General features: G+C 44.6%; 39 protein-coding genes, 1 pseudogene and 1 riboswitch (1 of these 41 only partly in view). Of the genes and pseudogenes, 37 read left to right on the forward strand and 3 right to left on the reverse strand.

Annotation, left to right across the window (positions count from 1 at the left end; all coding sequences use genetic code 11):
- The 8 genes from ACPW7N_RS07350 to ACPW7N_RS07385 form a co-directional block, all read left to right on the forward strand.
- Positions 1–992, forward strand: the 3' portion of a protein-coding gene (locus tag ACPW7N_RS07350; RefSeq protein WP_425650390.1) for a sensor histidine kinase. 568 nt of this gene lie to the left of the window's left edge; 992 of the gene's 1,560 nt are visible here — the last part of the coding sequence; the start codon falls outside the window, past its left edge; its stop codon occupies positions 990–992.
- Positions 985–1,608 carry a response regulator gene (locus ACPW7N_RS07355; RefSeq protein ID WP_425650391.1) on the forward strand — a complete coding sequence of 208 codons (624 nt, stop codon included), beginning with the start codon at positions 985–987 and terminating at the stop codon, positions 1,606–1,608. The genes ACPW7N_RS07350 and ACPW7N_RS07355 overlap by 8 nt, the downstream gene beginning before the upstream one ends.
- An 18-nt stretch (positions 1,609–1,626) precedes the next feature.
- Positions 1,627–2,790, forward strand: a complete 1,164-nt coding sequence (locus ACPW7N_RS07360; protein ID WP_425650392.1) for an HD-GYP domain-containing protein — start codon at positions 1,627–1,629, stop codon at positions 2,788–2,790.
- A gap of 102 nt (positions 2,791–2,892) precedes the next feature.
- Entirely contained in the window at positions 2,893–3,069 is a 177-nt protein-coding gene (locus ACPW7N_RS07365; RefSeq protein WP_425650393.1) for a hypothetical protein, read from the forward strand.
- Between the two features lie 376 nt (positions 3,070–3,445).
- The gene (locus ACPW7N_RS07370) at positions 3,446–3,979 is read left to right on the forward strand and encodes a signal peptidase I (RefSeq protein ID WP_425650394.1); all 534 of its coding nucleotides are present in this window, start codon (positions 3,446–3,448) and stop codon (positions 3,977–3,979) included.
- Positions 3,976–5,247, forward strand: coding sequence for a TasA family protein (locus ACPW7N_RS07375; RefSeq protein WP_425650395.1), 1,272 nt, complete (start codon positions 3,976–3,978; stop codon positions 5,245–5,247). Before ACPW7N_RS07370 ends, ACPW7N_RS07375 begins: the two co-directional genes overlap by 4 nt.
- 43 nt (positions 5,248–5,290) lie before the next feature.
- Complete coding sequence (locus ACPW7N_RS07380) at positions 5,291–5,905, forward strand: hypothetical protein (RefSeq protein WP_425650396.1); 615 nt, start codon at positions 5,291–5,293, stop codon at positions 5,903–5,905.
- 13 nt (positions 5,906–5,918) lie between these two features.
- A complete protein-coding gene (locus tag ACPW7N_RS07385; RefSeq protein ID WP_425650397.1) occupies positions 5,919–6,794 on the forward strand; it encodes a hypothetical protein in 876 nt (291 codons plus the stop codon).
- 18 nt (positions 6,795–6,812) lie between these two features.
- On the opposite strand, the gene ACPW7N_RS07390 is transcribed toward ACPW7N_RS07385, so the two are convergent.
- Entirely contained in the window at positions 6,813–6,974 is a 162-nt protein-coding gene (locus tag ACPW7N_RS07390) for a hypothetical protein (RefSeq protein ID WP_425650398.1), read from the reverse strand.
- 503 nt (positions 6,975–7,477) lie between these two features.
- Between ACPW7N_RS07390 and ACPW7N_RS07395 the strand changes: the two genes are divergently transcribed.
- From ACPW7N_RS07395 to ACPW7N_RS07425, 7 genes are all read left to right on the forward strand, one after another.
- Positions 7,478–8,026: a signal peptidase I gene (locus ACPW7N_RS07395; RefSeq protein WP_425650399.1), complete on the forward strand. Its 549-nt coding sequence runs from the start codon at positions 7,478–7,480 to the stop codon at positions 8,024–8,026.
- A 117-nt stretch (positions 8,027–8,143) separates the two neighbouring features.
- On the forward strand, positions 8,144–8,737 hold the full coding sequence (locus ACPW7N_RS07400; RefSeq protein WP_425650400.1) for a TasA family protein: 594 nt from the start codon (positions 8,144–8,146) through the stop codon (positions 8,735–8,737).
- Between the two features lie 174 nt (positions 8,738–8,911).
- Positions 8,912–9,190, forward strand: coding sequence for an SHOCT domain-containing protein (locus ACPW7N_RS07405; RefSeq protein ID WP_425650401.1), 279 nt, complete (start codon positions 8,912–8,914; stop codon positions 9,188–9,190).
- 214 nt (positions 9,191–9,404) lie between these two features.
- Positions 9,405–9,998, forward strand: coding sequence for a TasA family protein (locus ACPW7N_RS07410; RefSeq protein WP_425650400.1), 594 nt, complete (start codon positions 9,405–9,407; stop codon positions 9,996–9,998).
- A 271-nt stretch (positions 9,999–10,269) separates the two neighbouring features.
- Positions 10,270–10,854 carry a TasA family protein gene (locus ACPW7N_RS07415; RefSeq protein WP_425650402.1) on the forward strand — a complete coding sequence of 195 codons (585 nt, stop codon included), beginning with the start codon at positions 10,270–10,272 and terminating at the stop codon, positions 10,852–10,854.
- 97 nt (positions 10,855–10,951) lie between these two features.
- Complete coding sequence (locus ACPW7N_RS07420; protein WP_425650403.1) at positions 10,952–11,542, forward strand: TasA family protein; 591 nt, start codon at positions 10,952–10,954, stop codon at positions 11,540–11,542.
- A 188-nt stretch (positions 11,543–11,730) separates the two neighbouring features.
- Positions 11,731–12,594, forward strand: coding sequence for a hypothetical protein (locus tag ACPW7N_RS07425; RefSeq protein ID WP_425650404.1), 864 nt, complete (start codon positions 11,731–11,733; stop codon positions 12,592–12,594).
- 91 nt (positions 12,595–12,685) lie between these two features.
- On the opposite strand, the gene ACPW7N_RS07430 is transcribed toward ACPW7N_RS07425, so the two are convergent.
- Positions 12,686–13,972 carry a homocysteine synthase gene (locus ACPW7N_RS07430; protein ID WP_425650405.1) on the reverse strand — a complete coding sequence of 429 codons (1,287 nt, stop codon included), beginning with the start codon at positions 13,970–13,972 and terminating at the stop codon, positions 12,686–12,688.
- Positions 13,973–14,056: 84 nt separating this feature from the next.
- A riboswitch (SAM riboswitch) is annotated at positions 14,057–14,165 on the reverse strand.
- Between the two features lie 211 nt (positions 14,166–14,376).
- Between ACPW7N_RS07430 and ACPW7N_RS07435 the strand changes: the two genes are divergently transcribed.
- The 7 genes from ACPW7N_RS07435 to ACPW7N_RS07465 all read left to right on the forward strand — a co-directional run bounded on the left by ACPW7N_RS07435 (position 14,377) and on the right by ACPW7N_RS07465 (position 20,546).
- The gene (locus ACPW7N_RS07435) at positions 14,377–14,880 is read left to right on the forward strand and encodes an NfeD family protein (RefSeq protein WP_425650406.1); all 504 of its coding nucleotides are present in this window, start codon (positions 14,377–14,379) and stop codon (positions 14,878–14,880) included.
- A 24-nt stretch (positions 14,881–14,904) separates the two neighbouring features.
- Positions 14,905–16,422, forward strand: a complete 1,518-nt coding sequence (locus ACPW7N_RS07440) for a flotillin family protein (protein ID WP_425650407.1) — start codon at positions 14,905–14,907, stop codon at positions 16,420–16,422.
- 191 nt (positions 16,423–16,613) lie between these two features.
- Positions 16,614–17,942: a cytochrome ubiquinol oxidase subunit I gene (locus tag ACPW7N_RS07445; RefSeq protein ID WP_425650408.1), complete on the forward strand. Its 1,329-nt coding sequence runs from the start codon at positions 16,614–16,616 to the stop codon at positions 17,940–17,942.
- Between the two features lie 19 nt (positions 17,943–17,961).
- On the forward strand, positions 17,962–18,972 hold the full coding sequence (locus ACPW7N_RS07450; protein WP_425650409.1) for a cytochrome d ubiquinol oxidase subunit II: 1,011 nt from the start codon (positions 17,962–17,964) through the stop codon (positions 18,970–18,972).
- Between the two features lie 106 nt (positions 18,973–19,078).
- A complete protein-coding gene (locus ACPW7N_RS07455) occupies positions 19,079–19,393 on the forward strand; it encodes a rhodanese-like domain-containing protein (protein ID WP_425650410.1) in 315 nt (104 codons plus the stop codon).
- A 67-nt stretch (positions 19,394–19,460) separates the two neighbouring features.
- The gene (locus ACPW7N_RS07460; protein WP_425650411.1) at positions 19,461–19,883 is read left to right on the forward strand and encodes a FixH family protein; all 423 of its coding nucleotides are present in this window, start codon (positions 19,461–19,463) and stop codon (positions 19,881–19,883) included.
- 27 nt (positions 19,884–19,910) lie between these two features.
- The gene (locus ACPW7N_RS07465) at positions 19,911–20,546 is read left to right on the forward strand and encodes an SCO family protein (RefSeq protein WP_425650412.1); all 636 of its coding nucleotides are present in this window, start codon (positions 19,911–19,913) and stop codon (positions 20,544–20,546) included.
- Here ACPW7N_RS07465 and chrA read toward each other — a convergent pair.
- A complete protein-coding gene (chrA, locus tag ACPW7N_RS07470) occupies positions 20,536–21,720 on the reverse strand; it encodes a chromate efflux transporter (RefSeq protein ID WP_425650413.1) in 1,185 nt (394 codons plus the stop codon). The genes ACPW7N_RS07465 and chrA overlap by 11 nt on opposite strands.
- A gap of 104 nt (positions 21,721–21,824) precedes the next feature.
- On the opposite strand from chrA, the gene rnjA reads away from it, so the two are divergent.
- The 15 genes and pseudogenes from rnjA (at position 21,825) to ACPW7N_RS07545 (ending at position 41,173) form a co-directional block, all read left to right on the forward strand.
- Positions 21,825–23,474: a ribonuclease J1 gene (gene rnjA, locus ACPW7N_RS07475; RefSeq protein ID WP_425650414.1), complete on the forward strand. Its 1,650-nt coding sequence runs from the start codon at positions 21,825–21,827 to the stop codon at positions 23,472–23,474.
- 58 nt (positions 23,475–23,532) lie between these two features.
- Complete coding sequence (locus ACPW7N_RS07480) at positions 23,533–23,736, forward strand: hypothetical protein (RefSeq protein ID WP_425650415.1); 204 nt, start codon at positions 23,533–23,535, stop codon at positions 23,734–23,736.
- A gap of 93 nt (positions 23,737–23,829) precedes the next feature.
- Positions 23,830–24,261, forward strand: coding sequence for a BrxA/BrxB family bacilliredoxin (locus ACPW7N_RS07485; RefSeq protein ID WP_425650416.1), 432 nt, complete (start codon positions 23,830–23,832; stop codon positions 24,259–24,261).
- A gap of 91 nt (positions 24,262–24,352) precedes the next feature.
- Entirely contained in the window at positions 24,353–25,240 is an 888-nt protein-coding gene (locus ACPW7N_RS07490) for an aldo/keto reductase (RefSeq protein WP_425650417.1), read from the forward strand.
- Positions 25,241–25,372: 132 nt separating this feature from the next.
- Positions 25,373–28,162 carry a calcium-translocating P-type ATPase, SERCA-type gene (locus ACPW7N_RS07495; protein WP_425650418.1) on the forward strand — a complete coding sequence of 930 codons (2,790 nt, stop codon included), beginning with the start codon at positions 25,373–25,375 and terminating at the stop codon, positions 28,160–28,162.
- A 117-nt stretch (positions 28,163–28,279) separates the two neighbouring features.
- Positions 28,280–29,245, forward strand: a complete 966-nt coding sequence (locus ACPW7N_RS07500) for an LCP family protein (RefSeq protein WP_425650419.1) — start codon at positions 28,280–28,282, stop codon at positions 29,243–29,245.
- Between the two features lie 154 nt (positions 29,246–29,399).
- Entirely contained in the window at positions 29,400–30,854 is a 1,455-nt protein-coding gene (locus tag ACPW7N_RS07505) for a spore germination protein (RefSeq protein ID WP_425650420.1), read from the forward strand.
- Between the two features lie 65 nt (positions 30,855–30,919).
- The gene (locus ACPW7N_RS07510; RefSeq protein WP_425650421.1) at positions 30,920–32,059 is read left to right on the forward strand and encodes a GerAB/ArcD/ProY family transporter; all 1,140 of its coding nucleotides are present in this window, start codon (positions 30,920–30,922) and stop codon (positions 32,057–32,059) included.
- Positions 32,031–33,200 (forward strand): Ger(x)C family spore germination protein, encoded by a 1,170-nt coding sequence (locus ACPW7N_RS07515; RefSeq protein ID WP_425650422.1) that lies wholly within the window; start codon positions 32,031–32,033, stop codon positions 33,198–33,200. Before ACPW7N_RS07510 ends, ACPW7N_RS07515 begins: the two co-directional genes overlap by 29 nt.
- A gap of 243 nt (positions 33,201–33,443) precedes the next feature.
- Positions 33,444–34,475 carry a methionine ABC transporter ATP-binding protein gene (locus ACPW7N_RS07520; RefSeq protein WP_425650423.1) on the forward strand — a complete coding sequence of 344 codons (1,032 nt, stop codon included), beginning with the start codon at positions 33,444–33,446 and terminating at the stop codon, positions 34,473–34,475.
- Positions 34,475–35,158, forward strand: coding sequence for a methionine ABC transporter permease (locus tag ACPW7N_RS07525; RefSeq protein ID WP_425650424.1), 684 nt, complete (start codon positions 34,475–34,477; stop codon positions 35,156–35,158). The genes ACPW7N_RS07520 and ACPW7N_RS07525 overlap by 1 nt, the downstream gene beginning before the upstream one ends.
- Before the next feature lie 147 nt (positions 35,159–35,305).
- Entirely contained in the window at positions 35,306–36,175 is an 870-nt protein-coding gene (locus ACPW7N_RS07530; RefSeq protein WP_425650425.1) for a MetQ/NlpA family ABC transporter substrate-binding protein, read from the forward strand.
- Positions 36,176–36,325: 150 nt separating this feature from the next.
- A pseudogene (locus tag ACPW7N_RS07535) lies at positions 36,326–37,583 on the forward strand (peptide ABC transporter substrate-binding protein); the annotation flags it as partial.
- A gap of 128 nt (positions 37,584–37,711) precedes the next feature.
- Entirely contained in the window at positions 37,712–39,337 is a 1,626-nt protein-coding gene (locus ACPW7N_RS07540) for a peptide ABC transporter substrate-binding protein (RefSeq protein ID WP_425650426.1), read from the forward strand.
- Positions 39,338–39,532: 195 nt separating this feature from the next.
- The gene (locus ACPW7N_RS07545; RefSeq protein ID WP_425650427.1) at positions 39,533–41,173 is read left to right on the forward strand and encodes a peptide ABC transporter substrate-binding protein; all 1,641 of its coding nucleotides are present in this window, start codon (positions 39,533–39,535) and stop codon (positions 41,171–41,173) included.
- Positions 41,174–41,308 lie beyond the last annotated feature (135 nt).

The following is a 41,308-nucleotide window of genomic DNA, read 5'->3' on the forward strand; positions in this document are numbered from 1 at the left end:
TGACAGAAAAGGCAATCAAACGGATCTTGCTGACGAAACAGGTATATGTCTGCTGGCTGCACCATCGAGAGAGTAATACCGATTGGATTCGATCGTATTACACCTTTTCGCTTGTAGAAAGTGGTGTCATTCAAAATAGAAAGCCATGTGTTTCTACGATTATGGACTATCTGGGTCAGCAGCAACAAATTTTTTACTTTCCGCTGATTCGGAAAAATCGCATTATGGGGGCAATTATCATTCCCCTTGAATCAAAAAAATTGATCTGGAGTGTCGCTTTTTTGATTCTTCACATAATCGGCATTTCTATTCTGAATCAGGAGCGGCATATACATATGAGGCAAGAGATGGAAAGTGCCATGCATCAAGAGGTTCGCAAAAAAATGGCTCAGGATATGCATGATGGTCTTGCCCAGCAACTTTTCTTTTTATCAGCACAGATTTTTCATATCAAACAGAATTTACCTTCTACTCTTCCAGAGAAAACGGCTTCTGCCATTGAAAAGATGGAAGCACAAGTAAAAGATTGTCACTTGGAAGTGAGGGGATATATCCATCATCTGCGGAATGACCGAGAGGAAGGACATATTTTTGATGCCATTGAGCAGTTGATTCACCGTGTAACCAAGAACACGAGGATTCAAGTGAATTTCTCTACCAAAGGGCATGTCACACAGGAAAGCCTGGAAATCGAAGAGACGATTTATCGTTTCACAGAGGAGGCTGTGTATAACGTATTGAAACATGCCAGGGCTACTGAGCTCGATGTCAGCCTGGAGGTAACTTCTGTTCAACGGACCATACGGATTAAAGATAACGGGGTTGGCTTTTCCCCAGAAGTCATAGATAGAAAAAAAGAAAGCTATGGAGTAGTAGGAATGAAAGAGCGTATGGAACGTTTCGGTGGAATTCTGTCGATCCGCTCATATCCGAATCAGGGATCTGAAATTATCGCGATTATTCCCAGAGAGGGAGGAAAGAAGTATGCCTAGTGTTCGTTTACTATTAGCAGATGATCACCGAATTGTTAGAGAGGGACTCCGCATGATTCTGGAGAGTTCTGATCGTTTTGAAGTGGTTGAAGAGGCTTCGAATGGAGATGAACTGGTCCAAAAAGCACTCAGTTCACGCCCTGATTTGATTGTATCCGACTTGAAGATGCCTGGAGTATCAGTGATTGACAGTTGTAAAAAACTGAAAGAGCAATTGCCAGAAGTAAAAGTAATGATTTTGACAGCGTTTGATGAAAGTGAAGATATATTCCGTGCGCTTGATTCTGGTATCGACGGCTACATTATGAAAGACACGTTACCAGAGCAAATTGTCAATACGATGGAAATGGTCATGATGGGTTACTCGTGTTTCCAACCAAAACTCAAGAGAACGAAAAAGGAAGAGGCCGATCATCTGGTACTGACCGAGAGAGAACAAGAAATCTTCCAGCTCATTGTACAGAATTTGAGTAATCAGGAGATCGCTCAAAAACTGTTTATTTCAGAAGCTACCGTCAAAACACATGTCAGTAGCATTTTGCGGAAGACCGGTCAGCCGAATCGTTCACAAGCGGTCCTGTACGCTCTGAAGATGGGGTATGTTCAGGTATCGTAATTGGGGAAGGGGATTTTCATGGAACAACAAATTGACCCGTCCAGAAGATTGGCCGATCGGTTTATCTTCTGGTTATCTGTTCTCGTCAGTATTCATCTTGTACTGCTTACGACAAGTGGAATCTTAGGGATAATGAATGTTTCCTATAAATTTATGATCGGCTTGGCTATCAGTACGTTGATCAATTGGACATTTTTTTTCCTCCATCGCACTCACCTGTTTAGTCGTACCTTTTCTACTCATGGTACGGCGTTTATTTGTCTCTTGCTGATTGTCTTTTTGTGTTTTTACAATCCAATCGAATTCTCTGAGATGTGGGTATTGTTTTTGCTTTATCCTGTCATCATCAGCTTTTTTCTAGATAAAAAACTATATTTGCTTTGGAGCACCATTTCGTATGTGTTTTATGCCATGTTCCTTTTCCTGGATCAATACTACATGGAGCATAGCAGCAATTTTGAACAACTAGTCTTTGCCTGGGGATCTTTTGCGTTAGGAAGTTACATGGTTGGCTGGATTATCTTGACCCATTTGATTCAAATCAAGGAATCGCTGAGTAGAGAGGGCGAAGAAAACAATAAAAAGAATGCGTTTCGAATGCTCCACTCCCTGATACCGATTGTGGAAAGAAAGTCGCAGACAAGTGCCAAGGAGATAGAGGAAACTTACGCCTTGATGAAGCGGGTTGTCCAGAAATATCCAGAGGAATCCGTAGCAGATTGGGAATTGCAGCTAATCTCGCTTGCGCATTACGTCAGTCGGATCAAGTGGCCGGATTATGTATTTGAGAAGCAAGGCAAATTAACCAGCTACGAATACGAAATTGTGCAAGAGCATTGTTTTATCGCGAGAGATCTTTTTGGTGATTATGCCTCGTATAAACGTGTGATCGATGCGATCAACTTCCATCATGAACGTTTTGATGGTACGGGTTATCCATTTCAGTTAAAGGGTGAGGCAATCCCTTTGTTAGCCCAGATACTAGGCATTGTGGAAAGCTATCTTGCCATGACTACTGCTCGGGCTTACCGGGAGGCACTGACACCGGAGGAAGCTTTCAAAGAAATACAATCCATGGCTGGCCAAGGGTTTCAACAGCATCTTGTGGATGTTTTACAAAGTTCACTTGCCATATCGGAGGAGCAGAAGGATGAATCAAAAGTCACGCATTTGGTTGGATAAGTTTCAACCTCAAGATGGAGGAAAGCTCCCTCCGACTTCGGATACCTAACTCTTTTTCCTTTTGTTACCATTAGGGAAAGGGGACTGACGGAGGGAATTGCGATGTATCAAAAGAGATGCGACCGTTGTAGACGATTTTCTTACGGAAGTGATGGATGTGGTAAATGGATTTGTCCCTACTGTAATCGGGATATTAGCCATCTGAAAGCAAAGCCTGCCGATCTTTCCGACAGTCAGAATGTGTATGTAGTCAAGGATTTAAAAGAAGATTCGGCCTGAAAGAGGAAGTTCAAATAGTCCGGGAAACATAGCTGTCGAATTTCTGCGTTGCGTTGCCCCTCCGCTGCTCACGTAGACTCACCTACGCTCCGCTGCTCGGGTCTTCCGCGCCTTGAACTTCGAGGCTCTGTTTGTCCTCCTTTTTGAACAGAGATTGTACGGCTAAATAGGAGAACGCTTCCGATCCGAGTACGGTGGCGTTCTTCTATTTTTATCATTCGCCTCCTACTTCAGTATGACCCGCAAACACCTGATAGGATGAGGGGCTGTGCACCTACAGGTTGAAAAAGTTCACTCTCACAGGCGTAAACAGTCCTTCTCATGATGGAAGATTGATTTGACGCACCTCGGTACAATACCCATATGGGGGTGGTACGTGTTGGGCAAAGTTTATGCGAAAAGAGTAGGCGTATGCTTGCTGGGTTTATTCATCGTAATTAATCTGTTTTTTTGGATTACCCCCAAGTTCAACCCGGATCGAATGCCTGGGATTGGTAAATGGAGAGTACTCTCCGTATTGACGGGGAGCATGTCTCCGACGATTGAAACAGGGGATATGGTAATCGTATCAGATTATAGGGGATCTGTTCCGGCCGTTGGAGATATCGTCACCTACTGGCAAGATCAATCCAAAACATCATTGATCACTCATCGAGTCGTCCAGCGCTTGGATAATGGATTTCTCCAAACAAGAGGAGATGCCAATCAGGAAGTAGACGGAGGATGGACTCCGCCAGCGAGTTTGGTTGGAAAAGTGGTAATCACCATACCTTTTGCCTCCACAATACAGAATGCAATGCAACACCCATACGGTTATGCAGCGATTGTCATCATTTTTTTACTGCTTTTGTATCGAGACCGAGGTCGCACTTCAATCCAATCAAGTCCTATCAAGGAGGAAACAATATGAACATGAATCATATCCCCGAGAAAATGAAAAATTGGCCCTGGAAGAAAATCGTTTTTGGAGTAGCCGTTGTTTCATCCGTAGCGGCCAGCTCCAGTTTTGGAACCTACGCCTATTTTACAAGCAGCAAAAATGAATCAACTGCGTTTGCTGCCGGAAAACTGGAAATTGGGTTAGGTCAAAACTCTGCTAGCTTCCAGGCTGCAGACGGGCAGCCCTTCTTGCCAGGGGTTCGCTTCGAAAAAGAATTGACTGTATCAAACGAAAGTGATGTTCCCGTAAAATATGCAATCCAGGCAAGCAAAAAAGCTGGTGAGGATGTTGTCTATAATCAGTTAATGGCAGAGATTCGGGTTGACGGAGATGCTGGAGAGCTTCTGTATGCTGGCCGTATCAATCAACTATCAGAGGCGAATGTAGTCGTTCCCAATGTGGATAAGGGAGGAAACAGCAATCTGCATTTCACCGTCTATTTGCCTGAAAGTGCGGGGAATGAAGTGCAGCAAAAATCAGCAGAGGTTGATTTCGGCTTCCTTGCTACACAAATTGAGAATGGCGAGTACTTTGCCCAAAAAGGTCCAGTGATTACATTGACACCAGCAGATTTTGCAGGATCTAAAGGTGATTCATTCTATAAGGTAGTGGAAGAATCAGCAGAAGAAACTACATTTATTCTGGCAGAGGGAACGTACGACTTGTCTAGTTTGGCGAACCTTCCGAAGCATGTAACGTGGAAAGCGGAAAAAGGCAAAGAAGGTAAAGTAATTATTCAAGCAGATGGTTCAAAATTGGAGAATGCTACGCTGGATGGATTCACGATTAAGGGAAGCGGTGCAGGAATTACGGTTGGTTCTCATGTGAACATCGTGAATTGTACCTTTGAAGGCAGCTTCGATGCAGCCATACAGACTGCCGAAGCAGAATCTCTAGAAGGACTCACGGTGAGAAACTCTACGTTCAAGGGTGCTAGCGATGCCATTGTTCTGGATCAGCAGATTATTGGCGTAGTCATTGGAGATAACGTATTCGAACAGGTTTCTCGTGCAGTAGTGGCAGCCGATGATAAGAAGTCACAGATTCAGATAGTAAACAATGACTTCAACAAAGTGGCAGAGCTTGCGGTAGTAGCCGGAATTAACCGCATTGGTGATGGCATCGAAGGCTTCAAGGAAACGGCAGAAGCTGACGGAGATGTGAAGAAACTGGCATTGCATGTTAGAGAACTGGATATCTATGTAGAGAACAACAAGTATCCATCTCAAAATAACTAATGGCTGAGTGCAGATATTTTGTCAGTGGAAGGAGCAGACGGTGATGAGAATGAGAGACAGGTGGGTAAGTGGTGTCTTTCTTTTCGGAGTAACCGTCGCATTATGGGTGCAACCCTCCACAACGTATAGCTGGGTGTGGAATGAGGCCAAAGACGCGGGGCACGAGTTTGCGATAGGATTACTCGATATTTCTCACAGCCATTTCGCAGACAACTGGAAAGTGGTAGAGGGAGGAAATCAAGCGATTGATCTTTCAAACATGATACCAGGAGATGCGAGAAAGCTGGAGGCGACTTTATCAAAAGGCAATAGTGATCTTGATTTTGTGTATCGGATCGTGGCAGAAGTGAAGGAAGGGGAAAAGCCGGGTTCTGCAGAGAAGTTGGCAAAAGTCCTTCGTGTTCGGATTGAAAACAAAGATGAGCTCATTTTTGATGGTCCGGTTCACCAGCTAACGTTGCAAAACAACGGTCCAAAGGATCAGCAATCACATGCAACAGAAGCTCTGTTGACCAAATCAGACCCAAACAAGGACTTTGTGATTACGGTTTATTTACCCGAGAAAGGTCTTGATGCCTCTTATCAAGGGCTCTCGGCGGATCTGGTTATCCGCTTTTTGGCGAAGCAAGCAACACCAGGTGCTATTTATGGAGGTTAGGAGGGAGTATCCGTTGAAAAAAGTTGGAGTTTTCTTCGCAGTCGCAGCTTCTCTATACTTTTGCCTCCCATCTACCGCCACTTTGTCCTATTTAACAAGTGAGAAAAGTTATTCCAAGCCGATTAGCCTGGGAACAAACGAGGATATATTTGAAGTCAGCACAGAACCGATTACGCTTGAGACAAAAGTGAACAAAAAGGTTTCGGTGAAAAAAGAAAAGAAGGATGACGGCACGACAAACGAGTCCAAAGAAGTGAAAACATCCGTTTCTTTAGGTTCGCAGGTGATCTTTTTTTACCCGCAACGTCCGGACATTTTTCTGACACCGAAGAATTTTAAAGTGGAAGGGCTTGGGTCCGGGACAATCGTTATAGAGCCAGCTACGATGCCTGAGGGAAATGAAGATAACAAGGGAAGGTTAGCATTCCGGATTGCCCACACGATGGATTCAGTTGAGTGGGAATCCACATTGAAAAAGGGTGAGCTGCGCATTCAGGCTCTGGGCGGATTTTATGACTTGAAAATTCCGATCCGGTTAAAAACGATTTTCAATGAAGAGACAGTAGTGGAAGAGGTCGTTGTGCCACCAGATAACCCACCTCCAGGGGGCGGAGACACACCAACGGAGCCTCCGACTGGTGATGGGGGAACAGAAACACCAACGGAACCGCCGACAACAGATGATGGTGAAACACCGACGGAACCGCCGACAGAACCACCGACCGACGATGGTGGTGATACACCAACCGAACCACCAACGACAGATGATGGTGGTACGACAACCGAGCCACCTACCGCAGATGCCGGCAGTACAATAACTGAACCGCCAACTGGTGATTCAACTGTTCCTGTACCGTCAGGAGCAAATATGGTAGCTGCTGAAAAGTAAAAGGAAAGCCCCCTGGCGTCAGGGGGCTTTTGTACTGAAATCATGGATTTGAATGTCAATGCTATTGCTGATTGGATAAGCAGGCGAGAGCAGGTTTAGCACCGTACTGTTGGGGATGACATCATGTGCGTACAATGTAGTTTTCGTCTGTTCAATCATTTTGCTTTTGATTATACCCATGATTGCCTGGGCCTCCCTTGCATCTCTTATCGGCTCGAGTTTTCTCGGTGAATGAAGATTTTGCAGTCTTAGATTAGATCGGTCCGATACGGTCACTTCATCGGAGGGTGGCATCCTTTTTTCTGAGAATGGCTGGTCTGTTTTGGGATGAGGCTGCTTCGATTGCTGGTAAGAGTGAACATGATCACTAGTATGCTTCCACCTCTTTGAGATTGGTTGGATGAACATACAAACACGTCCTTTTTTCCTTGTTTTCCCAATCTTAACATGTCCAAACTTTTTACGGTATCCACCTCGGGTATGATGATTTATCGGGCGGATGAGGCTATCTCATACTTCAGTATGAGTAGATTGTCGTGCAAGTTGTATCTGGAGTTCATCCGGTTTTTTCAGACTTCCATCAACCTGATGCAGGAAGATGAACACTGGGAAAAAACGTAAAATAAAAACTGTGAACGGCACCAATGGCTAGCCGGAACGAAGGAAAGTGGGGGAATAAATAAGTGGTTTATTTGAAAAAAACAATCTCGATTCTCACAACGACTCTCCTGATCCTTGTAATCGCCTTGAGCGGCTTTCTCCTCGTCGGGAAGTTAAACGGTGGCAAGACAACACTCTTAGGTAATGAAATCATGGTGGTTCTCTCAGGCTCCATGTCCCCTACCTTTGATACGGGAAGCATCGTGGCAGTGAAACCAGTAACCTTCCAGGAAGTTGCCAAAGGAGACATCGTTACCTTCAAAGATTTGGAAGACAGAACGATAACTCACCGAGTAATCGACATTGTTGATGGCAAATTGATTACCAAAGGTGACGCCAACGATGGTAAAGATTTGGACCCGGTCACATCCGATCGCTTAATCGGCGAAGTGCAGTACTCAGTTCCTTACCTTGGATACATCATTGATTTCGTAAAGTCCAAAGTAGGCATGTTGCTTTTCCTTGGAGTACCTGGGTTGTACATCATCGTCAGTCAAATCTGGAAGCTGTTCCGCATGATGAAAGAGGCGGAAGATCAGAAGTCCGCCAACGATCCAAAAACGCAAGTATAAAGAGAAAACCTCTTGTGGTGATACCTTGTGGGTTGGTAATAAGGCTTAACGGCTTCTGTTACCAAGCTTCAAGTAATCATAAATAATATTTCTAAAATCATTAGGAGGAATTTAAAAATGAGCTTAAAAAAACAATTCGCGCTTACTTTGGCTTCTGTAGGTTTGGGTGCAGCACTCATCGGTGGAGGAACGTTCGCATACTTCAGTGACACTGCAGAAGTGAACAATACTTTCGCAGCTGGTACGTTGGACCTTGCTGTAAATCCATCTGTAGTGTTCGACATTACCGACATGAAACCAGGTGACTGGGCAAACAGAATCTATACAATCGAAAATAACGGAACGCTCGACATCGGCAGCGTGTACCTTACTACTGAATACAATGTAACTGACGCAAAAGGTGACAACGGTAATGCTGACCTTGGCGACCACATCTACGTGAACGTGAAATGGAATCTGGATAACGGAACATTCCCAGTATTCAACAAGTCCTTCAGTGAGTTGAAAGCATTGACTGGATCTGACCGCCCTAACATCGCTGAAGCATACTTCACTGCAACAGGCACACACCTTCCTCCTGGAGACCTGGATGACATCATCGTGCAAGTTGAGTTCCGTGACAACGGCCAAGACCAAAACGTATTCCAAGGCGACAAACTTGACGTGAAATGGAAGTTTGAAGCAACTCAAACTGATGGCGAAGAAAAATAAGAATGATTTACGAAAAGGTGGGCATATGCCTGCCTTTTTTGGTCGATAGGAATGGATAAAAGGAAGATCGCAAAATCAACCCCAGGGAGGATACACAGCATTTTACAATAAATGTAATATAAAAAGGTCAAAAATGCGGTTTATCGCAAATGGGCAAGAAAGGAGTGAAATAGAGTGAACAAGTGGAAAATGAGTTTTCTTTCCGCTGCTCTCGTGCTTTCCATGGCGATTCCTACTCTGGCAAATGCGGAAGTAAGGAAGCCACCTGCTGATGGCTTCACTAAAACAAGTACCACCCCGCCAACACGACCTGGCATTCCTGTGGAGTTCCAAAAATTTCTCCAAGAACTCCATGCGAAACTGGCAAAAGGAGAAATTACCCGCGAGCAGTATAATCGGATGTTACTGGATTGGATCAAGGAACACTCCACCAATCCAAAAGACAAAAAATAAGCTTGATAAAGGAAGAGACCTTCACCGCAGTTTGGTGAAGGTTTTTTAGTATCATTCCTCAGGATGATATTGATGATAAGGCAGTTGTAGGGAAATTGCGACTTGTGTGATCTAAATCTTCATCACGAAGATGGAAGTTAAGATTTTCGGTTCCAAGTACAATAAATTCAAGTAGCAAACAGGTATTGCTAACTAAAAAATGGAGGGATTCATAATGAGCTTAAAAAAACAATTCGCGCTTACTTTGGCTTCTGTAGGTTTGGGTGCAGCACTCATCGGTGGAGGAACGTTCGCATACTTCAGTGACACTGCAGAAGTGAACAACACATTCGCAGCTGGTACGTTGGACCTTGCTGTAAATCCATCTGTAGTGTTCGACATTACTGACATGAAACCAGGTGACTGGGCAAACAGAATCTATACAATCGAAAATAACGGGACGCTCGACATCGGCAGCGTGTACCTTACTACTGAATACAATGTAACTGACGCAAAAGGTGACAACGGTAATGCTGACCTTGGCGACCACATCTACGTGAACGTGAAATGGAATCTGGATAACGGAACATTCCCAGTATTCAACAAGTCCTTCAGTGAGTTGAAAGCATTGACTGGATCTGACCGCCCTAACATCGCTGAAGCATACTTCACTGCAACTGGCACACACCTTCCTCCTGGAGACCTGGATGACATCATCGTGCAAGTTGAGTTCCGTGACAACGGCCAGGACCAAAACGTATTCCAAGGCGACAAACTTGACGTGAAATGGAAGTTTGAAGCAACTCAAACTGATGGCGAAGAAAAATAAGAATGATTTACCAAAAGGTGGGCATTTGCCTACCTTTTGTAATTGTGTCGGATGCACACAAGCGATCGTAACAAATGAACTCATCGAACCCTGATCTCATACTTCAGGATGATAATAGAGATAAACCAGTTGTATTCATAATTACAACCCATGTGAATACATACTTCATCACGGAGATGGAAGTTGGATAACTTGGTAATTTGTACAATGAGTACAAGAAGTACAAGAAGTAATGAGTTTACTTTCTATTAAAAACTTGGAGGGATTAGACGTGAGCTTAAAAAAACAATTCGCACTTACTTTAGCATCAGTAGGATTAGGAGCAGCACTTATCGGTGGGGGAACTTTTGCATACTTCAGTGACACAGCAGAAGTGAACAATACTTTCGCAGCAGGGACTCTTGATCTCTCTGTAGATCCAACAGTAGTTTTCGATGTTAGCAATTTGAAACCAGGCGACTCCATGGAAAGAAACTTCAAATTAATCAACTCTGGCTCCTTGGATATTAATGAAGTATTAATGAAAATGAACTATACAGTTACGGATGCAAATGGCAATAACGCTGGTGAAGATTTGGCAGACCATCTTCGTGTAGAATTCCTGACTGCAGATGGAGAATTGGTATTCTGGAAAGACAAATTGTCTGACCTGACTGACCAAATGGAAGCTGAAGGCGGCATCGATATCGCAGCATGGTACGATGGCGTGAAAGGCTTGGAAAATGGCGATGAAGATGAAATGGTCATGAAAATTTTATTCGTTGATAACGACGCAGACCAAAACAAATTCCAAGGCGACTCCATGAACTTGAAATTCAACCTCACTGCAACACAAACAGAAGGCGAAGAAAAATAATCGTAACGAGCCACAAGAAGGCTCTCAAAGAGAGAAGGTGGGTGAATATGCACCCACCTTTATTAAATAAATAGAAAGAATAAAGGAGGAACAATTCGTGAAGAGCTTAAAAAAACAGTTCGCACTGGCGTTTGTCTCCATAGGCTTAGGTGCGGCATTGATCGGTGGAGGCACGTATGCCTACTTCAATGATACAGCAGAGGTGAATAACAAGTTTGCTGCGGGGAAACTTGATCTCTCCGTTAACCCAACTGTTGCATTTGACGTGCAGAACTTGAAGCCAGGCGATTTCATGGTCAGATACTTCGATATTATGAACAGTGGCACGCTTGATATAAAGGATGTTCTCATGCACACCAGTTACACAATCGATGATGCAAAAGGTGATAACGGTTCAAATGATTTCGCTAGTCACTTAAACGTAGAGTTTCTTACAAGTGATGGGCAAGTAATCGTCCTCAATAAGACATTAAAGGAATTAAAAGCACTGACGGATAACAAGAAATCACCCGATATCTCTTCCTTGTATAAAACGAAAGATAAGGATCTACCTGTAGGCGATATAGATACGGTCGCCATGAAAATTGTGTTCAATGATAATGGCCAAGACCAGAATATCTTCCAAGGTGATAAAGTAAACCTCAAATTTAAACTGGAGGCCACACAAACAGCAGGTGTTGAAAAATAATGAACAATACAGAGGCACGGACCTTCCATCAGGAGTGAAGGTCCGTGCTTTTATTTTGGCTGTGCGGATGGGTTGTCTTTCATACTCTGGTTGTAGGTGAACCTATCTTCGTGACTGATGTGTATAGGTATTTTTACATGGTACGATAGTTTCGAATTGGTCTTGTCGCTATAGTAGGGGGGATAGGTATGAGGAAGTATCGGTTGAAGTTAATCCTCGGCTCAATCGTTTTGCTAGGGGTAACCACCTTTTTATCTGCTAATCAGCCCTTTGCAGGTACAGGAGCATACGAGACTAACTATAAGATCGATCTGGACTTGAATCCCTCCACAGAGCTGTTAATCGGGGATAATATGAAACCAGGTGATTGGATTACTTCCAACATGGAAGTTCAAAATAACGGGAATATTGACTTTAATTACTCGGTTAGTGCTACCCAGCAAGCAGGTTCAGAGGAACTTTATAATCAAATTGTGCTAACTGTTTCTGATAGCAAAGGCAAACTATATGAAGGGCTTCTTCATGATCTGAATCAACTCCCCTTGGGGACGATTGCCAGCTTCCAGAAAGCCAATATTACATTTGTTGCGAAATTTCCTTATGAGGCAGGAAATGAGTTTCAGAGAAAACAAACTGCATTTTCGTTAGATTTTCAAGCGATTGGACACGAACAACAAATTCCTGATGGAGACTGCTTCGAACCTCCGTTTAGCAATCAGAACTTCACTCTGCACCAGAAGTCGACGGTTCCTATTAAATTTCATCTACACGATCCATCAGGACAACTGGAAACTGCCTCTCGTAGTGATGTCCGCCTTGAAGTTACAGGGCCTGGCGTGAATGGAGGCACGGTCAGCTACGTGTTCAGTATGAAAGATGGAACACTGAAGTTTGATAATAAAGTTGATGAACCTCATTACTTAGCAAGATTCTCTACGTTTGATTATCCTGTGAAGAACGACGGAACTTACGTGGCTACGGTGTATGTGGGCAACCAAGCATATTGTGCCAAAGAATTCATGGTGTTAGAACATGGCAGCCGTTCGAATTAACCTAAAAAATAAAGATAGCATAACCTGTAAAACGAAAAGAGCTTTCCCTTATGAGAAGGGGAAGCTCTTTTTTGGATCGATCTGGTTTTGGTTAGGCTAATGCAGCTTTCAATGCTTGATCCAAATCTTCGAGGATATCTTCAATCGCCTCTGTACCGATGGAGAGACGGATCAACTCTGGATTTACACCTGCAAGACGCTGTGCTTCCTCGGTAAGTTGCTGGTGCGTAGTGCTCGCAGGATGAATAATCAGCGATTTGGAATCACCCACGTTAGCCAGATGAGAGAACAACTTAACGTTCTCAATCAGCTTCTTGCCTTCTTCTACGCCGCCTTTGATCCCGAACGTAAGGATGGCGCCTTGCCCTTTTGGCAGGTATTTTTTCGCCAACTGATACTGGGAGTCTGTCTCTAGCCCCGGATAGTTGACCCATTCCACATTCGGATGGCTGGCGAGGAACTGGGCTACAGCGAGTGCATTCTGGCTGTGACGCTCTACTCTCAGATGGAGTGTCTCCAGCCCTTGCAGGAACAGGAACGCATTGAACGGAGATACGGCAGCACCAATGTCACGTTGCAATTGTACACGAGCTTTGATGATGTATGCCAGGTTGCCAACAGCCTCCGAGTAGACGACACCGTGGTAGCTTGGATCAGGAGTGGTTAAGCCTGGGAACTTGCCATTGTTCCAGTCAAATTTGCCTGAGTCTACGATAATACCGCCGATGGAAGTCCCATGTCCGCCAATAAATTTGGTAGCGGAGTGAATGACGATATCAGCACCGTGTTCAATTGGGCGGCAGAGGATGGGTGAAGCAAATGTATTGTCTACGATCAACGGAATGCCGTTCTCATGGGCGATGTCAGCAATAGCAGAGATATCAGCTACGTTAATACGTGGGTTACCGATTGTTTCAATAAATACAGCTTTCGTTTTATCGTTAATCTTTTCACGGAAGTTCTCTGGATTGGATTGATCAACAAAGTGTACTTTCACGCCAAGCTTCGGAAGGGTATGGGCAAACAAATTATACGTTCCGCCATATAAGCTGCTGGAGGACACGACCTCGTCGCCTGCCTGTGCGATGTTCAGGATAGAAAAGGTAATGGCTGCCTGACCAGACGATGTTGCGAGGGCACCGACGCCACCTTCCAGTAACGCAACTCGCTTTTCGAATACATCCTGGGTAGGGTTCATGATGCGAGTATAAATATTTCCGAACTCTTTCAAAGCAAACAAATTCGCAGCATGCTCGGCATCACGGAATACATACGATGAAGTCTGGTAAATCGGAACGGCACGAGATCCTGTTACCGGATCAACCTCCTGTCCTCCGTGTAGTGCGATCGTTTCTGGTCTCCACTGTTGGTCTGCCATGTACATCATCTCTCCTTTAGATAAATGGGGAAATAAAAAAGCCTTCCTCTGAGTAGAGGAAGGCGCATACACTAACGGTCGCTACATTCATCTCTCAGAATCAATTGGATTCTGCAGGATTTAGCACCTTGCATGTTGTCATGCCGGTTGCCGGGTTTCATCGGGCCAGTCCCTCCACCACTCTTGATGAGTTTTTAAGTTTTATGAAAATTCATCCATTTTTGTATTGGTTTTAATTCTAAGCGTGCTGGTCGGAATTGTCAACATAAAAAAGTTAATATTTGCTATAGTGAAATTTATACAAATATTGGAAACTTTATGTAGAAAAATGCGTATTACAGGATAGGCACCATCTCAGATAACTGCAGTTTCATTGTAGAAAAGAAATGAGGGTGAAAACGTGCATGTTGGATACGATTTTTCTTATCTGTATCGGATTCGGTTTGCTTTATGCTTGCGTGACGTTGCTCTTTGGAGATAGCGGCGGGTGGCTGGATCATTTTCAAATCCCTGTTATCCAACCGTTGACACTGGTGAGCGGGATTACAGTATTTGGGGGAAGTGGATTTTTGCTTACAAGACTTACTACCTTCACCACGCTCACTACCATTCTCTTAAGTTTGTTAAGCGGTGCCATTATCGCTATTCTTTCGTATTTTATCTGGATTGAACCAATGAATCATGCGGAAACATCAACAGGGTACTCCATCATGCAACTGGTGGGCAGGGTTGGAGAAGTATGGACGACGGTTCCTGCAACTAGTCTAGGAGAAATTGTCATCCCAATGGTAAATGGAACGACTAACCACATGGCTGCAAGCTGGTTGAAGGAGCCGATACCGGAGGGAACCAAAGTGATTGTAGTGGAAGTCAAGGACCACGTTTTGTACGTAAAGCCGCACATATAAGAATTTGATAAGGGAGTGTTCCGTTTGACAGAACCATCGATTCTCATCACAGTCGTAGCTGTACTTGCGGTGCTGGTAGTTCTGGGTATTGCCTTTTGGGCGAGATACAAGACAGTCGGTGCCGACCAGGCGATGATCGTAACAGGCAGTTATCTCGGAAGCAAGAATGTGTTGACGGATGAATCGGGACGCAAGATGAAGATCGTGCGAGGCGGAGGTGCGTTCATCCTGCCCATTTTCCAACAAGCGAATTTCCTCAGTTTGCTATCCCATAAACTCGATGTCTCAACGCCGGAAGTTTACACCGAACAAGGGGTTCCGGTCATGGCCGACGGGGTAGCGATTATCAAGGTAGGCGGTTCCATCGAAGATATCGCAACCGCTGCCGAGCAGTTTATGGGCAAATCGGATGAAGCACTGCAAGGTGAGGCGCAAGAAGTGCTGGAAGGTTACCTTCGTGCGATCCTCGGCAGCATGACAGTAGAAGAGATTTATAAGAATCGGGAGCGTTTTGCTCAGGAAGTTCAGTCGGTTGCTGCCAAAGACCTCAAGAAGATGGGCTTGTCAGTTGTCAGCTTTACGATTAAAGATGTACGAGACAAGAACGGGTATCTAGCTGCTCTGGGTATCCCGCAAATTGCTGCGGTGAAACGGGATGCGGTCATTTCACAGGCAGAGGCTGACAAGGAAGCACGGATTAAACAGGCGGAAGCAGAGCAAGAAGCACGTAAAGCGGAATTGCTCAAAGAAACCAACATTGCGGAAGCGGAGAAAGAAAAGGAACTGAAGGTCGCTTCCTACAAACAGGAACAAGACCGAGCCAAAGCAGCAGCCGACCAGGCGTACAAACTGCAAGAAGTGATGACCAAACAACAGGTAACGGAAGAAGAAATGAAGATTGACATCGTGCGCAAGCAGAAGGAAATCGAGCTGGAAGAAAAGGAAATTCTCCGCAGGGAGCGCCAATACGACGCCGAAGTGAAAAAGAAAGCAGACGCCGACCGTTATGCCGTCGAGCAGTCCGCTGAGGCAGAGAAAGCGAAGAAAATGCGGGAAGCAGATGCCTTGAAATACCGGATCGAAGCAGAAGCCAAAGCACAGGCTGAGCAAAAACGCCTGGAAGGTTTGGCGATTGCCGACGCAGAGCGTGCCAAAGGTACCTCGGAAGCAGAGGTTACTCGCTTGAAGCTGGAAGCGGAAGCAGAAGGTAAGCAAAAGTTGGCAGAAGCCTTCGAAAAGTTCGGTCACGCAGCCGTCCTGGATATCGTCGCCAAAATGCTGCCCGAGCTTGCTGCCAAAGTAGCTGAACCGATGAAAGCAATCGACAAGGTAACGATTGTCGATGCAGGCGGCGGGCAAGGCGATGGGGTAAATCGCCTGAGTATGAATGTAACCAAGTTGATGGCACAACTGCCAGAGATGCTTAAAGACGTATCCGGCTTGGATATGAACAAGATGATTGCAGGCTTTTTGGAAAAGGATCAGCAAGAGCTTGTGAAACCGGTTGAGATCAAAGCAGAAGATACAAAGAGTCAGGAATAACTGAATATGAGGCATAACTTGCGCCCACACCCTTCCCGACAAAAATGGAAGGGTGTTTTTCATAATCACAAATTCGTAACAGAGTTGACGCTGAATGTTCACACTATATACACGGTGTTAAAATTTAAAACGAAAAGATTGTGATAAAATTCACAGTATAGAAATACCGAATGTAGTAGGAGGGAGAAACAATGGAATTAGATAATGCAATGTTAGCTCGAATTCTGACTTCCCTGACGTTAGGTTTTCACATTATTTTTGCTGTGTTGGGTGTTGGGATACCCGTCATGATTTCCATAGCGGAATGGTTAGGAATCCGCAAAAAAGACCCGATGTACACCATGATGGCAAAGCGTTGGGCCAAAGGCTTTACGGTGACGGTTGCCGTGGGTGTGGTGACAGGGACCTGTATCGGGTTGCAGTTAAGCTTGCTCTGGCCTTCGTTCATGAAAGTTGCCGGGGAAGCAATTGCTCTGCCGCTGTTTCTAGAGACGTTTGCCTTTTTCTTTGAAGCCATTTTCCTTGGAATCTACCTGTATACGTGGGATCGATTCCGCAATCCATATGTCCACTGGCTGTTCTCGATTCCGGTTGTGATCGGTTCCACAGCATCAGCCTTTTTTATTACAACAGTGAATGCTTTTATGAATGCGCCGCAAGGATTTGAACTGATTGATGGGGCGATTCACAATGTACAGCCGATTGCAGCGATGTTTAACGCCGCTACACCGTCGAAGACAGGTCACGTCATCCTTTCCGCCTATGCAACATCTGCATTTGTCCTTGCAGCCATTGCAGCGTACCAGCTTTTGAAAAAAAGATCGACCGAGTACTATCAAAAAGCGCTCACGTTTACTGTGGTTCTCGCCTTGATTTTTTCCGTTGGAACGGCCGTGTGGGGAGATATTTCCGGTAAGTATTTGGCCAAATACCAACCAGTGAAGCTGGCAGCCGCAGAGTGGCACTTTGAGACAAAAGGGGAAGCGGAGTTCATTCTGGGTGGTGTTTATGATGAAGAAACGAATGAAGTGAAATATGCGCTTCGCATCCCTTATCTTTTGAGCATCTTGTCTACGAATTCACTGAAAGGCGAGGTTATTGGGTTGAATGACATACCCAAGGATGAGCATCCTCCCCTGTTTGTCCATTATTTGTTCGATGGAATGATCGTGATTGGTACGTATATGATCATCATTCCTCTGATCTATCTGTTCTACCGCAGACGGAATCGACAAGTGACACCACGCCCTGTACTGCAAGGAATTCTCTGGGGTGGGCCGCTCTCCATGCTTGCGATTGAATTAGGCTGGATCTTCGCTGAGATTGGTCGTCAGCCTTGGATATTAGTCGGGTACATGAAAACCAACGATGCCGCAACAACGGCCGCAAATGTGGGAGAAATGCTGTTGCTGTTTGCTTCTTTGTATACCTTCCTGGGTATTGTGTGCACGATGGTGCTGATCCGCATGTTCAGGAAAAAACCAATTGAACAAGAGCTTGCCACATATATGAGCAAATAGGGAGAGAGGAGGAAGAACGATGAAGCTTGAAATGATCGGAATCACCGTGCTTTGGATTTTTCTGTACGGCTATATTATCGTGGCATCCATTGACTTTGGAGCGGGTTTCTTCTCGTTTTACTCGAAGCTGACGAAGCGGGACCATATCATTAACGGCATCATAGCCAGATACCTGTCGCCCGTGTGGGAAGTAACCAATGTCTTTTTGATATTCTTTATCGTGGGTCTTGTCGGGTTTTTCCCTGATACAGCCTACTACTATGGAACGGCATTATTAGTTCCAGGCAGTATCGCACTTGTTCTGCTTTCTCTTCGAGGTTCCTTTTACGCATTTGCCCATTATGGAGCGAGAGACAGCCTGCTGTACCATCTGATTTACGGTGTGACAGGGCTTTTGATCCCTGCTTCATTGGCGACTATTTTGACCATTTCAGAAGGTGGATTTATCGAAGTGGGGGAGAACAAAGTTACGCTGTTAATGGGTGAATTGGCAACCAGTTCGTATGCATGGGCAGTGGTTTTACTGGCGCTGGTCAGTGTGCTGTTCATTAGCGCCAGCTTTTTAACCTACTATGCTCAAAAAGCGCAGGACCGAGCAGCGACGACGTTGCTTCGCTCATTTGCCATTGTGTGGAGTTTGCCTACGATTTTTGCAAGTTTTCTCGTATTCTTGTCGATCCGTACGCACAATCCCGAGCATTTTACCAACATGCTTGATGTGAGCGGGCTATTCCTCTTGTCGTTTGCGTGTTTTCTGATCGCTTTAGCCTTGCTGTTGAAAAGACGCTACTACGGTTGGTCATTCGTCATGGTACTGCTTCAGTTCGGCTTTGCGTTTTGGGGGTATGGGGTGTCACACTTGCCGTACCTGCTTTATCCGTATATTACGATTGCCGACAGCATTAACAGCCCGGAGATGGGTCTGGCCTTAGTCATTGGCTTTATTGCTGGTTTGTTATTGCTTGTGCCATCGCTCATTCTCCTGTTGCGACTCTTTCTGTTCGACGCCAAATACGTCCAGGGAAAATAACAAACTGTTCACTCGTTTGGGGTTTGTTCCTTTTATATGGTACAATAGATGGAAACAGTAGGAAGATTCGTCTGCAAGAGTGACTAACAGGAGGATTTTTGGAATCATGGACAATCATGTAAGAGAAGTTATGCCAGAACAAGTGCTGAAGCGATTGGAAAACGGAGATAAAATCCAAATCATCGACGTGAGAGAACTGCATGAGTGGAACGACGGTCATATTCCAGAAGCAAAGCATATTGCATTAGGTACACTTCCTCACCGACTGGACGAACTGGATAAAGAGACACCGATTGTGATGGTCTGTCGAAGTGGAGTGCGTAGCTGGAACGCAACACAATTCGCCCTGCAACACGGTTTTCAAGCGGAGAATATGGCTGGCGGAATGTTGGCTTGGCCGGGCAAAGTAGCGACAGAATAATACCGAAGACCGTTCTTTCCTTGAGAGAGAGAACGGTTTTTCTCTAATTAGAAAGTGAGTGACATAAATGATGAAGAGAATACCTTCTCTCGCAGTTTCGTTGTTATTGTTGCTAATCTTGTTATGGACTGCCGGCTGTGGTCAAAAAGCACAAGAAGGTCCCGTGCCAATGCAAATGGAGTCCAAGTCCGGTGATACCGTAGCCGAGCTTGTGATTACGCCTGGGCAAGTGGGGCCGAATCAGTTTGTTGTGAGTATTACATCTCCTGATGAACAGCCAATTCGAGAGGGTAAAGCAACCCTGCACTTTTCGATGGAAGGTATGGAACATGGGAAAAGTGAAGAAGAATTGAAGCCTCAAGCTGACGGGAAATGGTTAGGCGAAGGACCGCATATCATGATGACGGGAGCCTGGAAGGTTGAGCTGGAGTATGGTTCACCATCGGGAGAGAAAAAACTGTTTTCCTATTCCTTTCAAGTAAAAGAGTAGGAGATATAGAGTAAGGAGTGAATGAGTGTGACATCCGAAAACCAAGCAGGTCCATCGATCAGTTTTTGGCGCAAGTATTGGTTTGTAACGACAGCCTCTGTTCTCATCGCATCCATTGCAGCTATTCTGGCCTATCAGTTCTGGTGGGGCTCAACCCGACTGCCGTTTATCAAGCATGTTGAAAACTTTACCCTGGAGAATCTCGACAGGAAGCCCGTTCAGTTTAATGAATTGGACGGCAAGGTACGTCTCGTTTCTTTTATTTATACGAAATGCCCGGATGTTTGTCCTGCCACTTCGGAAATCATGGAAAAGGTACAGGAGGAATTGAAGAAAAAGGGGATTTTTGGTTCGGAAACAGCATTCATTACCATTACATTTGATCCCCAAACAGACACACCTGAGGTTCTTCAACGCTATGCCAGTGCATTCCATGCGGATCTCGGCGGTTGGTATTTCCTGCGTGGAGAGGAAGCGGCAATTGCTCAGGTGGCAAGTCAGTTTGGCATCGGTTATGAGAAACAACCGGATGGTATGTACATCCATACAATGAAAACATTCCTCGTGGATAAGGATAAAAATATCCGTAAAATGTATGGAATGGGAGCAGGTATGGATATCAATGAAATTATTGATGATATGGAGCGGTTAGCTAAAGAGTAATCCATAGATAACGCCCAAGCCCGATCAGCCCACCCGCAAGGACGAGCCATGCTGAATTAAGCTTGAAACGAAAGACTGTGACGAGTCCACAGATCAGCAGAATGGCTGTTGGGATGTCGATGACTGCAGCGACTCCCAACTTGAGGCTGACCATAGCCATCAAAGCTAATGAGGCAACCGTAACACCATCGATGAACGATGCAACCCACGGGTTCGTCCGCAATTTATCCATCCAGAAGGTAAGCACGGCTACGAATACGAATGAGGGCAGGAAGATACCCAAAGTTCCCATGAGTGCCCCTGGGACACCTGAGATCAAGTATCCGATGAATGTTGCCGTTGTAAAAACAGGTCCTGGAGTAAATTGACCGATAGCGACGGCATCAAGTAATTGTTGGGAAGAGAGAACACCTAAGCGATCCACAAAGTCTTTTTGTAAAAAGGCAAGTAATACATAGCCGCTTCCGTAGAGAATCGAACCGATCTTTAAAAATATCCAAAATAATTGTGACGTCGCCCCAGCAATCTTCGGTTCTATAGCAGATCCAAGGGAAAAAGCCAGTAATGGGGCTGATAGTGTGTGAGTATTGTTTTTTACCTTTTGCCAGTTGCCGATTATCATAGAGATTGAACCTGCAAGTACCAGGAGAACGAGCTCGTGAAAACCAGCCATCGTGAGTATTATCACCGCAAGTACGATTGCAATCGAGGTTTTTGTGCGAATGGCTGATAACCCCAAATTCCATAGTGCTTGCAAAACAATCGCCAATATAACTGGCTTGATTCCATAAAGCAACCAAGATAATTGAGGCATGTGTTCATATTTCACGTAAAGAAAAGCGAGAATAAGAACAATTAGCATAGCAGGAAGAATAAAACAACTGCCAGCAAGCACAAGCCCTGCCCAACGCCCTCGGTGGAATCCAAGGTGAATGGCCAGCTCAGTAGAATTCGGGCCAGGAATCAGGTTTACAGAGCCAAGCAGGTCAAGGAACCTTTGACGAGAAATCCATTTGCGTTTCTCCACAATTTCTTTACTCATCATCGCAATATGGGCTGCCGGCCCGCCAAATGCGATTGTTCCCAAGGTAAGGAAAACCTTGCTGATCTCGATTAATCGGGCCCGGCGTTCACTTGATGTGAGCTGGTCCCAGGTGCGGTCAAATGCTTCCATATATGAGTAACCCTCCCGTGGAGTAATCGTACCAACATCATAACGTTCTTCAGTGATCCAGTAATATTATTTTTTCATTAATTATTTGTGCAGGAGGAGTATCCTTGAGTGAAGTAAAAATATTTGCCCTCGGTGGGTTAGGCGAAATCGGTAAAAATATGTACTGTGTCGAATATGAAGATGAAATTATCGTCATTGATGCAGGAGTGAAATTCCCGGAGAACGAAATGTTCGGGATTGATCTGGTTATTCCTGATATTCAGTACCTGGTAGAGAATCAGGATCGAATCAAAGGGTTGTTTTTGACTCACGGGCATGAAGATCATATCGGCGCTTTGCCGTATGTAGTGAAGCAGATCAGGCCCAAAATTTACGGGGGCAGACTGACTCTGGGACTGGTAAAGTCCAAACTGGAAGAGCATCGTTTGCAAAATGACGTTGAGCTTGTCCCTATCTCAGATGACAGCGAATTTACATTCAAAAACCTGAAAGTATCCTTTTTCCGGATGAATCACAGTATTCCCGATTCGTTTGGAATTGCAGTAGAAACGCCAGAAGGTACTGTTGTACACACAGGCGATTTCAAATTTGACATGACACCTGTTGGACCGTCCTCTGATTTTGCCAAATTAGCCAAGCTGGGGCAAGGTGACGTACTGGTGCTCCTGTCTGACAGTACAAACAGTGAACGTCCCGGCTATACCATGTCGGAGCGATCTGTTGGTGAAGGGATTATGGATGTAGTTGAGAAGGCAAAGGGCCGCATCATCCTTGCTACCTTTGCGTCCAACGTACACCGTCTGCAACAGGTAGTCGATGCAGCGATGGAGACCAATCGCAAAATTGCCGTTATTGGACGCAGTATGGAAAAAGCGTTCATGATCGGGCAAGAGCTTGGTTATATCCAGATGCCAGAAGGTATGCTGATCGATATCAAGACCATCGACAATTATGCGGATAATCAGGTGTTTATTATCTGTACAGGCAGTCAGGGAGAGCCGATGGCAGCGTTGACTCGGATTGCAGCAGGTTCTCACAAGGCAGTTCAGATTTATCCGCAAGATACGGTCATTATCTCTGCTTCCCCAATTCCCGGGAATACCGTGAATGTAAGCAGAACGATCGATAAATTGTTCCGGGCGGGTGCCAATGTTGTGCACGGTTCTGTTTTTGACATCCACGCTTCCGGTCATGGCAGTTCAGAAGAATTGAAGCTGATGCTCAACTTTATCCGACCACGCTACTTTGTGCCGATTCACGGGGAGTATCGCATGCTCAAAACGCACGGCAAACTTGCGATGCAGGTGGGCATTGAGGAAAAGGATATCTTTGTCATGGATAATGGTGACGTGCTTCGCTGTACAAGAGAGTCCGTTGCGATGGGCAAAGTGCCGGCGGGTGTCGTGTTAATTGACGGCAGTGGAATTGGTGATGTAGGCAATATCGTGCTTCGTGACCGCAAACACCTGGCAGAAGATGGCCTGATGGTTGTAGTTGTCAGCATCGATATGAAGAATTTCAAAATTCTCACCGGACCTGACATTGTCAGTCGTGGATTCGTATATGTGCGAGGCTCAGAGTCGCTGATTACAGAAGCGACAGAACTGGTGAAGAAGACATTGTCTGACGCACTTGCCAAGAAGGTCAAAGAGTGGTCGGAATTAAAATCGCAGATCAATCAGGTGTTGAAGCCTTATATTTTCGAGAAAACAGGCCGTAACCCGATGATTCTGACAATTTTAATGGAAGTATAGATTATTTCGTTGACTCTCCTAATGGATTGTAATATATTTCCTTTGGGGGGTATGTCCGGTGACAATCACGAAGTACGATGATCGGCTCATTTTATGTATGGGCCAACTGCTTCGAAACAGAGAGTATGTGTACCAAGCCGACTCAGTAACCGAACTAACTGAAATTCTGGAGGCTGTCTCCTTACAGCTAGAAGATAGAGAAGTAGACTTTCAATTTACGATTGATGGACAAACAGTAACCTTTCAATTAGCAGATTCGTAAGCGGCAAACACATTCGGTTTGTCGCTTTTCTTCTCCATTCCTCTAATTAAGGGTATAATAGAGATAATCATCGATCAGAAGGAGAGAACTATTATGATGTCTTATGAACAATACATGGCACAAGTGATCCAACCGATGCGTACTGAATTGACTCGTGTTGGTTTTACAGAGCTTCGCAATGCAGAAGAGGTAGAGCAAGCCTTCAACGACATGAAGGGCACTGCTCTTGTAGTGGTTAACTCTGTTTGCGGTTGTGCGGCTGGATTAGCTCGTCCTGCCGTTGCGCACTCTTTGAACCACGACAAAAAACCAGACAAACTCTATACCGTATTTGCAGGACAAGACAAAGAAGCAACTGCAAAAGCTCGTGAATACTTCGATGGATATCCACCATCTTCTCCGTCTTTTGCTCTGTTGAAAGATGGCAAGCTGGTAGCAATGGTTGAGCGTCATCAAATTGAAAACTATGACCTACAAACGATTTCCTCTTTCTTGACGACAGCTTACGATAAATACTGCGAGTAATTTTGGATGTATCAGGGAACGTCTAGTAAATAGGCGTTCTTTTTCTTTTACAGTTGCATGGGACAGGTTTTGGCAGGAAAGGATGATAGTGATGATTACAAGACCGTTTGGAAGAGATCAGGCCCAAATATCTCTTCTCGGTTTCGGCGCTCAGCGAATCGTAGATGATCACGATTGTACAGAAGATCAGGCAATCGAAATCATCAAACGAGCCGTTGAGAAAGGAGTCAATTATTTTGACACGGCACCCAGTTATAGTGATGGACAATCAGAGACTCGAGTAGGGCTGGGGCTCAAAGGATTGCGTGACAAAGTGTGGATTGCGACCAAGACAGGCGGCAGAACGAGAGACCTGGCTCTGCGTGACCTGGAAGGTTCCCTGAAACGCCTCCAAACCGATTATGTAGATGAGTGGCGGATGCATAACATCATGCAGCCGCACGATTTGGAAAGTATTTTTGCCAAAGGTGGAGCACTCGAAGCATTATTGGAAGCGAAAGAACAGGGATTGATACGAAAGATTAGCATCAGCGGACATACGGACCCCCGTCTGTTAAGCGAGGCGATTCGTCGCTTCCCGTTTGACAGTGCGTTGGTTGCTTTGTCGGCATTGGATCACTTCATCTACAGCTTTGCCCATGAATTTGTTCCGCTGGCTGTTGAGAAGGGGGTTGCCGTCATCGGCATGAAGGTGATGGCGTTGGGGAAACTGGCCCCGTGGCAAGAGAAGGCACTTCGCTATACGTGGAGCTTGCCTGTCTCGACGGCGATTTTGGGTGTGAGCAAAATGAGTGAACTCGAAGCCGATCTCGAAGCAGTAGAACGATTTGTGCCGATGAATGATATTGAACGGTTGCAATTTTTTCAGGAGATCATCCACTTGGTTCGGGCTGATATTCTTCGCTGGAAAGCGGGAGAATGGATGTCTGGTGAGTGGTATAACCTGCCGGAGCTGCCTTTTGCAAAGTCTCATACATAACTTCTTCACTCCAACTTCTCTTAGCAGAGGGTTGGAGTTTTTTGTTTTCCCTCCAACGGGACGAGTTTTCTACATAGTTGAGAGCTTGTTCGCATACACATGAAAAAGAGATTAATGTTGGAGGAGATCGAAGTGATAACCAAACCAGCGAAGTCATGGTACCTGATTTCTCAAAAGGAAACGGTAGAGATTCTATCAAGCGACAAGGATATCGGGATTGATTCCCACGAAGCAGAGAAGCGTCTGGGACAGTACGGGATAAATCAACTTTCGGAAAAGAAGCAACAGTCATTACTCGAGGTGTTTTTCGGTCAGTTCAAGGATTTCATGGTTCTAATCCTAGTGGTAGCGACGATCATTTCATTTTTTCTGGGTGAAACGCTTGATGCCATCACGATTATTGCAATCATCTTTATCAATGCAGTACTCGGATTTATTCAAGAGGCAAGGGCAGAGCGTTCGCTGCAGGCACTCAAGGATCTGGCTTCTCCTATGGCCCGCGTCATTCGGAATGGAAAACTGGACGTTATTCCTGCGTCCAAAATCGTACCAGGCGATATCGTTGCTCTGGAAGCAGGTGACCGTGTACCTGCGGATATTCGAATACTCAATTCGAACCGATTGGAAATTGAGGAATCTGCTTTGACGGGAGAGTCGGTTCCTGTGTTCAAGACCAGTGAAATCATCGATTCTCGAGGGAATAGAGAGCAAATCCCATTGGGCGATCAAAAAAATCTGGGCTTCATGGGAACGCTCGTTACGGGTGGGACGGGCAAAGGGATTGTCATCAAAACAGGGATGGAAACCGAAATCGGAAAAATTGCTCATTTGATGAATGAAGCGGAGTCTTCCATGACACCACTCCAACACCGTCTGGAGCAAATGGGCAAGACGTTGGTTGTAATCGCCCTTTTCTTGACAGTCCTTGTTATCGGTGCAGGTGTGTGGCACGGGCAAGAGTTGATGACGATGTTCCTCGCAGGTGTCAGTCTGGCAGTAGCAGCGATTCCAGAGGGGCTGCCGGCCATTGTGACAATTGCTCTTGCTCTCGGAGTACAGAGAATGATCAAACGCAATGCGCTCGTGCGAAAACTGCCTTCGGTTGAGACACTTGGTTGTGCTTCCGTGATTTGTTCTGACAAGACGGGTACGCTTACCCAAAATAAAATGACGGTGACACACATCTGGGTGCACGATCAGATGTTGGAGGTAAGTGGAGCTGGGTATGAGCCGACTGGCAAGATCTCCTACCAAAAAAAGCCGGTCAAACTAAAACAGGATACAGATCTGTGTCATTTATTGTGGATTGCTGAGGCGTGCAACAATGCGAAACTGGTTGTGGAGGAAGAAAAAGAACGGAAGATGCTTGTGCTAAGCAATACCGTTCAGTCCTACCGAATTATTGGCGATCCGACAGAGGGTGCACTCGTCGTTCTGGCAGAGAAGGGCAAGTACGACTTTAACGGCAAAAACCCGATCATCGCCACTGGTCAAAGAATAGATGAATTGCCATTCGATTCTGACCGGAAGATGATGTCTGTCATTGAAAGCTCACCGAATGGAAAATTGACGCTCCTTTCGAAAGGCGCAGTTGAATCCCTCTTGCACCGTTGCACACATATTTTATGGAACGGTGAAGTGATTCCGCTGACAACCAAAATTCGGAATGCAGTCATTGACCAAACAGAGGAGATGGCCAGACAGGCACTGCGGGTCCTGGGGTTTGGCTACAAGGAGCTCCAAAGCTATAGAGCGGGGCAGCCTCTTCTGTCAGTTGAGTCGGGTCTTACCTTTGTTGGGATGGTCGGAATGATTGATCCGCCACGTGTTGAAGTGAGAGATGCCATTCACTTATGCAGGCAAGCAGGCATTAAAACTGTCATGATTACAGGCGACCATAAGATAACGGCAGAGGCGATCGGGCGACAAATCGGACTCCTTCGGGGTTCGCAAGAAGTGCTGGAGGGAAGAGAGCTGAACCAGCTTTCCGATCAGCAGTTGCCTGCGGTTGTTGAAAAAGTATCCGTATTTGCCCGTGTGTCACCTGAGCATAAACTACGTATCATTCGTGCCTTGCAGTCCAATGGTCATGTGGTTGCGATGACAGGAGACGGTGTGAACGACGCTCCAGCCATAAAATCTGCGGATATCGGGATTGCCATGGGGATTACAGGGACTGACGTAACCAAGGAAGCTTCTGATCTTGTCCTGCGTGACGACAATTTTGCCACGATCGTCAACGCTGTAGAGGAAGGGCGCAATATTTATGACAACATTCGCAAATTCATTCGTTATCTGTTGGCTTCCAATGTTGGAGAAATATTAGTCATGCTGTTTGCGATGTTATGTGGACTTCCTCTGCCTCTTGTTCCGATTCAAATTCTGTGGGTAAACCTCGTGACAGACGGGCTGCCAGCCATGGCCCTGGGGGTAGACCCTGCCGAATCTGATACGATGTACCAAAAACCACGAAGAAAGAACGAAAACATATTTAGCAGAGGACTTGGTTGGAAAATCATCAGCAGAGGCTTTTTGATCGGTATCACGACTTTGGGTGCCTTCTGGCTCACGTTGAACGAGAATCCTGCTGATTTGACCCATGCACAGACGGTAGCCTTTGCAACACTGGTAATGGCACAACTGATTCATGTGTTTGACTGCCGAAGCGAGCACTCTGTCTTTCATCGCAATCCATTTGAGAACACGTATCTCATTTGGGCGGTCTTGTCATCGTTAGTTCTTGTTTTAGGCGTTCTCTACATCGACTTCTTCCAACCGATTTTCAAAACAACCGACCTTTCCTTGCGTGATTGGGCACTGATCCTGGTTGCTGCAGGCATTCCAACCTTTGTCGCAGGAATCGGAAGTGTGCTTCACAGCAACAAGAGCCACCGGACGCAACAAAGAACGGTTACCCGTTAAATTCCACAAGTCATCCATGCCCTTCTACTTCTGGAAATAATCGCATTCCAATCAATCAGATCAATCCAGTATACTAGTGGATAGGCTAATGCGTAGATGATAAAGGTGGAATTCATAATGAGTCTCAGACGAAAAAGCTTTTGGTTAAGCATCTTGTTCACAATGCTGGCCATTCTTCTATACTACGGATATTCGTTCCTGACCTTTTCGACCCAGGTTCAAACGCCGTCAATTGTGCCAACTAATCCAGCAAATAACCCTGAAGCATCCAAACCAGAGATCCCGATCTGGGGAGGGACGGAGCGGGTCAACATACTCATCATGGGTGTTGACAGGAGAGAGCTGCGGCCAAATGAAATGCCCCGTTCAGACAGCATGATGCTTGTCAGTATTGATCCAACCAGCAAGACGTACACCCATTTTTCTATCTTGCGTGATACGTACGTAGAGATACCGGGTTATGGTAAATCACGAATTAATGCTGCTCTGGGTCAGGGAGGACCGGAATTGGCGATGGAGACAGTGAGCCAGTTCACTGGTTTGCCTGTCAGCTACTATGCGATTACGGACTTTGAAGGGTTCAAGGGTTTGATTGATGCGGTGGGCGGAGTCGAAATTTTCGTAGAGAAAAATATGCGATACCGTGATCCAACAGACAAAGGAAAATATGATATTAATCTGAAAAAGGGTCAGCAGAGACTGGATGGTGACAAGGCGCTTCAATACGCAAGATTTCGCCATGATGCCACCTCTGACTACACCCGAACAGAACGACAACGCAAATTGCTGTCAGCACTTTCTCAACAGTTGAAGAGCGGTAAGACTGTATTGCAGTTGCCATCTATCCTTCAAGCCATTCAACCGTACATCCAGACCAATTTGAATACAACGGATATGTTGAAGCTGGCAGCCTTGGGGTTAAGCCTGGAGAGTACAGCATCAGAAGGACACCAGCTTCCGCAGGCAGGAGCGTTCCACGATGCGAATCGGGGAGGTTCTGTTCTGATTCCGTCCGTTGAGGATGTGCAGAAGTACGTGCAGGATGCTTTGCACGATGAGCCTAAAACAACCTCCAATATGTAATCAGATCGAACACGTCTACTTTTTGGTAGGCGTGTTTTTTTTCTGTGAAAAACGGTCATGACCGTTTTGTGTTTTGCGAGGTAAGGAATGGAAACCCATTTATTGAGAATACTACAACTAACTTTCAGATTGTTCGACGGTAGGTGATGGATGCATGGATCAAAAAAAAGAGCTGGAAAAGTGGTTTGCAAACACCGCCGATTTAAAGATCGAACACGTTGATGAACTGAATGGCCGCATACGCTTGTACTATTTAAGCACCATGGCAGACCAAGGGTATATTCGTAAAGAATTACTCCCGAAGCTGAAAAGGCTCGATCTGTCGCAAGTAACGATAATGGATGTTGAAATTGTCGTGGGGGCAACCGTTGAGCAGAGAGTCAGCAGGCAGGGTGAAGTTGTCGGCCGATTGATTGATGGGGATATTTTTATCCATGTCGAAGGTGAGAAATACGGGATATCGATTCCTGCCGATGCATCCAAGGAACGAAGTATTACACCACCTGAAATAGAGGCCAATGTACTGGGGCCACAAATTGCTTTTGTTGAGTCTCTGGCAACGAATATCTCGATTATCCGTAAATATCTGCCGACCCCTCAGCTCATTTACGAGAATCAGCAGGTTGGGCAAATTGACAAAACAGATGTTGCGATTCTGTATTTAGATCAAATTGCCAATGAGCAAAACGTCCAGATTGCCAGACAGCGTATTTGTGATATTACGGTTGATCGAGTAATTGATGCCTATACATTGGCACAGTTAATTGAAGATAATTCGTATACGATTTTTCCGCAGCTTCAAATAACTCAGCGCCCTGACCGTGTAGTTGCAGGTTTGACTGATGGACAGGTTGTGATTTTAGTAGATGGGAGTCCATTTGCCATTGCTGGTCCAACAAACCTGATGCAGTTTTTACAGGCAGCGGAGGATTTTTACTTTCGTTGGAGCATTGCAACGTTCTTGCGGGTTTTACGTCTGATCGCCATTGTTTTGAGTCTATTGCTTGCCCCGGCCTACGTGGCAACTCTTACCTTTCACTATGAAATGATCCCCGTGAAGATGTTGATCCAGCTTTCCCAATCACGAGCCCGTGTTCCATTTCCACCATTAATGGAAGCATTGATGCTGGAGGGAATTATTGAATTGCTCCGTGAAGCGGGTGCCCGACTTCCTACGAAGGTAGGACAGACAATCGGTATCGTAGGCGGTATCGTCATTGGTCAGGCGGCTGTTCAGGCTGGATTCACCAGTAATATCCTCATTATCATCGTTGCGTTGGGAGCACTTTCTTCTTTTATCGCCCCCAGCTATGTATTAGGATCTGCAATTCGAGTCATTCGTTTTCCGATGATTTTTTTGGCAGGGATTTGGGGAGGTATTGGAATAGCCGTTGGATTCAGTTTTTTGATTTCCCATCTTCTACTACAGACAAGCTTTGGCAGACCTTTTTTGGAACCGGTGTATCCGATGCGAATTCTCGACCTAAAAGACAGTATCATTCGCCTGCCTCTTCAGTGGTTTTCTTACAGACCAGTATTTTTGCGAACGAAAGACGAGATGAGATTCACACCGAATGAGGCTTTCAAAAAACAGGATATTGATGAGTAAGGCATTTTTAAAAAAAATGCCCAGTAAGGCATTTTCTCAAAAATGCCCAGTAAGGATGGCCGCTCATGTCGATTAACATTTATCCCAAAGCATCAGCAACACTCCCCAACTATCTCATAGCGTTTTTATTGCACTCCAATCAGGTTGGGGTCGGGGTTCTTGGCTTTCAGCGTTACATTGTCAAAGAATCAGGTCATGATGCATGGATTTCCGTTATTATAGGAGGATTACTTGCTCACTTGACGTTGTGGGTGATGATCAAAACACTGCAAAGGTATCCGTCATCTGACCTGTTTGGCATTCATGCAGACGTGTATGGCAAACGGCTAGGCGGTATAGTCAGTCTTGTCTTTATCATTTACTTCATGCTAAGCGCATTGATTGTCTTGCGGTCCTATATTGAAATTGTGCAGACGTGGCTTTTCCCTGAGGTGTCTACCTGGACATTCGCCCTTGTCTTTTTATTCTTGGTTTTTTACACGGTCAACGGGGGGATTCGGGTGATCGCAGGTTATACGTTTATTACCGTGTTGTTAGCGATCTGGTTGTTGGTCGGAATGATATTTCCATTGCAATACGCCAAGTGGATCTACCTTTTTCCGATGTTTTCATCGGGTCTGAAGGAACTGGTTTCGGGCGCTTTGGCGATGGCACTGACGATGAGTGGGTTTGAAATCATTTATGTACTGTTTCCCTTTGTGCAGAATAAAGAACGAATAGGGTATCATTCACAACTAGCGCTTTCTTTCACGAATCTCTTGTATCTCATCCTAATGCTCGTCAGCCTCGTGTTTTTCAGTCATGATCAATTAATGAAAACGATCTGGGCATCTCTTTCAATGGAAAAAATGGTTCGTTTTTCATTCCTCGAACGTTTCGAATTTATTGCCGTATCGATCTGGTTGTTCGTCATTATGCCGAATCTAATGTTGTTTATGTGGAGTACAGTCAGAGGAATCAAACGATTGGTTGGCTGGAATCAAAGAAAGACGTTGGTTGTAATCATGTTGATTATTTTTGGGGCTTGCCTGTTAGCAGATACAAGACAAGAAATTAATATGATCAATACCTATTTTTCCAAAATCTCACTGATCGTTACATTTGCGTATCCGTTCTTCTTGTATTTCTTGGTTGTCATCAAGCAGTCTTGGCAAAAAAGAAAGGATGGGCAATCGAATGAAGTATCTTCCCGTTCAGAAGGGTAAACGATTCTGCAAAACTTCTGTATGTCTGGTTGCGCTTCTGGCGACCATTCAGATTTCTGGTTGTGCAAACAAGCGTATTCTGGATGAAAATGCGATGTCGTTCGTGGTTGGCTATGACCTCTATGGAAAAGACATGGTACGAGGGACGGTCGTCTATCCCGTAATCAATCCGTTTGCACAGGAAAAGATTCAGGTCATATCAGGTGTGAATCGAACAAGCAAAGGAGTGCGAGATGTTTTTGATTTGCAAATGGATAAGAAACCCGTTGCAGGTCAGTTGCGCATTTCTTTATATAATGAAGAACTGGCAAGGAAGGGAATCATGCATATGGTGGATTCTCTCTATCGTGACCCATCTGTGGGTACCCGTTTGTACCTGGGGATTGTAGAAAAAGATTGTTATTCCCTGTTGACCAAACCTTTCAAAGAAGAGGGGAACATTGGAAATTATCTGTTTGAAATGCTGGATCACAACATACGAGAAGAGAGGATCCCTTCATCAACGATGCATGAATTCCTGCGATCCTATTACAGTGAAGTAAGTGACCCAGCCCTACCTTTATTTACGTTAAAAGGGGATGAGGCAATTATTAAAGGGGTAGCGATTCTCCAGAAAGACAAAATGGTTGGCTGGATTTCACCTCGAGAAGCGTTTTTGATGAAATTAATTATTAATCGTTTTCGTGATGGTGATTATCAAGCATCCATACCTTCAAAGAAGCTGGCGCCAAAGTCAGCAGATGGGGAAAAAAATGTTGATGTCGTGCTGGATACACTTTCGAGTTATTCGAGAATCAATCTGATAAGCCGTGGAACACCTGAGTTCAAGGTGAAAGTGGGGATTAAAGCTCGTATTCTGGAAGTCTCAAAACAGGTAAACCTTGGAGATGAAAAGGTGTTGGCTGTGTTATCCGATGAGATTGGCAAAGAGATCGAACAGGGGTTGTTACAACTTACCCACAAGCTTAAACAGATGAAGGCTGATCCAATGGGATTTGGAGACTATTATCATGCATTCGCCAAGCATAATCACCCACACAGAGAAAAAGTTAAACGTGAAGACTGGCAACGAATTTATGCGAAAGCAAAGATCAGCTACGATGTAAAAGTTGAGTTATTGCGCTCCGGTTCGATTGATTAAAAAAAGGCAGCGTTTTCATTTAGGGTGGAAAAAATTGCATAATAAAAAAATGAACTAAGTTGATTTTTAATCATTGACAGGGGGCATGAATTTATATATTGTTATACTTGTTTCCTGTAATCCTAGTAAATCACTGGGAATTGTAAAGAATAAGTTCGAAATTTATGAATTGTCGGATATAATAGCGTTTTCATAATCCGTTACGTATACAAAGCAAGGTTGAAGGGAGGGACGAACGAGTAGATGATTACTCTTTCACAAGTTGTCAAAATCTTTAAGAATAAATTTGGATCATTTACAGCTTTGGACGGGGTTGATTTATCAATCAAAAAAGGTGAGATCTTCGGCATTATTGGGTACAGCGGTGCTGGTAAATCTACCCTGGTACGAATGATTAACCTGTTAGAAGCCCCGACTAGTGGGGAAGTGGTTGTTGGTAACACCAGCTTGAACCAACTTTCCGCAAGTGAGCTGCGCAAGGCGAGACGTAAGATCGGAATGGTCTTCCAACATTTCAATTTGCTCTGGTCAAGAACAGTTGCCGAGAATGTGGCATTACCCCTTGAGATAGCAGGTATTCCGAAAAGTGAGCATCCTGCCAGAGTGAAGGAATTGTTGGCTTTGGTCGGATTGGAAGACAAGGCAGATTCCTATCCATCTCAATTGTCGGGTGGGCAGAAACAACGTGTCGGTATCGCTCGTGCTTTGGCGAATCAACCGGATGTTCTGCTTTGTGATGAAGCAACCTCGGCATTGGACCCGAAGACAACGGATTCCATTCTTGATCTAGTTAAAGAAATTAATCAGAAGCTCGGGCTAACGGTTGTACTGATTACACATGAGATGCATGTAATCGAAAAGATTTGTGATCGAGTAGCCGTAATGGAAAGCGGTCGGGTGATCGAGATGGGAGATGTCGTGGATATCTTCTCACATCCGAAAACAACCACTACTCGTGAATTCATCAGCCAGGTTGCTGGTTCAGACCAGCTTGATGATAACTTCCTTTCCAGTCTTGGACAAGGGACTGTTCTGCGTTTGACGTTCCTGGGGGATTCAGCCAGCCAGACGGTTGTTACCCGATTGGTCAAGGAACTGGGAGTAGAAGTCAATATTTTGCAAGGACAGATTAAACGCTTGAAGGATGTAGCATTTGGAACCTTGTATGTGCAGGTTCCAGGTGATGTGGACACAGAAGCAAAAACCATTGCCTATTTGAAAAAACAAGGCGTCAAGGTTGATGTGATACAAGAAGCACAAGGGGGTGTAAGTTAATGAACGATTTTGTGCTAACTTACCTTCCGAATGTAGTCAAGTTCTGGGATTTGATTGAAAAGTCAATTGGACAGACCTTGTACATGGTTTCTATTTCATTATTCTTTGCCTCATTGATCGGAATTCCGCTTGGAGTTTTGTTGGTAACAACAAGCCGTGGTCATTTGACGCCATTGCCTGCGTTTAATTCGATTTTGGGCTTTATCATCAACATTCTTCGCTCGATTCCTTATATCGTACTCATCATTATCCTGATTCCATTTTCACGCAAGTTGATTGGTACTTCGATCGGACCAGATGCAGCGATTATCAGTCTGGTTGTCGGTTCAGCCCCGTTTATCGCTCGGTTGGTGGAGACGTCGATTCGTGAAGTGAACAGGGGAGTAATTGAAGCGGCACAGTCCATGGGGTCAACCAACCTGCAAATTATCCGCAAGATTCTCATTCCCGAAGCACTACCTGGGATTATCTCCGGCATCACGGTTACTGCCGTTGGACTTGTCGGTTACTCAGCAATGGCAGGTGCCGTAGGGGCTGGCGGATTGGGTGCGATGGCCTACAACTACGGATTTAACGGTTTTAAACCGGACATTTTATTTGTAACAACTGTGATGCTTATCGTGATTGTTCAAGGTGCCCAGATGATTGGCGATGCAATCGTCCGCAAGCTGGATCACCGGTAACATATAAAGGAATTCCAGTCTGTTTTGCTATGGAAGTCCAAAACAAAACGGCCATGACCGTTTTGTTGACCGCAAGCGGTCGCATCTACTTTTATGAAAAACGTCGAGACGTTTTTCACAGAAAAAAACAATAGGGGGAAAGAAATCATGAAGAAACTACTCTCAACATTGATTGCTGGTGTAATGGCACTTTCTTTGGCAGCGTGCGGTCAAGCACCTGCACCTGCTGAACAAAAACCAGCTGACAACGCACAAGCTCCAGCAGCACAAGAAGTTACTTTGAAAGTGGGAGCAACTGCAGTACCACACGCAGAAATTCTTAATGAAGTAGTAAAACCTGCTTTGGAAAAAGAAGGCATAAAATTAGATGTAGTATTGTTCCAAGATTATGTATTGCCTAACACGCAATTGGCTGAGAAAGAGTTGGATGCGAACTACTTCCAACACATCCCATGGTTAGAAAATACGAATAAAGAAAAAGGCTTGACTCTTACTTACGTTGCGGGCGTTCATATCGAACCAATGGGCGTTTACTCTAACAAAGCGAAAGCTTTCAAAGATCTCGCTTCTCTTCCACAAGGCGCTAAAGTAGCTGTAACCAACGCACAAAGTGAACATGGCCGAGTACTTGCTCTCTTGCAAGCTGCTGGTCTTTTGAAATTGAAAGATGGCGTTGGCATGAACGGTACGATGGCTGACATCACTGAGAAAAAAGTTGAATTGGTAGAGCTTGAACCAGCGATGCTCCCACGTTCTTTGGATGATGCTGGAGTAGACGCTGCTGTTATCAACTCCAACTTCGCATTGGAAGCAGGTTTGAACCCATCAAAAGATTCTATTTACTTGGAAGCTGGCGAAAACAACCCTTACGTGAATGTATTGGCTACTCGTGAAGACAACAAAGATAGCGATGCAATCAAAAAATTGGCGAAAGCGATCACTTCTCCAGAAGTAAAAGCGTTCATCGATGAGAAATACAAAGGTTCTGTGTTGTTCGTAGGTCAAATTAAAGAATAATTTATTATCAGTAAGCCCAATCGGCACCTAAACGTGTCGGTTGGGCTTTATTTTTTTGCACGAAGAGGCTTATTTTTAAAGATTCATAAAATTTGGTTAAATCAATCAAAAAGACATTTCCGAAAATTCAAAAATAAAGTATAGTTATACAAGGACGCCAAGCCGATCAAATCGGTTGCCGAAGAAGTCAAGGTTTCCGAAGACCTCAAGACCTATACCTTTACACTGCGTGACTCCAAGTGGAGCAATGGTGAGCCTGTAACGGCAAAGGATTTTGAATTCGCTTGGAAGCGTGCACTTGACGCCAAAACGGCTTCCAACTACGCATATCAGCTCTTTTATATAAAAAATGGGGAAAAAGCAAACAAAGGGGAAGTTGGCTCGATCAAATCGGAGTAAAAGCACTGGATGACAAGACGCTCCAGGTAGAATTAGAGAATCCTACCCCGTTCTTCCTGAACATAAAAACAAGATTGTGTTGACGAAAAACGAGAATTATTGGGATAAAGATGTGGTAAAGCTTGATCGTATGGAATTCTCCATGATTGAGGATGAGAATACTGAGCTGTCGATGTTTGAGAACAATGAGCTGGATTGGGCAGGAGCACCGATGAGCAGCCTTCCGCTCGATGCTGTAGCGGCCCTCAAGGAATCAGGCAAGTACCAGAACTACGTAACCATCTCTACGTACTACTTGAAACTGAACATGGAAAAGAAACCATTCAACAATGAAAATATTCGTAAAGCCTTTGCCAATGCAATCAACCGCAAAGAAATCACAGATGCTGTGCTTCAGCAAGGACAACTTCCAGCGACTGCCTTTGTACCACCAACCATGGCATTGCAAACTGATGGATACTTCAAAGACAATGATGCAGAAATGGCAAAGCAGCTCCTTGCCGAGGGGATGAAAGAAGAGGGGATCACAGAGCTTCCACCAATCTCTTATTCTTATAACAACAAAGACGAAAACGGAAAAATTGCCGAAGCGATTCAGGACCAATGGAGGAAGACGCTGGGAGTAGAAGTCAAGCTGGAGGCCAAAGAGTGGAAAGTGTAAATTGAAGACTTGCATCAAGGAAATTACCAGATTGGCCGTATGTCCTGGTTGGGAGACTTTAACGATCCGATTAACTTCCTTGAAATATTCAAGGATAAAAAAGGCGGAAATAACGATACGAATTGGGAAAGTCCGAAATACAAGGAGCTCTTGAATGAATCGGCTAAAATCACAGATCCGGCAAAACGAAAAGAAGTGCTGAAAGAAGCGGAAGCGATTTTAATGGGTGAGATGCTGATTACGCCGATTTACTTCCGTACTGAAAGCTACGTGAAGAGCGATAAAGTGAAGGACGTTCTTCTGGACCCGCTGGGCAATGTGGATTTTAAATGGGCTACGATGGAGTAATATTTTATTATTTCTCGTAAGTATAACGTTATAATAAACTATTATTAATAAAGTGGCAGAAATATTCAGCTAAACTAAAAATAAGAGTATAGTATTCCCCAGATTCATAGAAAAGGGGGAGCACATACATGAAAAAGAATATTTTTGTCCTTATTAGTTCCATCCTGGTCCTGGGTACAGCGTTAGCTGGCTGTGGCAGCAATGATCAAACTGCCTCCAATGGTCAATCGGCAGAAAAATCGGATTCCAACAAGAAACAGGAATTACGATTGAACTTGCATTCCGAGCCGCCAACGGCTGACCCAGGCATTGCTGATGACAACATCTCAGGTGCAGTAATCCGTGCGGTATTCGACGGTTTAACTCGCCTTGGTGAAGATGGCAAAGTACATGAATCCGTAGCAGAAAAAATTGATGTATCAGACGATATGCTGACTTACACTTTCCACCTCCGTGATACCAAATGGAGCAATGGTGAAGCACTGACAGCCAAAGATTTCGAATTTGCGTGGAAGCGTGTACTCAATCCAAAAACGGCTTCCAATTATGCGTACCAGCTTTACTACATCAAGAATGCAGAGCAGGCAAACAAAGGGAAAGCAGCACTTGATACAGTCGGTATCAAAGCACTTGATGACAAAACTCTTCAAGTTACTCTTGAGAACCCGACACCATTCTTCCTTGAGTTGACTGCATTCTACACGTATTATCCAGTAAATCAAAAGCTGGTAACAGCGAATCCGAAATGGGCAACTGACGCAAAAACACATGTAGGTAATGGCCCGTTCAAGTTCGAAACATGGGAACATAAGAGCAAAATGGTTCTTGTGAAAAACGAAAATTACTGGGATAAAGATGCAGTGAAAATGGAAAAAATCAACTTCTCCATGGTTGACGATGAGAATACAGAGTTGTCCATGTTTGACAATGGAGAGATCGATTGGGCAGGAAGACCACTAAGTGATATTCCTACAGACGCCATTCCAGCACTGAAGGATTCCGGAAAAATGGTAACACAACCAGTAGCAAGCACATACTGGTACAAATTTAATACAGAAAAGCCACCATTCAACAATGTGAAAATCCGTAAAGCATTTGCTTATGCGATCGACCGTCAGTCCATCGTAGACAACATCACCATGGGTAATGAATTGGCAGCAATGGGTCCAGTACCCCCTACCATGGCATTGAATCCGAATGGATACTTTAAAGATAATGATGTAGAGACAGCCAAGAAATTGCTGGCAGAGGGTATGAAGGAAATGGGCATCACCGAGCTTCCGCCAATCTCTCTCACGTTTAATACATCTGAAAAGCATAAAAAAATTGCAGAAGCAATCCAGGACCAATGGAAGAAAAACCTGGGGGTAGAAGTTAAACTCTCCAACCAAGAGTGGAAAGTGTATATCGATGCGTTGCACCAAGGGAACTATCAGGTAGGACGTATGGGCTGGAATGCAGACTTCAACGATCCGATCAACTTCCTGGAATTGTTTAAGGATAAAAAAGGTGGAAATAACGATACAAATTGGGAAAGTCCAAAGTATCAAGAACTGTTGAACAAGTCCGCAATGGAAACTGACCCTGAAAAACGCAAACAATTGCTTTCCGAGGCAGAGCAAGTCATCATGGATGAAATGCCAGTGGTGCCAATCTACTTCACTACCTATTCTTGGGTGAAGGCTGATAACGTAAAAGGTGTTGTGGTAGACGGATTGGGATTTGTTGATTGGAAATGGGCTACTATTGAGTAGGGGATAGTTTATATGTTTTTATAAAGAGGTGCAAATTGCGCCTCTTTTTTATTTTGTTTATAAACTACTTTATAAAGATTTATAGTTTTTAATTTGATTATAAATTTTAATTAAATATGAACAAAATATATTTCACACAATTGTGAAAAGAAGTATATTTAGATACAGATTTATAAAAAAGGGGGATTTACTAGCATGAAGAAAAATGTATTTATGCTGATGAGCTCTATCTTGGTTCTTGGCGCAGCACTAGCTGGTTGCGGTGGTAACAGCGCAGCTCCTTCTAACAATACAAATGGAAATACTGCTACACCAGCAGATAGCGGTAAACCAAAAGTTCTTCGTCTGAATCTTCACACTGAACCACCTACAGCAGACCCTAGTTTGGCGGAAGACTCCACTTCTGGTGCGGTAACTCGTGCAACATTTGACGGTTTGACTCGTGTACAACCAGATGGTAAAGTAGCTCCTTCTGTTGCTGATAAAGTAGATGTTTCTGATGATTTGAAAACTTATACTTTCACATTGAAGGATACTAAATGGAGCAACGGCGAAGCGCTTACAGCGAAAGACTTCGAATTTACTTGGAAACGTGTTCTTGATCCTAAAACTGCAGCAAACTACGCATACCAACTCTACTACATCAAGGGTGCTGAAAAGTACAACAAAGGTGAAGGTAAGTTGGAAGACGTAGGCATCAAAGCAATTGATGACAAAACTCTTCAAGTTACTCTTGAAAACCCAACACCATTCTTCCTTGAGTTGACTGCATTCTACACTTACTACCCTGTAAGCAAAGCAGTAGTTGAGAAAGATGCAAAATGGGCAACTGACGCGAAAACTCACGTTGGTAACGGTCCTTTCAAAATGGAAGCTTGGGAACACAAATCCAAAATGGTTCTCGTGAAAAACGACAACTATTGGGATAAAGACAATGTTAAATTGGACAAAATCGAATTCTCTATGGTTGAAGACGAGAACACAGAATTGTCCATGTTTGACAACGGCGAGTTAGACTGGGCTGGTAAACCACTCAGCGATATCCCTACAGATGCAATGAAACCACTCAAAGAAAACGGTACATTGCAAACTCAAACAACCGCTGGTACTTACTGGTACAAGTTCAATACTGAGAAGCCACCATTCAACAACGTAAAAGTTCGTAAAGCATTTGCTTATGCGATCGATCGTCAATCTATCATTGACAACATTACGCAAGGTAACCAAAAACCAGCGATGGGCGCAGTTCCTCCATCCATGGCAGTAGGTGCACCAGATGGTTACTTCAAAGATAACGATGCAGAAACTGCGAAAACCCTTCTTGCTGAAGGTTTGAAAGAGCTTGGCATGGATAAAGTTCCACCAATCACACTTTCCTTCAACACTTCTGAAGGTCATAAGAAAATTGCAGAAGCAATCCAAGACCAATGGAAGAAAAATCTCGGCGTAGACGTGAAACTCGAAAACAAAGAGTGGAAAGTTTATATCGAAGATTTACACCAAGGAAACTTCCAAATCGGTCGTATGGGCTGGTTGGGTGACTTCAACGATCCAATCAACTTCTTGGAACTCTTCAAAGACAAAAAAGGTGGAAACAACGATACGAACTGGGAAAATCCGAAGTTCAAAGAGTTGTTGACTGCTTCTGCGTCTGAGAAAGATGCTGAGAAACGTAAACAAATCCTTGCAGATGCTGAGAAAATCTTTATGGATGAAATGCCAGTTGCTCCAATCTACTTCTACACTAGCTCTTGGGTACAAAATCCAAAAGTTAAAGGTGTATTCATGGACGGTCTTGGATTCGTTGACTACAAATGGGCAACAATCGAAGAATAATTTAAAATGTAATAATAACAGGGATGCCAAAATGGTGTCCCTGTTTTTGTATTTTCCCCTTTTGCGTAAGCCCAGTAAGAAAAGATTTCATCCACTTGCCCCCTCACATCCCCTCACATCCCCTCACATCCCCTC

Source organism: Brevibacillus nigriterrae (genome assembly GCF_049846925.1).
In the GTDB taxonomy this organism is placed as follows: Bacteria; Bacillota; Bacilli; order Brevibacillales; family Brevibacillaceae; genus Brevibacillus_H.

Excerpts from the sequence above, each read along its gene's own strand:
- ACPW7N_RS07355 (WP_425650391.1), top strand. The coding sequence starts at position 985 with ATGCCTAGTGTTCGTTTACTATTAGCAGATGATCACCGAATTGTTAGA.
- ACPW7N_RS07360 (WP_425650392.1), top strand. The coding sequence starts at position 1,627 with ATGGAACAACAAATTGACCCGTCCAGAAGATTGGCCGATCGGTTTATC.
- ACPW7N_RS07365 (WP_425650393.1), top strand. The coding sequence starts at position 2,893 with ATGTATCAAAAGAGATGCGACCGTTGTAGACGATTTTCTTACGGAAGT.
- ACPW7N_RS07375 (WP_425650395.1), top strand. The coding sequence starts at position 3,976 with ATGAACATGAATCATATCCCCGAGAAAATGAAAAATTGGCCCTGGAAG.
- ACPW7N_RS07380 (WP_425650396.1), top strand. The coding sequence starts at position 5,291 with ATGAGAATGAGAGACAGGTGGGTAAGTGGTGTCTTTCTTTTCGGAGTA.
- ACPW7N_RS07390 (WP_425650398.1), bottom strand. The coding sequence starts at position 6,974 with ATGGGTATAATCAAAAGCAAAATGATTGAACAGACGAAAACTACATTG.
- ACPW7N_RS07400 (WP_425650400.1), top strand. The coding sequence starts at position 8,144 with ATGAGCTTAAAAAAACAATTCGCGCTTACTTTGGCTTCTGTAGGTTTG.
- ACPW7N_RS07410 (WP_425650400.1), top strand. The coding sequence starts at position 9,405 with ATGAGCTTAAAAAAACAATTCGCGCTTACTTTGGCTTCTGTAGGTTTG.
- ACPW7N_RS07425 (WP_425650404.1), top strand. The coding sequence starts at position 11,731 with ATGAGGAAGTATCGGTTGAAGTTAATCCTCGGCTCAATCGTTTTGCTA.
- ACPW7N_RS07430 (WP_425650405.1), bottom strand. The coding sequence starts at position 13,972 with ATGGCAGACCAACAGTGGAGACCAGAAACGATCGCACTACACGGAGGA.
- ACPW7N_RS07435 (WP_425650406.1), top strand. The coding sequence starts at position 14,377 with ATGTTGGATACGATTTTTCTTATCTGTATCGGATTCGGTTTGCTTTAT.
- ACPW7N_RS07445 (WP_425650408.1), top strand. The coding sequence starts at position 16,614 with ATGGAATTAGATAATGCAATGTTAGCTCGAATTCTGACTTCCCTGACG.
- ACPW7N_RS07450 (WP_425650409.1), top strand. The coding sequence starts at position 17,962 with ATGAAGCTTGAAATGATCGGAATCACCGTGCTTTGGATTTTTCTGTAC.
- ACPW7N_RS07455 (WP_425650410.1), top strand. The coding sequence starts at position 19,079 with ATGGACAATCATGTAAGAGAAGTTATGCCAGAACAAGTGCTGAAGCGA.
- ACPW7N_RS07460 (WP_425650411.1), top strand. The coding sequence starts at position 19,461 with ATGATGAAGAGAATACCTTCTCTCGCAGTTTCGTTGTTATTGTTGCTA.
- chrA (WP_425650413.1), bottom strand. The coding sequence starts at position 21,720 with ATGGAAGCATTTGACCGCACCTGGGACCAGCTCACATCAAGTGAACGC.
- ACPW7N_RS07485 (WP_425650416.1), top strand. The coding sequence starts at position 23,830 with ATGATGTCTTATGAACAATACATGGCACAAGTGATCCAACCGATGCGT.
- ACPW7N_RS07490 (WP_425650417.1), top strand. The coding sequence starts at position 24,353 with ATGATTACAAGACCGTTTGGAAGAGATCAGGCCCAAATATCTCTTCTC.
- ACPW7N_RS07500 (WP_425650419.1), top strand. The coding sequence starts at position 28,280 with ATGAGTCTCAGACGAAAAAGCTTTTGGTTAAGCATCTTGTTCACAATG.
- ACPW7N_RS07505 (WP_425650420.1), top strand. The coding sequence starts at position 29,400 with ATGGATCAAAAAAAAGAGCTGGAAAAGTGGTTTGCAAACACCGCCGAT.
- ACPW7N_RS07510 (WP_425650421.1), top strand. The coding sequence starts at position 30,920 with ATGTCGATTAACATTTATCCCAAAGCATCAGCAACACTCCCCAACTAT.
- ACPW7N_RS07515 (WP_425650422.1), top strand. The coding sequence starts at position 32,031 with ATGAAGTATCTTCCCGTTCAGAAGGGTAAACGATTCTGCAAAACTTCT.
- ACPW7N_RS07520 (WP_425650423.1), top strand. The coding sequence starts at position 33,444 with ATGATTACTCTTTCACAAGTTGTCAAAATCTTTAAGAATAAATTTGGA.
- ACPW7N_RS07525 (WP_425650424.1), top strand. The coding sequence starts at position 34,475 with ATGAACGATTTTGTGCTAACTTACCTTCCGAATGTAGTCAAGTTCTGG.
- ACPW7N_RS07530 (WP_425650425.1), top strand. The coding sequence starts at position 35,306 with ATGAAGAAACTACTCTCAACATTGATTGCTGGTGTAATGGCACTTTCT.
- ACPW7N_RS07540 (WP_425650426.1), top strand. The coding sequence starts at position 37,712 with ATGAAAAAGAATATTTTTGTCCTTATTAGTTCCATCCTGGTCCTGGGT.
- ACPW7N_RS07545 (WP_425650427.1), top strand. The coding sequence starts at position 39,533 with ATGAAGAAAAATGTATTTATGCTGATGAGCTCTATCTTGGTTCTTGGC.